Here is a 57,671-nt window from a genome sequence, read left to right as displayed (position 1 = left end):
AAACATGCTTACGTTTTTGTCAAATCATAAGCATGTTTTTTGCTTCAACCATTAGCATTGATTACCAGTTAATTACAAACCCGCCAAAATACGATATAATTGAAGGTAATTTGCCGAAAAAAACAGGCAATAAGGCCGGGCAAAAACCTGTTTTTAACCCCACATGTGCACTATTTCAAGATGAGCGACAAGCCCCTTATTTGATTAGCCCCGAGGTCTTCAACACCAGTCAATTGAAGCATTTGATATGCCAACCAACCTGTTGCCCCTTCCACAGGGACGATTCCTCATCTCCATCGGCTCAATAGGCTGCTCAACTGACTTGGCTTAGCATCCCATCGACCTGGTTTTTAATTTCAAGAGGCTCAATAAGCAAAATAACAGGCCTGATTAAGCCGCCCATTGGCCAAATATCGGCTTCAAGAGGCCGGATAAACCGCTCCCGAGGCAAGGTAAAACAGCCAAGAGGGCAAAAATCCCATTCAAGAGGGTTCAAATCGCTCTTCTGCACCCATCTCTTACACCCCGCAAACCAGGTCAGAAGCCTGACCACCCAGGTTGTAGGCTTTATTACTTAGCTCATTTTCATCCTAAGCCGGGTCATCTTCTTTATCCCATAGGTCAGCAAACAAATGTCTTCGGTCAGAATCATTCTGACCCCAGGTATTTTTGAATCTGACCTTGGTCAGAAAGCCGCTGACCCAAGTCGGAAGCCTTATGACCCTGGTCAACACTACCCTAGCTTCCTTGCTTATGGCCAATGCTCATTGACATATCACCATCACATCAATCCGCCTCACTTCTCACCTCTCACCTCTCACTTTTCACTTTTCACTCTTCACTTTTAACTAAACTCTTCTGCCTTCTGCCTCACTACTGACTAATAACCTCTGACCACTGACTACCTCCCACTCATCAACTCCACCTCATCTTTTATCAACATAAGTATGTGCATCTCAAAATAAATTCTAATTTAGCAGGTACTAATCGGTAAAACTGCCCCCCTGACCGGGGATAATGTGAGCGTAATAAGGGGCAGCAAGCATAAAGGAATAATGAAAGTATTGGCACCTGGGTGCCGGCAGTAATTGCTATATGCCTTAATGGTGATAGTGGCAATATATCGGGCATTCGGGTGCGGATATGTATGAGTTGTGCGTCATTAGACCCAACAAGACAGTAGATTATAACAGAAATAAAATGAATAGATTAAACCTAACAATTGGACTCTTATTAGTTTTGACAACCTTGTCATGCACCCGCGGCAAATTGACAGAAATTTCATTGAATTGTGGTTGTGTTGTGACAGAACACTATATTGCAAGTACCGACGATATTGAAAATAGTACTAAGAAATATACTTTTAAAAATAGTCAGTTATTTGACTTCGGTGTTTCGAAAGATGGATTTGCAAATAGTTTTTCGCTCCAAATCTGCAACATGATTGGGGAATCAGAGAAATATAACCTGATAGAAATTGATATTGTAAAGGAAAAAGACGGTGAAATCCAATCAACGAAGACTTATACTTATGAAGTTGAAAAAGTAAAAGCTGAACTTCCTAAATACTTAAAGCTTGAATCATTTGTAGCTCAATATGTAACAAACATATACAATAAGGACTATTCCGCATGTCTCGAATTTATAGACATTAAGGACAAGGAAAAGTTTAAAACGGTTATTGATAATGTTTATGAAGGTTTAAATAAGGATTACCGTGAAACAAGAATTGCTGACTACAAATCAGATGGAAAAAATTATTCAATTTTTGGAATCATAAAATCTCAAAGTGACAAGCTAGACCTGTTTACGATGAAGCTTAAAGAAGTTGATAATGAGTATGAAATAATCTCGTTCAACTTTTAATAAATAACGAACGCACAACACGCCGCCATAGCGCATAGCAGAATCTGCTACAGCGCAATGCGGCCAACCGTTATCCATAAAACCTTTCAGCTAATTATCAAACATGATTAAAAAACTAGAAATTTTATTTGCTATCACTGCAATAGCATCTCTAATTATGAGATTGATGCTAATTAATTATTGGGCGCTGCTTTCAATATTATCATTTTTTGGTCTAGCGTTTTTGTATTTTCCAATTTGGGGATTTTCGATTTTCAACTTAAAATATAAGAACACACCAATTGTTGACGACAAAAAGAACTTAAAAGCAATAATGGTAATTGGTGGTATAGCATTTTCAATTTTATGCACCGGAATTGCATTTAAACTTATTCATATACCTAGCTCGACTATCAACCTTTCTATAGGTCTTGTTTCAACTTCAATTGTAATATTGATAATAACTCTAAATCCAAAATTAAGAGGTTTATATCGAAATATAATAATGAGAGGTGCTTTGCTAATTGGACTTGCATTAACATTATTGATAGTACCTGAAATTGTTAGAACTAAGATACAGTATAAAGATCATCCTGAATTTATTGACTTATATGAACAATCATTAAGCAATCCTGAAGATGAAGAGTTGAAAGAGATAGTTGATTTAGAACGTCATAGAATAACCATGAATGAAGAAGAATTTAAAGCTTACCAAAAGTTTAGACAAGAACTTAAAGAAAATAATAAAACGTTGGACAACACGGCACAATAGTGTAAAGCAGGGGTACTGGAGCATTTGTGCAGATTCCCCGCCTCGATGGTCTCGTCCTCTTGGACGGACAATCACAGCGACTTTGCTACAGCTTAATGCGGCAACCTTTAGCTTCAACACCAAAATAAAAAGCACGAATGACAAAAGAGAAATATGTTTATAGGTATTATAAAATATCAATTAGTATTGGCCCCTTTTATTTTTGTAAAGACACACGAGTGTATAAACTCCCAAGGCTGATAATGCCCTATGTCGTTGGAATTTTATACTCCATTTTAACATTATTGCTTGGATTTTGGGGTTTGGGTCTAATACATCGATTTCGTGGATTAAGAAATTCTCTTGAAGCAATACATGTCAACTTAACTGGAGGGGAAGATATAACCCAGAAGGTTGATGACCATGCGTATGATGAAAGAACAAACTTCATCTATAAAAATATCTTGAGAGAGACTTGCGAAAAGATTTCGAAGAAGGAAGTAGAAATCATACTCGAGATTCAAGATGATTACTTAGAAACTCAGTCTACACCATATACTGATGAAAACTTAAACTATATGATTCTTAATCTTGGAAAACTTGACATCCATAGGATTCAAAGAGAGGAATTAAAAGACATCTTTGATGGTATCGTCATATATGATAAGCAATTCGAAGAAGAAATTTACTTTGCCTCTTAAGCCACCCTTTTAAGAAAAGACATCGCTAAAATGAAAAGATTTCAAGATAAAAACCTGACTCTATCTAGCTTTGAAGATGACGTTCTTGTCGTTTGTCCCAAATGCTCAAAGCGTGCAATAGTATTCAGAACTGAACCAGGTTATTACTCCAAGCGAAGCATAAAATGCCCCAATTGTATGTATTCTCAAATTGGAAGAACAGAATGCTATCAGGTTGACCTTAAATGCTACTGTTCAAATTGTGCTTCCGAAATAAGCATACAAATCCCCAATGTAAATGCACCTAAAGACAAAATAGCTGTCAAGTGTGATACTTGTGGCGAAACACAAAGCTATACACCCAGAAACATAAGACTAGAGCTGATTTATGAATATAATGGACATCCAACAGAACCCTATTTTCAACTTCCTCTTTGGTTGGTAGAATCAGTCAAAGGACATTCATTATGGGCCTATAATTACAATCACCTGAGCTACCTGAAAGACTATGTTTCTGCCGACTTAAGAGAAAAAAATGGTCGACAATACTGGACAATGGTTGAGAAATTACCAGACTGGATTAAGTCAGCCAAGAATAGAGAAGCTGTAATGAAGGGAATAGAAAAACTTGAAAAGAAATAAAACCTCAAATCCACCTATAAAAAATCTACAACACCAAAGAAAATGACCAGACAAGAGCAACTAGCGTTTTGTAAGAAATGTACCAACCGGCAGAGCGATATTCAGCAGGGCCTGCTGTGCCGCTTAACAGGTGAAAAGGCCGATTTTGAAACATCCTGCAAACACTTCAAGCGCGATGAATACGTGAAGGATACGGTGATTGATACAGCCAATGACACCGACCAAAGCATTTTAAGAGGCCTTGATGCCAATAGCCTTAATCAACTAAAGGAACACCAGGATTTTTACTATGCCCTCATTGGCGGTTTGCTGGCCAGCCTCATCAGCGGTGTGCTGTGGGCCGCCATCACCGTTAGCACTCAATACCAGATTGGCTACATGGCCATTGGCGTGGGGCTTATCGTGGGCTTTGCCGTTCGTTTCTTTGGTGCCGGTATCGACCAGAAATTTGGTTTCCTGGGAGCAGGACTGGCTTTACTGGGCTGCCTAAGCGGCAACCTGTTTAGCGAGGTGGGCTTTTATGCCCATGCCGAGTCATTAAGCTACATTGAGGTGCTCTCCTACCTCAACTTCGGCATCATCATCGATATACTGGTGGAGTCCTTTAGTCCCATGGACATCCTGTTTTATGGCATCGCCGTTTTCGAAGGTTACAAACTGGCTTTCAGGCGGGTGTCGGAGCTGGAAATAAAGATGATTCAGGAAAACAAATCGGAAGGCTTCCCGGCCAACTACAAGCTGCGCATGCCGCTGGTCATCGTTTCAATTGTGGTGATGGGCTTCTTCCTTATCACGGTTAACAGCGGGGTCAGTGGTTTCCAGACCTACACCTACGAGTCAGGCAAGCGCATGTCGGAAGGTGAACTGGTGCACAGCAAAGAAAACGGCAAGTGGACCTATTGGTATGAGAATGGCAACACACAGCTGATTGCACATTTTACCGAGGGCACACCCGATAGCTTATGGCAATGGTTCAACGAGTCGGGCCAGCTGGTACGGGAAGGGTATTACCGCTCAGGGCTCGAACATGGCCTGTGGACCAGCTATTACGATAACGGTGTTAAACTGGATTCAGGCCGCTATGAAGATGGCCGCATGACAGGGCTGTGGAAAAACTGGTATGATACCTCGCAGCTGCAGCAGGAGGGCAACTACCACAGAAGCCTTCAGGAAGGCATCTGGAAATCGTACCACGAAAATGGTCAGCTGGCATCTGAAGGCATGATGAAAGACGGTATGGCCCATGGCATCTGGAGGCACTATTTCGAAAGTGGTAAGCCCGAAAACATCCTTAATCATAAAGATGAAGAAACCGTATTGATTCAGGATACATGGAACGAACAGGGTATTCAACTGGTCAAGGCAGGCAACGGGCATTTTAAAACCTATTTTGCTTCCGGACAGCTGCTGGCAGAGGGTTTGGTCAAAGAGGGTTTGCAGCACGGTAAATGGCTAACCTACTACGAAAACGGCCAGCTGCAGGAAGAAGGTGTGTATGCCAACAGCACCTATCAAATCAATCATTCGTGGAACCCCGATGGTAAAGCCATGGTGGTGGATGGCAATGGCTATTACACCTCTTATTATGCCGATATGAAAAAGGTGCTGGAATCGGGCTCTATCGTCGATGGCTTACGCGACGGCAACTGGATAACCCTGTACGAAACAACCCAAAGCACCTACCTGGAGCATTTCTATGAGGCAGGGCGTGAGTCGGGCGACATGAAAATCTATTTCGAAACAGGCGAACTGTTTGCCGCTGGCACAGTAAAAGACAATAAGAAAGAAGGCGAATGGACCTGGTATCATAACAATGGCTTAGTGTCATCTACCGTTAATTTTGTACAGGATAAAAAAGAAGGTATCCAAAGCATGTGGAATGAAGTGGGGGAACTATCCAAAGAAGAGTATTACACCAATGGTGAGCTTACCGAAGAAAAGCTGTTTTAACAGCACTAACCATCACATACGAAGAGGCCGCCCAGAACGGACGGCCTCTTTCATATTCTACCAGTTATTATTGAATTTTTAAGGTGTACATAAAATAACCTACCTATGAAGTATATCAGCTTATTATTATGGGGATTGATAATTTCTTTTAGCCTATCAGCCCAGTTACCCAAAAGAACCATCAACCTTTCCGGCTCCATCAATGACAAATATGCCATTTTAATGACCTTGACTATTCAGGGAGAAAAAGTTATAGGCTTTTACTACTACGATAAATATAAATCGAAGATATTGTTGGAGGGTGAAATCAAGGACAACAAAGTTGTTTTAAATGAATCCCCGGGTTATGAATCTGAATTCGAAATTGGCTTCATGGGTGATTTAGATGATAAGTCCTTTAGTGGGATATGGACAAATAAACCACAGAACAAAACAATGAAGTTCAATACACTAATATATGCCGACAACACAATAAGTCAGAATATCAAGGCCTCTGAAATTGAAGGCCGCTATGAAAGCAACATTAATTCGGAGAAATACCTTGGTTCAGTTGAGCTGGAACACATTGCGGACAACACCTTTGCTTTCAGCATCAGCAATGGCACAGAATCAGGCTGTGCCGGGTATTTAAAAGGATTAATCGAATTAACCGATTTTAAAGAAGGCAATTACGCAGTAGAAAACTGTGAAGAAATACAGTTTGTTTTTTCTAATCAGATGCTTAATCTGACAGAGAAAAACTGTGACTACCACGGCATGAACTGCCCATTTGAAGGGAGTTATAAAAAGGAAACACACAACAAGTAGTTATAGACTAATCAACAATGAATAATTCACGACATTTCCCGATTGATTTTTACGAGTATTTAGAAGCCAATACACTGATAGAAATTAAAGGTGGAAACACCAGAGAAACATTCCTGAAAATATGGATGGTTCAGGTGGATAATCGCGTATTTGCCCGAAGCTGGAATAAAAGTCCCAAAAGTTGGTTTACTGAGATATTAAAGACAGGCCTTGGCCAGATAAAGTATAACAACCAGGTTATTAACATCCATGGAAAGAAGGTGGATAAAGATGACGCCATTAACCTGCATATTGACAAAGCCTATCTGGATAAGTACAACCAGGCGCATAACCTTAAATATACCAAAGGCATTACTCAACCTGAATATGCCAATTATACCATGGAATTTTTATTTGATAAAGAAGGATAAATAAAAAGGCTGCCCCATAAGGACAGCCTCTTTTTCATACTTCATTATCGCACTAGTAGCTATACTGCGTATTGTCAATAACCTTAAACTCTTCATCACCCAATAAGCGATATTGCACCTTTGGCCCGTTCCATGCCTGAGGCCAACCACCAATAATATTATTGAGATAAACCAGCTTAACCGGGTGCTTACCTTTTGCCAGGGCAATGGTACTGTTGTTGCGCGAGAAGCGCTTCACCTCACCATCGTTGTTAATCAACAGCTCCTCAGCAATAAAAAACTGGTCCAGGTTAGTCTGGAACTCATAGATACCTTCCTCTTCAATCATCAGATAACCGGTATATATATGCGCCGACGGATCATTATAATCGCTCTTACGATATTTTGGACCTTTGTTTTCAATAAAGCCATCGCGCGTTTGCCAGTCGGTCACTTTATCCAGTTCAGCCACTTTAATAAATGTACCCTCTGTGTATTGCTCCGCCAACCCCACTTTGCCGGTTTCTACATCTACAGCAGGTTTCATAGTCGTCTTTTCAATGGTAATGGTTCTTACCTTACTCATTTTACCACTTGGCAACAGCGTTGCAATATTGATGGTCTTATTTTCAGCAAATATTAATGGCTGCTTGTATTCATTTGAATAGGCTAATGGTTCGCTGCCATCAGTTGTATACACCATAGGATAATTGCGGGTATTAGAAAACTCCAGTTTGGTATTATCAGTAAATACCACCTTATTAACCGGTCCTTCGGGCAAAGGAATGTGGTAATTAATCCCATGCTGATCCATACGTACCAGCTGGTTGTTAATACGTGTAGCAAAACCGTCATAGTCCTTATTCTCTTTATTGGCCCAGTTAACTTCGGCCAAGGCAATCAAACGCGGATACACCCGGTACTCAACCAATTCGGGGGTATACATGTATTCGGTCCACACATTGCCTTGTGTGCCCAGCACGTGCTTAGCCTTCTCTTCCGGCAGCTCGGCTGGCACCGGCTCATAACTGTATGACTCTTCTAATGTGGTGTAACCACCAATAGCAACCGGCTCAACACGATAATCGCCCTGGTAATGGTCGAGGTAACACCAGTTGCCGGGGGTCATCACCACATCATGCCCCTGCGAAGCGGCTTCAATGCCACCTTTTTCACCACGCCACGACATCACGGCTGCCGATTCAGCCAATCCACCTTCCAGTATCTCATCCCAGCCAATCATCTTTTTGCCATGTGCTATCAATACCTTCTCAATGCGCTTCACAAAATAGCTTTGTAGCTCATGCTCATCGGCCAGGCCTTCCTGCTTCATACGCTTCTGACAATCGGTACACTCTTTCCAGCGTTCTTTAGGACATTCGTCGCCACCAATATGGAAATAAACCGAAGGGAACAAGGCTACCACTTCATCAATTACATCTTCAAGAAAATGAAAAGTTGCTTCTTTACCCGCACAGTATACATCAGGTTCTACCCCCCATACTTTGCGCACTTCAAACGGTCCGCCCGTACATGAATACTCAGGATAGGCAGCCAATGCAGCCAGCGCATGTCCGGGTAATTCAATCTCAGGCACCACCGTAATAAAGCGTTCAGCAGCATAGGTCACAATCTCTTTCACCTCTTCTTGTGTATAAAAACCTGCATGCTCAAAGCCTTCGCCTTCGGTGCGGGTAGCTCCCACTTCAACCAATTTGGGATATTTCTTAATCTCAATGCGCCAGGCCTGATCTTCAGTCAAATGCCAATGAAATGTATTCATCTTAAACATGGCCAGCATATCCAGATGCTTCTTAATATCTTCAACCGGCACAAAATGACGACACACATCCAGGTGCATGCCGCGCCAGGTAAAACGAGGTTCATCCGTAATTTCCACTGCCGGAATCGCCCACTCCACATGCTTTACCAATGTTGGACTTTCAATCTCAGCAGGCAATAGTTGCAACAAGGTTTGTAAAGCATAGAATACTCCCTGAGCTGTTTTTGCTTTTAGTTGGACTTTCTCAGTTGATACCGACAAGCTATACCCCTCTTCATTGATGGGCAGCGACTCGTCCAGCTCAACAGCGATATAATTATTATCCGGTGCCTCATTGGCTATAGTCAAATCAAAACCAGTTGATTGTTTCACTTTGCTATTGATAAAATTAACAATTGCACTAGCCTCTTCGCCTGTTACCACCCACTGGCTCGAGCTATTTAAAACAAATTCACCTTCCTGCTCAACCAGTTGATTGGGCAAGGGCACCACGTTAATGCCATCGTTGTAGCTTTGATGCGTTGATTGTGTACTACATGCCATAAGCGTTAAAATTAACAGGATGCAGAAGCCATTTATAACCTTCATACTTATTGAAATTTAAGATTTATAGTTCCTTTTAAAAATGAGACACCTTCAAAGCTAACGAAAAGCAATCAGATAAACCGTCTTTTTCTTTCTTTTCATTTACAAAGCAAAGCCTAAAGCTTTCAAAAGCCACCGAATATGATTCTGGGATAAATGATTCTCATCAGCACTTAACTATTTATCGTATCTTCGCAGCAGAAAACAAAAGGACTATGACACATAAAGCAGGCTTCGTAAATATTGTTGGTAACCCCAACGTAGGAAAATCAACCCTTTCGAATGAGTTGGTTGGCGAACGCTTATCTATTATCACTTCTAAAGCACAGACTACGCGTCACCGCATTTTTGGTATTGTTAATAAACCTGAGTATCAAATCGTATTTTCGGATACACCGGGTGTGCTCAAACCCAATTATAAGCTGCAGGAGTCGATGCTTAAGTTTTCAAAATCGGCTTTAACCGATGCCGACGTTATATTATATGTTACCGATACCTTTGAGAAACCGGATAAAAACGATGATTTTCTAAGTTCGGTGCAGAAAACTGATATTCCTGTGTTATTAGTGGTCAATAAAATTGATTTGATCGACCAGAATAAACTGGATGACATTATGGACTTCTGGAAGCAACAGCTGCCTAAGGCGGAGGTTTTCCCCATGTCGGCCCTGCATAAGTTCAATGTTCAAAATCTTTTCGATCGCATCATTGAATTATTGCCCGACTCCCCCCCATTCTTCGATAAAGAGGCCTTAACGGATAAATCGGAACGCTTCTTTGTGACAGAGATTATCCGTGAAAAGATACTCATTCAGTACAAAAAGGAAATTCCTTACTCGGTAGAGGTGGAAGTAGAAGAGTTTAAGGAGGCCAAAGAACGTATTGACATACGTGCTGTTATTCATGTGGCCCGCGAATCACAAAAAGGCATCATCATCGGCCACAAAGGCGTTAAGCTTAAGTGGGTTGGTATTGAAGCCCGTAAAGACCTGGAAGGCTTCTTCAAAAAGAAAGTGAACCTTACAACTTATGTGAAGGTGAGCAAAGATTGGCGCGACAAGGATAACTTTTTACGTGGCCATGGCTACGAATTAAAGTAGTAAATCCATCTAAATCAAAAATAAAGATTGGTCTTAAGCACAGGTTTGATTACCTTTGCAGCCCCGAAATAAAAAAGAATTGTCATCATGGGAAATATAGTTGCAATAGTTGGCCGCCCAAACGTAGGTAAGTCAACACTTTTTAATCGATTAACCGGAACACGTCAGGCAATTGTTGACGAAATGGCCGGCGTAACACGCGACCGTTTGTATGGTAAAGCCTTCTGGAATGGTGTAGACTTTTCGGTGATTGATACCGGAGGCTATGCAACCAACTCCGATGACATCTTTGAAGAAGCTATCCGCAGCCAGGTACTCATTGCCATTGAAGAGGCTGACATTATTGTGTTTGTGGTAGATGTGGTGACGGGCATCACAGACTATGATGAAGGTGTTGCAGACATACTGCGCCGTTCTAAAAAGCCGGTCATGATGGTAGTTAACAAGGTGGATAACAACGAGCGTATTGCCGAGTCGAGCTACTTTTATGCATTAGGACTGGATAACCTCTATCCTATTTCGGCCATTAATGGTGCAGGAACAGGTGAATTTCTGGATAAACTGGTATCCTTATTCCCAAAAAACGAGAATGAAGAAGAGCTGGATTTGCCCAAGTTCACCATTGTGGGGCGTCCCAATGCCGGTAAATCATCTATCATTAATGCCTTTATTGGCGAGGAGCGTAACATTGTAACACCCATTGCCGGTACTACACGCGATTCGATATTTACACGCTATAATAAGTTTGGCCACGATTTCTTTTTGGTAGACACTGCCGGACTGAGGAAAAAAGCAAAGGTGAACGAAGACCTGGAATTTTACTCGGTGATGCGTGCCATACGAGCTATCGAAAACTCAGATGTATGTATGCTGATGATCGATGCTACACGTGGCTTTGAGACCCAGGATCAGAAGATTTTCAACCTGATACAGAAAAATAAGAAGGGCATTGTGGTGCTGGTAAACAAATGGGACTTGATTGAAAAGGATACACACACCATTAAGCAATTCGAAACTATGGTGCGCGAAGCCATGGCACCTTACACCGATTTCCCGATTGTATTTACATCAGCCTTAACCAAGCAGCGAATTCATAAAGCCATTGAAGCCTCTCTGCAGGTGTATGAGAACAGAAATACCAAGATTACCACTTCGAAGCTGAACGATACACTGCTACCGCTGATTGATAAGTTTCCACCGCCTTCAACCAAAGGTAAGTTTATCAAGATTAAATATGTTACCCAGCTGCCAACGCAATCGCCAACATTTGCATTCTTTTGTAACTTACCTCAGTACATAAAGGATCCTTATAAGCGTTTTCTCGAAAACAAGATAAGGGAGCACTGGAACTTCACAGGTGTACAGGTAAACATAGTACTCCGAAAGAAATAATATTCAAAAGAAGCTGTCACTGATAGCTTCTTTTTTATTAGCCGGCATAGCCTGCTGGTTAACCCTATTGAAAACTTTTTGTCTATATTTGCTTGTGAATGGGCCATTCAGCCCGAAGCAACTATTAATGCAAACCACTTGGTTCTAATAATATGGCATTCAACTTCAACAAATACCTTTTAACCCTTTTCATTAGTCTTTTATTTGCATCATATTCCCTGGCACAAAGAACTCTGAGCGGCCCTGACCAAATGAACAGAGGCCAGGCAGGGCAAGAGCGTATGGGCGAAGAATCGGCTCCTAAAGGCGACTTTATTCCACCTGATGTGCGCACCTGGCAGCTACGCGATGACTTTACCTTTTCAGACACGGTTGCTGTTGACACCATTAGCAATGGGTACCAAATATACAATCCAATCTATCGTCAAAGTATTGCACAGGCCTGGTTAGGTAACATGGGTAGTGCTCATCAGTCAATGATTTTTGATGAGCAGCAGCGTCACTATGGTCATATGTTCTATAATTCATTCCTGGCTTATCTGCCTCAACCTAAAAAATTCAATTTTTATAATACCAAAACCCCTTACGTGAATCTCACCTATCATTTCGGGGGACCTAAACGTTTATCTGAAGAATACATTAGCGCACTGTACACGCAGAATGTTAATAAAGCCACCAATGTAGGTATACAATATCAGTTAAGCTCATCGGTTGGCCAATACCAACACCAGAAGGCTGAAAACCAGAATTTCAAATTCTGGAGTAGTTACAATGGCGAACGTTACAACATGCACATGGCCTTTATTTATGCGCTTATCAACAATCAGGAAAACGGTGGTATAAGCGTTAGCGATGCTAATGTAGATTGGCATCAGCTGAAACCCGAGGATATTCCAATGAACTTCACAAAGAATACCGGTCATAAAATTACCAACTACCAGTTCTTTTATAACCACTCCCTTTCAATTGGTAACATTGATGTAAAGCAAAACGACTCAACCACTACAGAACAACCTGTCAGCACCGTTTACCATACTTTTAAGTTCGACCATGGCAAGCGCGAGTATAAAATCGACGATCTGGAATTCTTTTATCAAACCGATAATCCTTTCTACCCAAATATTTATCGAGACTCGTTGCAAACCAGAGATAGCACTACCTATAATAACCTAACCAATACATTCCAGATAAAATTCAATGAAGAAGCTAATTCGCTGCTTCGCTTTGGCTTAAGAGCTTATATCACCAATGATGTGATGATGTATAAGTTTCCGGGTCAAACCAGCTGGGACTATGACAGTAAGGGTAAAGGAATCCCTGTTTACCAAACACGTGACACGACACTTGTAACCACAGCTATTGGCGGACAAATATTCAAGAATATGGGGGATAATTTCTGGTGGAATGCTGGTGTCAAACTCTATATTCAAGGCTATCGGGCCGGCGACTCAGAAATAACCGGAAGTCTTAACTCTCAATTCAGAATACGGAAAGATACAGCCGGCTTCTTTGCCAATGGAGGCATCTACCTGCGGCAACCTGAATTATTCGAGAATCAATATTTTTCGAACCACTTGCAATGGTCCAAAGATTTCAACCAGGTCAAAAGCATTCGCATACGAGGTGGTATTCGCATACCAACGCGTCGCCTGGAACTCAGCGGAGGTGTTAACCTGTTGACCGAGCACATCTATTGGCTAGATGATGGCCTGCCTTACCAAACCAGCAGCGTTCTGCAGGTACTGAATGCAAGGCTTAAAAAGCACTTTATTGTAGGTCGTATTCACAGTGTTAACGATGCTGTTTTGCAATATACAAGCGATGAAAGGTACATACCTGTGCCTCTTTTTAGCTTTTACAACTCCACCTACTACCAAAACACACTGTTTAAGGTATTACATTTTCAGATAGGGTTTGATGCACGTTATCACACTGAGTATTATGCACCCATGTATATGCCTGCTACAGGTCAGTTTGTTAACCAGACCAATCAGAAGATAGGCAATTACCCGTTTGTTGATGCATTTATTAACATGCAGCTAAAACGCGCACGTATCTATGTCAAATTTGACCATGTAAACCAGGGCTACCCTAATGAGCCCTATTACACAACCTATCAGTATCCGGGTAATCCGCGCAACCTCAAATTTGGTGTATCGTGGAATTTTTATGACTAAAGAAGTAACTTAAATAGCTTTTAATCAGTTGAAGTAATTAACTTTGCAGCTGAATTTAATAAGCTAAATATGCGTAAACTTGTCCTTTTTTTAATTGTATTAGTCAGTCTGTCGGCCTGCCAAAATAGCCACAATAAAGAGGTGCGCAAGCAGAAAGAAGAGTTGGTTGCAATTGATTTGGATGATATCATAAAGCGAGGTAAAATTAGGGTAATAACCGATTATAACTCCACCAACTATTTTGTATACAAAGGCCGCCCTTTAGGCTATCAACTTGAGCTCTTACAAGCGCTTAGCAACACTTTGGGGCTTAAGTTGGAAATTGTTGTATCCAACGATGTGGAAAAAAACTTTGCCAGCCTTTTAGAAGGTAAAGTGGATCTTATCGCCACCAACCTTACCATAACACGTGATCGCAGCCACCAGGTAGCCTTTACCGAGCCGCACTGTATCACACGGCAGGTGCTGGTTCAACAAAAGCCCTCGCCTGACAATAATCCGTCCAGTGCGCAGGAGTTGATACGCAATCAGATTGACCTAGGTGGGAAAACTGTTTACGTTCAGGAGAATTCGGCCTATGTAAGCCGACTTAAAAGTCTGGGCAATGAAATAGGTGATAGTATTCACATTGTGGAAATTCCTGATTATGAAGTGGAGCAACTCATTGCCCTAGTAGCCAGCGGAGAAATACCTTACACGGTATGCGATGAAAACCTGGCACGCATCAACCTTAACTTTTATGACAATCTGGATATTGAAACAGCCGTCAGCTTCCCTCAGAAGATTGCTTGGGCTGTACGTCCTAATGCTAATAACTTTAAGGATATTGTAGATAACTGGCTCATCAACTTCAAAAAAACCAATCAGTATAAGCGCATTTACCGGAAGTATTTTATCAATAAGCGTTCCAATCACCTGGTAGATGCCAATTTCCACTCCATTAAAGGAGGGGTTGTGTCCGATTATGATGCAATCATCAAAGAAGAAAGTGCCAAATACAATTTGGACTGGCGCTTGATAGCTGCACTGATATATCAGGAGTCGCGCTTCCTGCCCGAGGTCAAAAGCTGGGCTGGTGCAGTTGGTTTAATGCAGCTAATGCCTCAAACAGCAGAAAGTTTCGGCGTTGAAGAAATCACATCCCCAAAAGATAATATCCAGGGCGGATTAAAATTTCTGATTTGGCTCGACAAGCGCTTTGCTGAAGACATTAGTGACCCGGATGAACGCCTGAAATTTGTATTGGCCGCCTACAATGTGGGCCCAGGTCACGTTGAGGATGCCATGCGATTAGCGGAGAAAAATGACAAAGATCCGCACAAGTGGGATGATAGCGTTGATTATTACCTGCTGAATAAATCCAAACCATCGTTCTATAACGACCCGGTGGTGAAGTATGGGTACTGTCGTGGTGAAGAACCTTTCCACTATGTTAGTGACATTCTGGAGCGTTATACGCATTACAAGAATGTTCTAAACGATTAGAGAAGAGCGTACACGATTCTAACAGAGAGAGAAATTCGCTTGTAATCATTGCAGTAGCCCCCCAAATAATGTGATTATCAACTTTATAAAACGGGGCATCTACCACCACCCCATTGATATTACGAACAAAACGATGAATAGTAGCTGGTGAGAGCAATTGCCTCACCGGCACTTCTATAATCGTTTCCACCTCCCGGCAATCGGGAACAAAAACAGGTTCAGATTCTGTTATACAAACCTGAGGATAAACAATAAAGTTGGAATTGGGAATATATAGTGAACTTAGCTGCCTGACAAAAGACAACTCATGGCGGTCAATACCAATCTCTTCATAAGCTTCACGCAATGCTGTGTCAAGATGCGACACATCTCCTTCTTCGTATTTACCACCCGGAAAGCTGATTTGCCCACTGTGAGCTCCATCATACTTAGGGCGCTGAATAAGTGGCACATGCCACTCTAATCCTTTTTTATAAAGTAAAATAAGCACACTACTCATGCGTGCGTCGGCTTCATTATATCTTTTGCTACCTGTGAAGCGCACAGAAGGCGACATTCGTCGCTGAGCGTCAACACCAGGAAGTGGTCTGGTTAATGCCTGCGTTAATATTTCAATTTCTTTCTTCATACACCTACCCTTACAATGTAACTCAAATCTGAAGTGGTTTGTTCTCTTTTAAGTTAATTAATTGTAATGATTAATCCTATTGCCCTCACTGAAAAAAAGACATAAAAAAAGCCGGGCGTTCCCGGCTATCTGTCCCATTTATTAACTTAAACCTTAATTAAGTATTTGCCTTGGTTAAACCAACAACCATACCACTTTTATTTCTTTCGAAAAAAATTACTAAATCATCTGCAGCACAACTCAACTTCACACTGATATACTGCTACTTAAACAACAAATAAAAATTGAAATAATATTAACGACTGAAATCAAGCGTTACCAACCGCACCAAAAAATGTACGAATACGTACAGAGGCGTCTCTTTAACGGACAATTGTATTTAATTAAACCGGATGGCTTTAACAGGTAGTATGCGTGCAACCAGGTAGGAAGGTCCAAGCATCATACTAATGGTTACCACCAAAACGCCAATATTGAGTAGCAACAAATCAATTGGCGTTATGTAGATAGGTACAGTAGACAAATAATAATTTGCAGGATCAAGCTTAATGAGATGGGTATACTTTTGAATTATACAAACCAGTATGCCTATTATATTTCCCCATAGCAACCCACGTCCGATAATAAAACCGGACAGGTAAACAAAAACTTTTCGAAGGCTCCAATCTTCCGAGCCCAAAGCTTTAAGGATACCAATCATATTGGTACGCTCCAGGATGAGTATCAGCAAGCCGGAAATCATGTTGAAGCTGGCAACAAGAATAATCAGAATAAGAATAACATACACATTGGTATCCAACAGATCCAACCATCCAAATATCTGCGGCTGCAACTGCTCGATGGTTCGGTTACGAAGCATGGTGCCGTCTTCTTCAATTTTAGCGCTGGTGAGATAGTAGATTTCATCATTTACGGCATGCATCAGTCCGAAATCGGACACACCTACTTCATACCCTGAAATCTGGTAATCCTCCCAGCCATTGAGCTTTTGAATATGCCTCAAGTCAACAAATGCAAACATTTTGTCATATTCGGGAAAATGAGAGTTATAAATGCCAGTAATGGTCAGGCGACGCTGAAGAGGGGTATCCTGAATAAAATACATGCGAATTTTGTCCCCAACCTTCAATTTTAACATGCTGGCAATATCTTCAGAAATAAGTACTTCATCGGAACGAACTGAATCCGTAAAAACAGGTATGCGCCCCTCCACCATAATAGACTGAATAAACTCCCAGTTATAGGTTTGATCAACCCCTTTCAAAACAATGCCCTGAATCAGTTCATTGGCCTTTATTATACCTGGTTTGGTAGCAAAGCGCTGAATATAATTTACTCCTTCAATCAGCTCAACTTCCTTTTCTAACGATGTATCAATTGAAATGGGATTTGTCTCGGGAGAATAGTTATAATCATAACTCATAATTTGGATATGCGATGCAAAACCACTTATTTTCTCTCTTATTTCCCCTTTGAAACCAAACCCCACAGCCAGTGATACAATCATGACCACCATACCTAAGATAATCCCCAGCATGGCTACCTTAATAACGGGCCCTGCCAGTTTTTTACCAACCAGTCCGCCTGAGGCTATCTTACGCGCTATAAAGAGTTCGATATTCAATGTGCATGATTTTTTACAAAGGTAGAAAAAGACCGCAAAGATTAATGGGCCGCCCTATAAATACTCAGCGGGTGATAAATAGTATGTCTATTATCACCCGCTGAATAGCCTGATATAAGATTGCTCTTATACCTATTTGTATTACACTAATTTCTAGTTCGTACGACCAGGATACACCTTCAATGCTTCTTCCAGTGTTTTAATGGCATTACCCAAATCTTCCTTATTGAGCACATAAGCAATACGCACTTCATTTTTACCTGCACCCGGCGTGCTGTAAAAACCCGATGCCGGCGCCATCATCACGGTCTGACCTTCGTATTCAAATTCGCTTAAAATCCACTGACAGAATTTATCTGAATCATCAATTGGTAACTTAGCAACGGTATAGAAAGCACCTTTAGGCATTGGTGTATAAACGCCTTCAATCTTATTCAGGCCTTCCACCAAAAAGTTACGTCGCTCGATATACTCAGCATATACTTCATCGAAATATTCTTTTGGCGTATCCAACGATGCTTCGGCTGCAATCTGACCAAACCCAGGAGGGCTCAAACGCGCCTGACCGAATTTAAGCGCGGTATTAATAATATCCTTATTCTTAGTGACCAAAGCTCCAATACGCACGCCACACTCGCTGTAGCGCTTCGATACAGAGTCGAACATTACTACATTATTTTCAATACCATCCAGGTGCATCGCCGAAATGTGCTTCTCACCGTCGTAGCAAAATTCGCGATATACCTCATCAGAGAACAGGTATAAATCATGCTTTAACACAATCTGCTTCAACTGATCCATTTCGTCCTGCGAGTAAAGATACCCCGTTGGATTATTTGGATTACAAATAACAATAGCCTTCGTATTAGGCGTAATCATTTTTTCAAACTCCTCAATGGCAGGCAAAGCAAATCCTTCTTCAATGCTTGAACGGATAGGTTTTACAACCACCCCTGCCGACACTGCAAAACCATTATAGTTGGCATAAAATGGCTCTGGAATAATCACTTCATCACCCGGATTTAAGCAGCTTAAAAAGGCAAATGTAATAGCCTCAGAACCACCGGCAGTAATCAAAATCTCATTTTCATCCACATTAATATTAATGCTCTGATACATCTTGGCCAGCTTCTGACGATAGCTTACAATACCAGCTGAGTGACTGTATTCTACAACCTTCATATCAATATTACGTATCGCATCAAGTGCTACTTCCGGAGTTTTAATATCAGGCTGACCAATATTTAGGTGGTAAACCTTCGTACCTTTTGCTTTAGCTGCTTCGGCATAAGGCACCAGCTTACGAATCGGCGAAGCCGGCATCTGTTGTCCTCTGTCTGAAATATTTGGCATTTCTATATTGATTAATGGGTTTAACTTGTTATAACTTGTAGGCAAATTTAGAGTTAATACGATACTTTTTTCATGATTTTCAACATCTTTTTAACCACTTAAATAAGCAGTTGCCAAAGTCTTTTTCAGGTTCTCACCGGAAAGCTTATTTTTGTCAAAAAAAGGCAGCATTATGCTCAAGCGATTATCAACTATCATACTTCTGTTCATTTTTACTATATCACTATCGGCACAGATAGTTAGTATAGACAAACGACGTACAAAAAATCCCAATAAAGGTTTCCAGGGCGACGTTAACCTTGGGCTCAACTTCGTGCACACCACTACCGATATGATGCAGCTGATGTCGCGCTTCAAATTGCAGTACAACGATAATGACAACACCTACCTGTTTTCATCTGATATCAGCTTTAGTAAAGTAGATGAAGAACGCAATGTGAATAACGGCGGGTTGATGTTTAAGTATAACTACTGGGTACCCGACAAGATAATTATTGCTGAAGCCTTTTACCAGTATCAATACAACCGCGTGAAGCAATTAAAGCACCGACATATAATGGGTGGTGGTCCACGTTTTAACATTGCCGACAAAGAGAAGTTTTCGCTCTTTCTGGTAGCCTATACCATTTACCTGAATGAGCTTTTTGAGACCAGTGATTATGAACGGCGCAAAAGCCTGGTTAAATTCAGTTCGATGCTATCTACCGACTGGCAAATGTCGCCTAATGCCTCATTATCGCACAGCACCTACTACGAGCCGGATTACTCTGATCCGGCAGATTTCCGTATCTGGAGTGAAACAAAATTCAACGTCAAAATCACCAAGATGTTTTCATTTGCACTCTATCTCCGATTCGATTACGACAACCTCGTTCCGCCTGAAGTGGATCAATTATTCTACACCATCAATAACTCATTCAGTCTGAAATTTTAAACTACACATTCGCTTTTTATTGACATTGTTGTAACTATTGTTGATGCTCGTACGCCTTATATTGAAATATAGCCAGGCGTTGAATGCATACGTCTTATTGTTTTACAATAATTCTATATCTTTACCATAACTTAAACCGCTAATCTAACTTATAACCTATGACAAAAATTTATTTTGCCGCACTTTTACTTTTAATATCATTTTACAGCCGGGCCCAGGGAGTTAAAGGAACCGTAACCGATGAAGAGGGCAATTCCATTCCGTTTGCAACTATTTACCTGACCGAAACTACCACCGGTACTACTACCAATGATCTGGGTGAATACGAAATATTGTTACCTGCCGGTCAATACACCATCGTTTTTCAAGGCCTGGGTTTCCAGAAAACAGAAGTAACCGTTACCATTAAAGACCAAATGGTCACCAATAACATCGTTTTAAAGAAGCAGGAATACCGCATAAAAGAGGTACGAGTCTATTCAGGTGGTGAAGACCCGGCTTACCCTATAATGCGAAAAGCAATAAGTCTGGCACCATACTATCAGCGACAAACAGAGCAGTATAAGGCTGAAGTATATCTTAAAGGTAGCTTGCTGATGAAGAAAATCCCGAAATTATTCCAGAAGATGATGGAGAAAGACGAGGAAGCATCCGATATTAAAGTAGGTGAAACCTATACTATGGAGTCGATGAATGAGATTGAGTTTACGGCCCCCGATAAATACAACCATACAGTTATATCCTCAAGAAGCACCTTCCCCGACTCCAACGACAATGATGTAATGGGCTATATCACCTATAGCTTCTACGAACCTCATCAGGATATGGCCATCTCGCCCCTGGCACCCAATGCTTTCTCGCACTATAAATTTGTTTACGAAGGCTTTTTTTACGAAGGCGATGTGGCAGTCAATAAGATTAAAATTGTACCTAAACGAAAAAGTCAGCAAACCTACAGTGGCTATATCTACATTGTGGATAACCTCTGGAATATCCACTCAATTGATGTAACTAACAATGCATTCTTCGGCGAGATCAACATCAAACAGGTATATGCTCCGGTTAAAGAACGTTCGTGGTTACCGATCAGCCACCGATTCATAGTTAAAGCCTCTATCTTTGGCGTAAAGGCTGACTTCCGGTATGCCGGCTCTGTCAAATACTCTGATATAAAATTAAATACCGAGTTACCTGTACCTAACATTCTAATGCAGCAGTATGCAGCTGAAGAGGCTGCTAAAAAAGCCGCCGAGCAACAGCAAAAGGAACTGGAACTGACGCGTCAGCAAAAAAAGATGGAAGAGCTCCTTGCTAAAGAGGAATTATCAAACCGGGATATGATTAAGCTATCGCGTTTAATAGAAAAAGAATCGCGCAAAACCGAAGAGGAAGAAGAATCCCTGGAGATTAAAAGCACCTATAAAATAACCCATAAGAAAGACACTGCCAAAAGAGACTCCAGCTATTGGGAAACCATACGTCCAATACCATTAACCAGTGATGAACTGCGTAGTTTTGAGATCAAAGACTCCATTAAACTGGCCGAGGTAAAAGCAGATACTACTCAAACATCCAGGAAAAAACGCTCTGGTTTCAGCAAAGCATCCGATGGCTTTTTATCAGGCTATACCTTCTATGCCAATGATTCATCAACACGAATTACCTACCACGGACTAATTGGATTAAGCCAGGTTGATTTCAATGCTGTTGACGGATGGAATTATCAGCAAAAATTCACCATTCGACATGAGTTTGATTCATTGCACAACTTGCGCATTGAACCCATGTTGCAATATGCTTTTGCGCGTAAAAAATTACTTTGGGATGCCAATGCCAGTTACTCATTTGCGCCAAAAAGTCGCGCCAGAATAGCCATATCAGGCGGACAGCTAAGCAAAGATTTCAACAGCCAATATGGCATCGACAGAACCCTCAATATGTTTTCTGCCCTGTTCTTTAAAGACCACTATATGAAGTTGTATCAGAAGGATTATGCCGCTATCAATGGCTCATTTGACCTGATACATGGCATGCGAGTCAATGTGGCAGCGTCCTACAACTGGTACAGGCAGTTACAGAACAACACAAACTGGTCAATTTTAGAGCAGGATAAAGACTATGCACCAAATATACCACCGAATGATCTGGTGACACCGGCACATTTGATGGATCAGACTGACTTGTTTACGTCTATTGAAGTTAGCTACACGCCACGTATGCGCTACAGCATGTACAAAGGGCGAAAATACCATCGTGGTTCGCGCTATCCGACCTTTAAAGTCAACTATCAGCGAGGCATAAACAACCTGTTCGGCAGCGATTCGGATTATGAACTGATACGCGGCACCATATCACAAAAGAAAGAATGGGGCATTTTTAACGCCTTCAGCTGGCAGGTTGGCGCTGGCTATTTCACTCGCAATAACCAAATGCATTTTTCACGCTTTCAACATTTTAACACATCTGAAATACCTGTAAACTTCAAATCGTGGGAGAATGCCTTTTTGTTGCTGGATGACTATCGCTACAGCACTAACGATTGGTATGCCAAAGCTCATGTTTCTTACACAACGCCATACCTGCTGTTAAAATTTTTGCCGGTATTAAGCAATCGCTTGTGGACCGAAAACCTATACACAAGTTACCTGACCCAACCCAACTACAAAAACTATGTGGAAGTTGGCTACAGCATGAATCAAATCTTTTTAATTGGCAGTGCTGGTGTATTTGCTGGTTTTGAAGATGGCAGCTACGCCCGCTGGGGATTCAGAGTAGGCATCAACATTAATTAAACTTAATTCGCCTCACAATATTTAAATCGCACCTTATTGCAGTTGGCAATAAGGTGCGATTTATTTTTGCAACAATAACATCTCAGCACTTGTTAAACTCTATGCCTGTTCACTATCTTGCAGGCTATTTACTTTGATAATAACACAGCAAAATATGAATCAACCTAAAAACCATATACTTGTCATTTTTGGTGCATCGGGCGACCTGACCTATCGCAAACTTGTACCAGCTGTTTTTGACCTGTACAATCAGAATTTATTACCTGAAAAATTTGCCATACTGGGCCTGGGACGAACTGACCTAAGCGACGTTGACTTCAGAGCGAAAATGAAAAGTGGCATACAACAGTTTGCACTTAATAAGCCGGATGACGAAAACAAGCTGAATGACTACCTGGAAAAATTACATTACTTCTCTTTTGACACGAAGGATCCGGATGAATACTGCCTATTAAAAGGTAAACTGCGGGAGTTGGATGAAGCTTGTGGCACTGATAATAACTTCATCTATTACATGGCCACGCCCCCAAACATGTATGAAATTATCCCGGAACAACTGGCCAAACAAGCATTAAGTGATGAGTCTGCCGGTTTCAAACGCTTGATTGTTGAAAAACCATTTGGCTATGATCTTAAAACAGCCCAAAAACTAAATAAAGAGCTGCTGAAGTATTTCAATGAGGAACAAATATACCGCATCGACCATTACCTGGGTAAAGAAACTGTCCAAAACTTATTGGTCACCAGATTTTCCAACGGCATATTTGAACCACTTTGGAACCGCAACTACATTCACCACGTTGAAATAACCGGTGCCGAAAACATTGGCGTTGGCAACCGGGGTGGCTATTATGAAGGCTCCGGAGCCTTACGCGACATGATTCAGAACCACCTTTTGTTACTGGTTGGTTTAGTCGCTATGGAACCCCCTACTTTAATCGACTCAACCAATATCCGTAACGAAATTGCAAAGGTGTTTCATTCCTTGCGTCCTATAAAAGAAGAGGAAGTGGCAAAATATGCTATTCGCGGACAATACACGGCCTCTCACATCAAAGGAGAAGCTGTAAAGGGTTATCGTGAAGAGCAAGGTGTAGCAGACGACTCCCGCACTGAAACTTTTGCAGCCATCAAGCTATTTATCGATAATTGGCGATGGGCCGGTGTACCATTTTATATACGCAGTGGTAAAATGCTGCCAACACGTGTTACCGAAATTGTGATACACTTCAAGTCAACACCACATCATTTGTTTGCCAATGATGCATCCATCTGCAACAACTACAATCAGCTGGTTATTCGTATCCAGCCCGACGAAGGGGTGCTTCTTAAATTTGGTATGAAAGTACCCGGGGCCGGCTTTAAAGTGCAAAATGTAAACATGGATTTCCATTACAGCGATTTATCAGATACATACCTGCCAAGTGCCTACGAGCGCCTTCTGCTGGATTGCATGCTGGGCGATAGCACGCTGTATCACCGCGGCGATGCTGTTGAGGCAGCCTGGAAGTTCGTCGATCCCATACTTAAAGCCTGGAAGAATGATAAGAATATACCCGTGCACGGCTATCCTGCCGGCACGTGGGGACCGGAAGTATCTGATGAGCTGATAGAAGAAAACGACATCACCTGGCGCTACCCATGTAAGAACCTGGCCAACGATGGCAATTATTGCGAATTATAAAAAGTCAACCACTATTACCTGCTTAATAAAGAAGATATGCACAAGATTTTTGAATCGAAACAAGCAATTGGGCGATACCTTGGCGACTATCTGCTTAATATCACCCAGGAAAAAGGCGAAGTTTACATCGCACTTTCGGGTGGCAGCACGCCTAAAGCCATTTTTGAGTTATTGGCTAAAGAATACGCCAAATCCATTGACTGGAGCAAAATTGTTTTTTTCTGGGGCGATGAACGATGCGTTCCTCCCACGGATTCAGAAAGCAACTTCAGGATGACACGCGAACACCTGTTTGATCACGTAGACACCAGGGCCATCAATATTTTTCGTGTCAAAGGTGAGCTAGATCCAGAAGAGGCAGTGGAAGATTACATCGAAACCATTGATGAGCAGGTGCCTGTGGTCAATGGGCTTCCTCAGTTCGACATCATGCTGCTGGGTATGGGCGATGATGGTCATACGGCATCCATCTTCCCTCATCAAATCAAACTTTGGGAAAGTAACAATATCTGCGAATTGGCTCAACACCCCGATAGTGGTCAATTTCGCGTGACGCTGACGGGGAATGTCATCAACAACAGTCAGCAAATATTCTTCCTGGTGACAGGTGAGAACAAAGCTGAAAAAGTAGATGAGATATTCAATAAAAAAGGCAACTACAAGCAGTATCCGGCTGCTCTGGTTGATAGCACGAAAACTGAGTGGTTGCTGGATAATGCTGCAGCCAACCTGTTGAAATAAGATATAACCACGGTTACTGATTACGAATTAGCGCAGGCAATGAAAGAACAAACGTTTCAAATGACTTCAGCGGCAGGCTGCCAGCTGTTTGGCAGGCTATGGATTCCGGAAGACTCTCCCAAAGCTGTGATCATATTAATACACGGTTATGGAGAGCATTGCTCGCGATACTCTTCATTTATCACTTTTTTTGAAAAAGCAGGTTTCGCCTTTATTGGGATGGACCACATCGGACATGGACAATCAGAAGGCAAAAGAGGCACTATAAAATCATACGCCCAATTACTGGATGATGTAGGAAGCTTATGCGAAAAAGCGGAAGGATACTGGCCAGGCATCCCTAAAATAATTTATGGCCATAGCATGGGTGGCAACATCGCGCTCAACTACCTTTTAAAACGCCCACATTCATTGATTGGTGGTATTATATCATCTCCCTGGCTCAAATTAGTCAATGAACCAGGCTATTTTAGCAAACTACTTATCAAGTTATTCGCCTGCCTAATACCTAACGTCACCATCAAGAGTGGTATTAATGCCCGCCACATCAGCACCCAACACCATGAAGTAATCAACTACCAAAATGATCGCTTAAACCACGAACGCATCTCTTTCAGATTACTCAATGCCATCATGAGACAAGGTATATGGGCGATGAACGCTATCAGTCAACTCCATACGCCTGTTTTACTCACCCATGGAAGCAAAGATCCAATAACGTCCTGTGAAGCAAGCCTCCAGCTGGCCAATGCCAATACACACTTTATTAAATTTCAGGAATTCAACAATGTGTATCATGAAGTACACAACGATGCACACCGCGAGCAACTGGCTCTGCTATATACAAATTGGTTCAACCAGCTAATCGATTGAGCGAAATACCTTAAGGAGCCAACCAAAACTAGTTCAATGAGGTTATCTTCCTTTACCAAACAGTCCTCTTGCCTTCAATTCCATAGGTAATACGCAATTGTATATAAACCTGTTGACAGGCACATCCACGCCATACTTTTCTGCCAGTCGCACTACAGTCCCATTTTGATAATCAATCTCCGAAGGCTTACTTTCCAATACATCACGGGTTAATGAAGACGTTGAATCATATGGAAAAGACTGAATGAAAGAAATGGTCTTATCAATAAAGTCTGGTTTGATATTAACACCAGCCTTCTGCGAAACAAGATAAATTTCGTTCAGCAGTGTAGTCATCATATCATAGGTCTCTTTCAACTCGCACATTTCTCCATAGGTGGTTTTGGTTACTGCCAGCAAAGCACTCACACAAATTGAAATAAATTTCTTCCACACATCTGCCTCAATATCACGGGAAGCCTTGTAATTAATGCCAGCTTGTTCAAATAAAGAACTCAACAATATCATGCGCTCAGTGTCTTGTTTATTCAACTCTCCGAACACTATCTCGGGCTGCACACCAAAATGATTGATGACGCCTGGTGCTTCAATTTTACTAATAATACGGCAGAGTCCCCCGATGATGTTTTTAGCATCAATCACTTCGCTAAGTTCTTCAGCCGCCAACACGCCATTCTGCAATGGCAACACCATACTCTTATCATGAATAATTTGCCTGATATCGTAACGAATCTCTTTTATTTGCCAAGCTTTAACAGCTGTAATCACCAAGTCAGCCGCTTTAATATTAGTGATACAATCGGTCGCTTGCACATCTCGTAAAATCACATCCCCATTAATGCTTTTTACGTATAAGCCATTGGCCTTAATAGCCTTCAGGTGTTGCCCCCGGGCTACAAAAGTGACATTATTACCAGCCTGAGCCAATTTAGCACCAAAATAACCACCAACGCCACCCGTACCTATTATTGCTATATTCATCAACTTCCTATTTTCTTCGTCCAAATAAATTCTCAACAAAACACAAAAGTAGGTTTATCTGACAGACTCTACAACCAATGAGAAATTTCATACGAATAACCTGCAATATTGACATCTGAAAATCAGTAGTTATGCCATTTTGACACTTGTATTTGCAGCCCCTTTTTTAATCACAACTGCTATTTAACTGATTTACTGAATAATTACTTTATGCACCAATTTTCTCTCAGAAAGTTGGCATCCATTTTGAAAATACATAAGCGTAATAAATTAAATGTTGAACTTAAATTTTGGAGGATACAACTATGACACTAGCAAGATTATCAAACAATTGGTTTCCATCAGTTCCTTCATTATTTGATCGTTTTTTCGATGGCGAATTGATGGATTGGAACAACAGCAACTTTTCAAGTACAGACACCACGCTGCCTGCAGTAAATGTAATGGAGAATGCTGATGAATATGCCATTGAAGTAGCGGCACCGGGCTTAAACAAAGAAGATTTTAAGGTAGATTATGACAATGGACGCCTGACAATTTCATCGGAGCACAAAAATGAAAAAGAGGAAAAAGATGGTGAAAAAGTAACAAGACGTGAATTTAGTTACCAATCATTCCAACGCTCTTTCACTATTTCTGAGAATGCCGTGAATGCCGATAAAATTAAAGCGAACTATAAAAATGGCATCCTGTACATAACACTTCCCAAACGTGAAGAGTTGAAACCAAAACCTATCAAACAAATCGAGATTAAGTAAGCTTATAATTGGGGTAGCCTGCCTACCCCTTTATTATGTTACAAAAGCTTATCCCATAAAATATAATGACTAATCTTAAAAACCATTAACATGTTAGAGAGTTGCAAAATAGTTTTAAACGGCGTAAGAGACGACAAACAACTGTTTAAAAAAGAACTTATAAAATCCCTGGCCTGGTTAAACACCAACGAACAAAAACAACTAAGCCGCTGGGTAAAAGAAAACTTTTACAACCAACATGCTGATGTAATTAATGAGATTCTGCTAACAAAATACGATTACGCATTATAGAAAGATTCAATTCAATAAAAGGGCTGCTCACAACAACGCAGCCCTTTTTTGGCTCTGAACTATTTTTAGTGGGTATGTTTTAATTATCACGCTGGGGTTTTCACCCCCAAATCCCGACTTCATTTTTTCAAAGATGAAAAAACGCAAGCAAAAAAATCTTCAGCTTTGCCTGCTTACGCTCATAAAACTACGGTTTAATGACGAAATCGTTAAACTCTCCCGATTAAGAACTTTGTGCAATTTGCTGCTCAAATTCCTACAAGTTCTAATTCGGGCTCAAACAAAAACGATTCTAAAATCGTCATATGCAACCTTGTTTTATGGCTTACCAGCCAAGGCTGGTGGGGAACTCTTGAATTTACCCAATCCAACCCATACAGAACCCCTTTTTTATTCTTCTTTTAACCCGAGAAGAACCATAAGATAGCCGCTTATCTCGACGAGATTTCATCCACTCTATCTGTTTACAACAGTATCTGGTAAAGAACCCCAAGACATGATTATCAGTGGAAGAGTAATAACAAAACTTCCGTTTCTTTGTTATTATAGTTGATTATCACCAAACACCATTATTATGAGAAAGATAGGCTATCTGGCAGTTGTAATTATAGGTATAGGAATAGGCCTCTACAGCACCATTAAGAAACGGGCAAATGCGTCGCATTTAGAAACCGGTCAGCAACTTTTTAATAGCTACTGTATTGGCTGTCACAATGATAAAAAATCGTCATTTATCGCCAGAGAGTGGCTCTTCGGAGGCAATAAGGTTGAAATTATCAACAGCATTAAGCACGGTCGTGTATCATTTGGCATGCCGGCATTTAGCGAAGGGCTAAATGATAAACAAATTGAATCGATGGCTGATTATATACTCGCACTGGCCAGCCAGACTAAAACGACTGCAAAAATAGAGCCTTCAAAAATAAGCGTACATAAAAGTGAAGTTCAAACCTTTACAGTTGATACGGTACTGAGTGGTTTAGATGTACCCTGGGGATTGGAGTTTTTACCTGATGGTAGTCTGCTCATTTCCGAAAGAGACGGCGATTTGTTACTATTTACATCAGAAGGTCAACTCACAAAAGTTAGCAATTCACCAAATGTACTGGCTGCTGGTCAGGGTGGGCTGCTCGATTTGGAACTACATCCCAACTATGAACAAAACGGGTGGATATATATGGCTTACTCATCACCTGGTACCGAAGATGAAAAGCTGGCTAACACAGCCATCATGAGAGCCCGATTACAAGGAAACGAACTGATTGACAATGAGGTTATTTTTAAAGCCCGGCCCGAGACGGATAAGCGCCATCACTATGGTTGCAAGCTCGAATTTGACCAGGAGGGGTACTTATATTTCTCGGTGGGCGACAGAGGAGATCGTGACCGCCATCCACAAGCCCTGAATAATGACTGCGGTAAAATACACCGCATCCATGATGATGGCAGTATCCCTGATGATAATCCCTTTGTTACATACGAAGGTGCACGGCCAAGCATCTATTCATATGGTCATCGCAACCCGCAAGGTGTCTGCATGCACCCGGAGACAGGCCGAATATGGACTGACGAGCATGGCCCAAAAGGCGGTGATGAAATCAACCTTATTGAACCAGGAAAGAACTATGGATGGCCGGTTATTTCATTTGGCATCAATTACAACGGAACAACATTCACCAACGATACCGCTAAAGCAGGCATGGAGCAACCTGTTCATTACTGGGTACCAAGCATTGCACCATGCGGCATGACCTTTATTAAAGGCGATCGCTATCCGAACTGGAAAAACAACATCCTAACCGGTTCACTGCGTTTCGAATATCTTCACCGGGTTGTTTTAGATGGCGATAAAGTCAGCCATGAAGAGAAACTTCTGGAAGGGATTGGCAGGGTCAGAAACGTAGAAATGAGTCCGGATGGATACATCTATGTAGCTATTGAGAAACCCGGGAAAATTCTGAAACTCGTTCCTCAATAATTCCATATATGAGGTTTACTTTTATTATTCTCGCATACTTTTCAACTCTAGTCACATTTGCTCAAAGAGTCACAAATACAAATTCTTCAGACTCTTTGGGCCAGCAACATATTGTGCTTAACGAAGTGACTGTTGATGCACCGGTTCATATACCATCATCGCAGCAATGGCCCGGAAGTATTTCAATACTGGATTCCCTGAATCTTGAGTCGGGTAATTCATATCAACTGGCCGAGCACTTAAACAGTCTGCCAGGCGTATTAATGCAACAAGGCACATTGAGCACTAACCGCATCACCATCAGGGGCATTGGCTCACGAACGCCATACAACAGCAACCGGATAAAAGCCTATTGGGGTGCCATTCCATTAACAGATGGCGATGGGGTTACTGCCATAGAAGATATTGGCTTTAACGATATTAGTTCACTCACAGTTGTTAAAGGGCCATCATCTGCACTCTATGGTGCAGGTCTGGGAGGTGTTATCCTCATCAATCCCTGGACTTCTATTGAAATGCAAGAGTATCTAAAGGTACAAAGTGAAGTTGGGAGCTACGGAACATACTCTAACCAACTAACAACCGCCTTGAAATCAGACAAAGGAAGCAGCTGGATTACGGCCAATCAATTGCATTCCAACGGCTATAGAGAAAACAGTTTATACAAACGCTACAACCTCACATTAAAAGGCAAATACCAATTCGGTCAACATTACTGGCATTACCTTTATAACTACCGCTATCTGCATGGCCAAATCCCCAGTTCGCTGGATAGCATAGATTTTAATAACAATCCACGAAAAGCAGCTGATTCATGGGCTGCAATAGAAGGCTATGAAAAATCGAAACGCCACTTATTTAATGCTGGTGTGCATCTTTCAGTGAATAGCCAATTGAGTAATTCAATTGATATCTTTGGTACAATTTCAGACCTGGATGAGCTAAGACCCTTTAACAGGCTTGGTGACAATAAAAATGCACTTGGTCTCAGGGAAAAGCTAAGTTACCAGGGCACCAACCTTAGAGTTGAAGCCGGGCTTGAAGCATTGCTTGAACACAACCACGTTAAGCTATATGGTGTGAAAGAAAATAATCTGGGGCATTTACTTAGCAGCACAAAACTGCAGCGCAGCTACATCAACCTATTTGGATTGGCAGAATACAAACTCCATTCAAAGCTACTTATTCAGGCGGCCTTCAACTTGAATAACACATGGTTTAACTCAAAACAACAATCGAGTGAGAGTGAATCTTTCAATCACCAATACCCTTTAACACTGTCGCCTCACTTGGGTATTAACTACCAGCTGAGTGATGTCTCCATTTTTTTTGCATCTGCGGGTCATGGGTTTTCAACACCATCGGTTGAAGAAGCACAATTGCCCGATGGAAGATTCAACCCTTCCATCAAGCCGGAGGAAGGTTACCAAGTTGACCTGGGCTATCGCTACATAGCATCCGATAATCAAAGTAAGCTCGAAGCAAGCGCTTACTGGATGCGAATGAACAACTTACTGGTCACCAAGCGCGAGAGTGAAGACATCTTCTACGGAGCCAATGCAGGGAAAACTTCCCATTATGGCCTCGAAATAAGTGGTAGTCAAACCGTCCATATCAGCCACTCAGCTTTATTAATCCTTAATGCAACATTTGACCATTCAATTAACAAGTTCCTCGAATTCGTGGACGATGGCACTGATTATAGCAACAAGCACCTACCCGGCATTCCAGACTACAACCTTTATCTGGCTGCAACAGCTAACATCAGGGAACTAAGTATCCATTTCAATTATCGCGCTCAGGGCAGTCAATACCTTAACGACAGCAACCTAAACAGCTACAACTCTTTCAGTGTACTCAATACTAAAATGAGTCACTCTTTTCAATTGAATCGCTTTAGATTCCAACTCTATTTGGGTGCTAATAATTTATTGGATGCCCATTATGCGTCAATGGTGCTGGTCAATGCACCTTCATTTGGCAATAATGCACCGCGCTATTATTACCCGGCTATGCCCTTTAATGCATATATTGGATTACGACTGTCTATTTGAGGTCATGTTCTCTGAGTAATTAATTAATTTAGCAATCACATTAATCATTAGCACATGTCGCATGAAATCCACTCTACTACTTATCATCCTTTATTTGCTTACTAACATAATCAGCCTGGCTCAGAACAGTGAGGACAGCACAAACATTAAAGTACTATCATTTAATATACTACATGGAGCCACTACACAAAATACATTTGATCTTGATGCCATAGCCCAGGTTATTATTGATGCCGATCCTGATTTTGTAGCCCTGCAAGAGGTAGACTATAAAACCAATCGGGCGCATCAATATGACTTAGCTACCGAGTTAGGATGGCGTTCTAAGCTCCTACCTCTTTTTGGACGTGCGATGTACTTTGATGGTGGTGAATACGGCGTCGCCATCCTGTCAAAGCACACATTGATAGCATCTGAAAATATAGCCCTACCAACTAAAGCCGGTGATGAACCACGCACGGCCTTGTCAGTTACAAGCATTCTGCCAGGCAATGACACCATTGAGTTTATCGCCACACACCTTGACCATTTAAAAGATGGCGCCTCCAGACTGCTGCAAGCGCAACAGCTACAAAATGTCAGCACTAAAATCAATCATCCGGCGATTCTTGCAGGAGACTTAAATGCCACGCCAGGCAGTCCGGCAATCAACCTTTTGGAGGAACACTGGCTGTCAAGCTACGAACATGATAACCCACATCCGACCTACCCATCACACCAACCTGAAGTGAAGATCGACTATGTCATGATGAAACCAGCATCCCGATGGCAGGTGGTGCAAAGAGAAGTAATTGCAGATACCATTGTTTCTGACCATTGTGCTTACCTGGTATCCTTGAAACTACTTAAAGATTAAATCAGGAGAATTTTCTTTATTTAATTAGAGATTTTTTTCTTTATAATTCTTTTAGTTACAACCACTTGCAGCTAAACACAAGCAATGTAGCTTACAACAAGCTAATTAACTGTAAGGCAATAAGCTTATTTTAATTCATTCTAAATACAAATACCTTTCGTTAGTTACAACAATTCTTTTACTTCGTTACATTTGTGACCCTACGTAATATGGCAGACTTAGATTACATAGAGCACGAGGGCATTGTGACGGAGGTATCACCTCATCTCATCAAGGTCAGAATTGTTAACGAATCGGCGTGTGCATCTTGCCATGCCAAAGGATCGTGTACAGCAGCAGATTTGCAGGATAAAATCATTGATGTATATCAATCTGAAAGCAATGTGCAAATTGGGCAAAAAGTCATGATACTTGGTAAAAAGTCGTTAGCACCCAAGGCCGTGTTACTGGCTTATATATATCCAATTCTCATCATTTTAGCAGTTTTAGTTACAGTTTTTTACTTGACTGCCGATGAACTATTAGCAGGCGGAATGGCATTGGCCGCATTGGTCCCCTACTACCTGGTCATCTACCTGTTAAAAGATAAGCTTAAAAGAACTTTTTCATTTACAATAAAACATCAAATCAACTAAATATGAATGTTGTTCTGATAACTATAATCTCGTTAGGTGTGTTAGGGTCATTGGCCGCTATCATACTCTATTTTGTAGCGCAGAAGTTTAAAGTGTTTGAAGATCCTCGCATTGACCAGGTGGAAGAAGTGCTACCTGCTGCCAACTGCGGTGGCTGTGGCTATCCGGGCTGCCGGGCATTTGCCGAAGCCATGGTTAAATCCGATGATATTTCAGACCTGAACTGTCCTGTTGGCGGCGCAGACACCATGAGCGCAGCGGCAGCAATTCTTGGAAAAGAAGTAGCAGCTGCAGATCCAATGGTAGCTGTAGTGCGCTGCAATGGCACATGCGAAAACCGTCCTCGTATCACTGAATACGATGGAGCTACATCATGTACAATTGCCACCTCACTGTACGGTGGCGACACAGGCTGTTCTAACGGCTGCCTGGGCTTAGGCGAATGTGTGGATGCGTGTGCATTCAATGCCATGTACATGGATGAAGAAACAGGTTTACCGGTCATCATTGAAGATAACTGTGTATCGTGTGGTGCCTGTGTGGATGCTTGTCCTAAAAACATTATTGAGTTGCGTAAAAAAGGACCTAAGAGTCGTCGCATCTTTGTATCATGTGTTAATACCGACAAAGGAGCGGCTGCCAAAAAAGCTTGTTCGGTAGCTTGTATTGCTTGTAAGAAATGTCAGAAAATCTGTCCGTTTGATGCCATCACGGTCGAAAACAACCTGGCGTATATTGATTACAACAAATGTAAGCTGTGTCGCAAGTGTGTGGCCGAGTGTCCTACCAATGCTATTCACATGATCAACTTCCCACCTCCGAAGCCAAAGGTGGAGAAGCCTGTAGCTGAATCAGCAGAATAAGAGATAAAGAACATTAATAAAAACATTATAAAATAGGAGGACCAATCGTGTTAAAAACATTCTCATTAGGAGGGGTTCACCCGGCGGAAAACAAATTCTCAGCCGGCCAGAAGATTGAGGTCTTGCCCGTTCCCGAGCAAGTTTCGGTTCCTATTGCCCAACATATTGGAGCACCTTCAGAGCCTGTTGTTGCCAAAGGTGATGAAGTAAAAGTGGGTCAGTTAATAGCTAAATCAACCGGTTTTGTTTCGGCCAATATCCATTCGCCTGTTTCGGGTAAAGTATTTAAAATAGATGACATCATAGATGCCAGCGGCTATAAACGCAAAGCCATCATCATCAAAACAGAAGGTGATGAGTGGGACGAAAGCATTGACCGCTCAGAAGATTTGATCACAGAAATTACAGCTACACCAGAAGAAATCATTACGAAAGTTGGCGAAGCTGGTATTGTTGGGCTTGGTGGTGCTACCTTCCCGGCTCACGTTAAGCTTTCTGTTCCTCCGGGAAAAACCTGCGAGGTATTGATCTTAAATGGTGTGGAATGTGAGCCTTACCTGACAGCCGACCATCAGCTGATGATGGAAAAAGGCGACGAAATTATGGTAGGTACACAAATACTAATGAAAGCACTGAAAGTGGATAAGGCTATCATTGGTATTGAAAACAATAAACCCGACGCCATTAAGCATATGAGTGAATTAGCCGGTAAATACCCGGGAATCACCATTCAGCCATTGAAAGTGCAGTATCCACAAGGTGGTGAAAAACAATTAATCGACGCCTGTATCGGTCGCCAGATTCCATCAGGCAAACTGCCGATTGAGGTAGGAGCCGTCGTTCAGAATGTAGGTACAACACTTGCTGTTTACGAAGCCGTTCAAAAGAACAAGCCTTTATTTGAGCGCGTAGTAACAGTAACCGGTAAATCGGTTTCGAAACCATCTAACTTCCTGGCTCGTGTGGGTACACCTCTCAACCAGCTGATTGATGCTGCTGGCGGACTCCCGGAAGATACTGGTAAAGTAATTGGTGGTGGCCCAATGATGGGTAAAGCCCTTTCATCAACAGAAGTACCTATTACTAAAGGCAGCTCCGGCATTTTGATTATGCCGGATGAGATGGCGAAACGTGGAAAGACAGAAGCATGTATTCGTTGCTCAAAATGTGTTTCGGTATGCCCAATGGGACTTTCACCATATTTATTAATGACGGTATCAGATAAAGCCATTTGGGATCGTGCAGAGGAAGAAAAAATTATGGACTGCATTGAGTGTGGTTCATGCAGTTTCACCTGTCCTGCCAACCGTCCGCTATTGGATTACATCCGCTTAGGTAAAGGTAAAGTTGGGCAAATAATGCGCAGCAGAACTAAATAAATTAGTTGGTTAGTTATTAGCCAGTAGGCAGAAGTGATTGACATTATCTAATCACTTTCAAACAAACTAAAAATAAGAAAATTAATTAAATATGAATAGGTTAACCGTATCACCATCCCCGCATGTGCACAGTGGCGACTCTGTGAAGAAAAACATGTATGGGGTGATCATCGCCCTGGTTCCGGCGCTGGCAGCCTCGCTTTACTATTTCGGTCTGGGTGCCGCCATAGTAACCATCACAGCTGTTGTGTCGTGTGTATTCTTCGAATGGGCTATTCAGAAATACCTGTTGAAAAATGACTCGACCATCATGGATGGCTCAGCTGCATTAACAGGACTATTATTAGCATTTAACATGCCAAGTAACCTGCCAATCTGGATCATCATCATAGGTAGTTTGGTGGCCATCGGTATTGGTAAGATGTCGTTTGGCGGACTGGGTAACAACCCGTTTAACCCGGCATTGGTAGGACGTGTATTCCTGCTTATCTCATTTCCGGTGCAGATGACATTATGGCCAAAACCAATTGTTTCTCAAGCACATTATTTAGATGCAGAAACCGGTGCCACACCACTTTCGGTAATGAAAGAAGGATTGGCAAATGGCGAAACCGTAAGCACAATGATGTCAAAAATTCCATCGTACACCGAATTGTTTTTTGGAAATTCGGGCGGTTCAGCAGGTGAAATTGCTGCAGCTGCCTTATTGATAGGATTAATCTTCATGCTGATTCGCAAAATCATCACCTGGCATATTCCGGTGGCAGTCATTGGTTCAATAGCTGTTTTCACAGGCATACTTCATTTGGTAAATCCTGAAGTCTATGCCGGTCCGTTATTCCACCTGTTAACAGGCGGTGTGATGCTGGGTGCTATTTTCATGGCCACCGATTATGTAAGCTCACCTATGGCTAACAAAGGCATGATTATTTACGGAATAGGTATTGGTGTAATAACCGTTGTGATACGTGTATTCGGTGCTTATCCAGAAGGAGTGTCCTTTGCCATCCTTATCATGAATGGTTTTGTGCCTCTAATTGATAAATATGTGAAACCTAAACGCTTTGGCGAAGTTGTAAAAACAGCTAAAGCCTAATGCAGGAAAACCAATAATCATGGCAAAAACAGAATCAACGCTTAAAAATATGGTTTTAACCCTGCTGGTCATCACCTGTGTGGCAGGGGCGTCGCTGGGCTTTATGTATGAGCTCACCAAAGGACCTATAGCCGCGGCGAAAGCTGCCAAGCAGCAAGCTGCAATAAAAGAAGTTGTGCCGGGTTTTACTAACAACCCGGGCGATGAAATGTATGAACTAACCTCCAAAGAAGGTTTAGCTCTTAAGTTGTTTCCGGCTAAAAAAGATGGCGAACTAATAGGAGTTGCTATTGAAACACAGACCAATAAAGGTTTTAGCGGAAATATAAAAGTAATGGTTGGCTTAAAGCCAGATGGTACTATTATTAATTATCAGGTGCTTGAGCATAAAGAAACACCCGGACTAGGTACTAAAATGGCCGACTGGTTTAAAACCGACAAAGGTAATCAGAGCATCCTGGGCAAACACCCAAAGAAAAACAACTTAACCGTTAGTAAGGATGGCGGTGAAGTAGATGCCATTACAGCCGCCACCATAAGCTCTCGCGCATTTTTAGATGCTATCCGTGTGGCATTTGATACTTATACAGAAAATCAAAGCAGCCAGCCGGTTGCAACAAATACCTCGACTGAGGAAGGAGGTGCAGAATGAACCAGTGGAATAACTTTTCAAAAGGCTTTTTTAAAGAGAATGCGGTATTTACGCTTCTCCTGGGAATGTGTCCAACCCTTGGGGTAACCTCTTCCGCCATTGATGGTTTAGGCATGGGCCTGGCCACCACATTTGTATTAGTAATGTCAAACCTGGTGGTTGCCTTAATCAAAGATTTCATACCAGACAAGGTGCGCATCCCTTCATTCATTGTGGTAATCGCCACATTTGTAACCATTGTTGAGATGACCATGCAGGCCTACGTTCCTGCCCTATTTGATTCATTAGGACTCTTCATTCCACTTATCGTGGTTAACTGCCTGGTGCTGGGACGTGCGGAGGCTTTTGCTTCAAAAAACAACCTGGGTTCATCTGTCATCGATGGATTAGGTATGGGACTTGGATTCTCAATGGCATTAACCATGCTGGGTTCTATCCGCGAATTACTGGGTAGTGGTAAACTGTTTGGTACCATCATTTACCCTGAAGATTACGGTATGTTGGTATTCGTATTGGCACCTGGTGCATTTATCGCTTTAGGTTACCTCATCGCATTTATTAACCAGGTTAAAAAGGAGGCATAAGCTATGGAATATGTATTAATTGTAATTTCGGCCATCTTTGTTAACAACATTGTACTGAGCCAGTTTTTAGGTATCTGTCCATTCCTTGGTGTTTCTAAAAAGATTTCTACCGGTATTGGTATGACTGGTGCCGTTACTTTTGTAATGGTAATTGCTACCATCGTTACATTCTTTCTTCAAAAAGCTGTTTTGGAGCCATTTGGCGTAGGCTACCTCCAAACCATCTCGTTTATTCTGGTAATTGCTTCACTGGTACAGCTGGTTGAGATTATCTTAAAGAAAGTTAGTCCCCCGTTATATCAGGCATTAGGAGTGTTTTTGCCCTTAATTACCACTAACTGTGCTATTTTGGGTGTGGCCATTATGACCATTCAGAAGGACTTCAACATTGTTGAGTCGGTGGTATTTGCCATTGCCAACGCCGTTGGTTTTGGTTTAGCACTGATAACATTTGCCGGTATTCGCGAGCAACTTGACCTGATGGATATTCCGAAAGGGATGAAAGGTACACCAATTGCATTGGTTGTTGCTGGTCTGTTGGCACTAGCCTTTATGGGCTTTGCAGGTATTGTTTAAGCATAAGTCAATTCAAAATATGAAAGAGAAGTTCGTGAAGGACTTCTCTTTTTTATTTCAGCTCGCGCGGTATTACAAAACTAAAGCGTGTGCCTTTGTCGCGTTCCGACTCAACATGTATGTGACCGCCCAGTAATTCGACATAAGCCTTGGTAATAGCCAGTCCCAGGCCTGTTCCACCTTTTTTAACATCAGAATCCTTAGCCTGCCAGAAACGCTCAAAAATAAAATCAATATCTTCGGTATCTATGCCAATACCCGAATCCTGAACATACACCTCCAAATCACTTGCTTTTAGCACTTTGAATCCAAAATGAACACTTCCGGTGGATGTAAACTTAATAGCATTAGAGACCAGATTCGTCAGTACCTGGCGCAGTTTCACTTCGTCTGTGAATATTTCAAATTCGTTGTGATTATCATGCTCAAACACCAAGTCAATGCCTTTAGCAGTGGCAACATCGATAAAGAAAGCATGTAAATCATCTCCCAGCTTAACCATATCAGTATAACCTGGATGCACATCAATCTGCCCCGACTCTATCTTGGAAATATCAATGATATCGTTGATAATACTCAGCAACTGACTTGAGCTTTGATGAATTAAGCGCACATACTCGCGGCGGTCATCGGGCGTGAGCCCTTCATACTGCAATAACTCTGAGAATCCCACGATACCGTTCATAGGCGTCCGTATCTCATGAGACAAGTTAGCCAGAAAAGCGGACTTAAGGCGATCACTTTCCTCTGCGCTTTGTTTGGCTTCACGCAACTCTTTCTCCAGGGCCACATGCTGATGTATTGTTTTGGCCAGTTTCAGGTTTTTATACCCCATTGTTGACAGCTCAATGGACAAAACATTAAGCAGATTTAATATCTTTTGAAAATGCTCAGGTGCCACTTTGACCAGTTCGACAAACTCTGGTAAGATGTCCTCATCTTTAAAACCAAGCGAGCGGGTGTATTCCAGCAGATGTGATTCATTTAAATCATCGGGGCGCACCTGGCCGATTAACCAGTTGCCTATATGATGGCCATCCACTATAATGGGTGCTGCCGCATCGACAAAACCGCATGATAAGCAAGGGCTGGATACTGGCTTCTGTAACTCTTTAGCCATCTCCCCCAGCCTTTTTCCACTTTGCATACACATGCTCAAACCTTTGGGGGTTGATCGAACTTTGGTACATACTTTATTAGAGAAAGACACCTTGGTGATAGCATGTCCCTCCGTATCTGTAATGAGTGAAGATATGCCGGTAGCAAACGAAAAGGCATCCTGCATCTTTTGCAATTGCTCCAACTCAAACACCTGCAATATGCCAAGCTGACTGCTATCTTCAACCGGTTTGACAATGGTGTCTATCTCCTTTTTCAGTTGGTGCTGATAGTTGATTAAGGCATTCATTGTCTGCTTATAATCACTCACATCCGTTACAATAGCAATAACCATCCGGTCATTATTAAGACGAAAACTGTTGAGACTGATTTTAGCATCAAACTCAGTGCCATCCTGCCGACGAATGCGCCACTCAAAACTTTGCGGAAACCCCATTTCAGCCTCCTTAATATATACATTGGCATACGTGGGTGATTTACTATCCAACTGGTTAAGGGCCGATATTTCTACAATTGATTTGCCTTTCAGGTAATCCAATTCACAACGCAATTCGCTTACGGCTTTATAATTGGCATCAATACAAACGCCATTTTTATAAATGATGATGCCATCGTTAGCTGCTTCAAAAAGCGTCTTATACATATAACGGTGCGCCTCTATTTGCTTTTCGCTTCTTACCCTGACCAGGAAGTTTGCAAATGTACGAGCAAGCAGTTTGAGGTTCGACACCTCGCTCACCGACCAGTGTTTGCGCATATTAACATGATCGAGGCCTACAAACCCCAATGGCTTATCTCCTTCACTAAATGGAATAAGTAAGATGGATTGGATACCTTCTTTGGCAAACTCCTCACGTTCTTCGTAAGCTTCATTGGGTAAATCATTTATATCATCCAAACAAACCACTTCCATATTAAGTAGCTTTGTTTTCAGATAGGGAAACGAATTGATTGGCAGATTCTGTAACTGCTCAATGTACGGTTCTATACCCGGTGCACACCATTCGTTAACATTGCTCTTGAACTTTAGGTCTTCACTGTATTCAAACACATAACTCCTGTCGCAATGAAAGTAGTTACCTACCATCTCCAGTGATTGGTCAATAATGCGCGGAATCTCTTCAATATTGATATTGATATTGTAGGCCAGCAGCTTATCGAGCATCTCCCGGTAAGCAATCATATTATCCAGTTTCAAAAGACTTTCTTTAGCCTTTGTATTGTCTCTGAAGGCCACCACCACATACTCTTTTGTATCCGTTTGCACCAATTGAATACAAGCTGATAACCACTTGATGGCTCCCAATCGTACCGGCCAGTCAACAATCTGCTGGGTTTCCGGTTTAAGACTATCGAACAGGTTAATAGCAGCACGCTCATTAAACAGGTCAGCCCGCGAGCAAAAATCTCGTAAGAAATAGGCTGTGTCTGGATGCAGGATGAATAAATCCCTTGCTTTGTTATTTAACAGGGAGGCCTCATAACCGGGCTTTTCAAAGGCCACCAGTGGCTCCAATGCTACATTAACGATTTGTTCGATATCCTGGAAACTATTATTCATGATCAAATATGAAATCCATGGCATAAAGTACTTAATGTTTTGATGATTCACAACAATTAAGCCAGACAATGCGCCATTGAAATCCCTATCGGCATCTGTTTTTTACATCTATTACTATTTTTATAGTCATAAAACTATCTAAATAATTTTGTAACTATATTTATAGTCGTATATTTGTTGCAAACATTTTGGGAAATGATTGAATTAACGAAAGCAGAAGAACAGGTGATGCACTACCTGTGGAACATTGAGAAAGGATTTCTGAAGGATATAATTGAGCAATACCCTGATCCTAAGCCAGCTTATACCACTGTATCAACGGTGGTGCGTGTGCTGGTAAAGAAGAAGGCGATTGCATACAATAGCTATGGCAAGGTCAATGAGTACTATCCACTCATCAAGAAAAGTGCCTACAGCAAAAAGCATGTAAGTAATCTTGTTCAGAACTTTTTCGATAATTCACCGGGGCAGTTCGCCTCTTTCTTTACTAAAGAGAGTAACCTATCAGTTTCTGAATTAGAAGATCTAAAGGCCTTGATTGACGAACAAATATCTGAAAAGAAAAAGTGATGGAAGCATTTGGACTATACCTGCTGAAAAGCACGCTGGTATCTGGCATCTTCTACCTGTTTTATCATGCTTTTCTCAGAAAAGAATCATTCTTTTCGCTAAGCCGCTTTTATTTATTGAGCAGTGTGGCTTTCGCCTTTTTGTATCCTTTGGTGAGCATTAAAATCGAGCACCGGGCTTCACAGCCACTGGCACTCATTAGCACCATTCAATCAACCATCAACCAGTTCGAATTTGCTGAAGAACCAACCATTGTGGCTATAGAAAACGTCGGCAATACGACCAGCTACATAAACTGGTGGCTACTGCCCATTGCACTGGTTTCTATTGCTTTCTTGTTCAGATTTCTCAAAAACATTATTCAACTTCGCAAAACCATTTATGCTAATGAAACAATAAAAGAACCTCAATTCACGCTGGTGCTTTTTAACCAGCACTACACCTTTTCTTTCTTTCGTTACATCTTTATTTCCCAAACTGTTTGGCGTTCACCCAATGGCAGTAAAATTATCAACCATGAACTAAGCCATTTGAAGCACAGGCATTCAATCGACCGGCTGATAATGGAACTTTTATTGATTGTCTTTTGGATGAACCCATTCTTATACTTTTATCGAAAGGCACTGGAAGAGGTACATGAATTTCAGGCTGATGCAGATGCAACCAAACACGTTGACCAAGGTGAATATTTTGGCTTGGTATTGCAGCAATCGTCCGTCTGCAGCTATTCGCCTCTGATGAGTCCTTTCAGTTATAAACTCATCAAAAAACGAATAAAAATGGCAAATTATAAATCACATCCCCATACTAAATTTCGAATTATCATCCCAATGCTAATAGGTGCAGTTATTCTTTTAACTTCAGCAATTAATGTCAGAACGCTTCAATCAAACAATAGTGAGAACAGTATTCTGGAAATAAATAATGAAACTAAAAACATACCTTCTGAAAGCACTTTCATTACACCTGTTTCCAATGGTAACTTAGCAGCTGGTTGGGGATTCAGAATACATCCAATATATAAAGTCAAAAAGTTTCATGAAGGCCTTGATTACTCAGCTCCATTAAACACCCCTGTTTTTGCCAGTCAATCAGGTGTAGTTATCCTAACTAAGTCGGAAAAAACAGGCTATGGCAAACGCATCGAGGTGGAACATAAAGACAGCTACAAAACACTCTATGCTCACTTGAACAGTTTCAATGTTAAAGAAGGACAGGCGGTTAAACAAGGCGATATAATTGGCTATGTTGGCAGTTCCGGTGGTTCTACGACCCCTCACCTGCACTTTGAGGTTCATCAAAATGACAAAAAAATAAATCCAGCAAACCTATTGGTTAATATATCAATTGATAAACCTATTGAACTTGAAGACGATTTATTCATCGCTCCCATCGCCGCAAAGGATCTAATTAAAACATCGTCGGGCTATGGCATGCGCGTTCATCCGATCTCAAAGAAAAAGATGATGCACAATGGCGTGGATTATGTAGCCGAACTAAACACCAATGTTGTAGCAATAGGCGATGGTGTGGTGCGCAAAGTCAACCACGATTTTGTGGAGGGGAAAGGCCATGGCCGCTTTGTAATAGTTGATCACGAGAATGGCTACTCCTCATTCTACTCGCAGCTAAATGCCTATAAGGTGAAGGAAGGCCAAAAAGTTAAACAGGGCGATGTTGTTGGTTTATTGGGGAGCAGTGGCCTGTCAACCGGTCCACACCTGCATATGGAGATAAAAAAAGACGGGCACTTTATAGACCCTGAGTCTGTAATAAAGTAATGATAGTTAGAAGAGCCGCATGGCTCTTCTTTTTTTACCAAAAGGAACAAACATTTTTCAATTACCAGCGTAGTACTATCTACCACACATGTTAAAAAATTCGTAGTGTTGATAAGTAATGCGGCACGTTTTTTGGTTTGTTTAACCAGAAAATTATTTTTGGTGTCCTTTAATGAAAATGTTGAAAACGGGAGAGGCTATGAAAACAAATTTCTTTACAAAACTACTATCTGTATCGGCCGCTGTTATTGCAGTGGTGCTGGTTTCGCAATTGTTTATTCAATCATCTGAACCAGCTGAATCAATTTCCAATAATGAATCAACAGAAAGTAGTTATGCCATCTCATCCCTCGATATTCCTGCATCACTGAACTTTGCCGGCGAGGAAGTACCCATTCAACGTTATGACATTAAAGAAAGTTTCGACCGCGAATTGCTGGTAAATACATACTGGCAGTCGCAAACCATACTGTTCATTAAAAGGGCTAATCGCTACTTCCCCATCATTGAGCCTATACTGGCCGAGCAGGGTGTGCCCAATGATTTTAAATACCTGTCGCTGATAGAGAGCAGCTTTATTCCAAGGGCTCAATCGCCTGCTGGTGCGGTTGGTCTGTGGCAGTTTATGCGTGCCACCGCCCGTGAGTATGGCCTGGAAGTGAATCCGGAAGTTGACGAACGCTATCACATTGAAAAATCGACCGTAGCCGCCTGCAAATACATCAAAAAAATGCACGACCACTATGGCAGCTGGACTTTGTCTGCAGCCGCCTACAATGCCGGACGCACAGGTGTTAACAGACAGCTATCGCGCCAAAAAACAGACAGCTATTACGACCTGCTCCTGGGCGAGGAAACAGGTCGTTACGTGTTTCGCATACTGGCAGCCAAGGAAATACTTACCAATGCCGAGAAATATGGCTTTTTTGTGAAAGAAGAAGACTTGTATCCGGTAATTGAAACCATTGATATTGAGGTTAACACCAAAGTGGCTGATTTTGCCGACTTTGCAAAACAATACGGAACCAGCTACAAAGAGCTTAAAAACATGAATCCGTGGTTACGAGAGGCTTATCTGACCAACAGTGGCAAAAAAACGTATACCATCAAGCTACCTGAAAGCTCTAAACAATATCTGAATAAACCGATAAAAGCAGAAGCAGATAGCACAGCAAATAAATAGCTAAATTAGCTACTAGAGACTGGTGTCCAATCAAGTGTCGGGTAATGTTTTAATTCTGTTATATCCGACCCGCTCTGGGGTCGATGAATGTAACGTAAATATTTCTATAAATATGGGATGCCGCTGGCATCCTCTTATTGCAAACATGACACCAGCGGTGTCAAAAATTTATGGATCTAATTGCTAAAAAACCACAACCCGGCGGGGTTTTAGAATGTAAGTTTTTCGCACAACACCCGAATTACAATGAATGACTTGGCACTAGCTGCCAGAAGCTAGCAATTTGCAGCTCCACCATTTACGCACCTTGCACTAAGCACTGCGCACTAACTTCGAACTAATAACTATCTTTGTATGTTCATAAGTTGATGAAAGTGAAAGAAAATACAGTACCTGCCATTGAGCAAATTGACGAAACGGAGCAAATTGATGTGTATGGCGCCCGCGTACACAACCTTCAGAATATAGATGTCAGTATACCGCGTAACAAGCTGGTGGTGGTCACCGGCCTAAGTGGCAGTGGTAAATCATCACTGGCCTTTGACACGATCTATGCCGAAGGACAGCGGCGCTACATCGAAACGTTCTCTGCTTATGCCCGACAGTTTCTGGGCAATATGGAACGTCCGGATGTGGACAAGATAACCGGGCTGAGTCCGGTGATTTCCATTGAGCAGAAAACCACCGGTAAAAATCCGCGCTCAACAGTAGGCACCATTACTGAGATATACGACTTTCTGCGCTTATTCTACGCCCGTGCCGGTGAAGCTTTCTCCTACCAAACAGGCGAGAAAATGGTAAAATACACCGATGAACAGATCCTCGAACTGATACTTGAACAGTTTGAAGGACGCAAGGTGTACATTGCGGCCCCACTGGTGAAAGGACGTAAAGGGCACTACAAAGAGCTGTTTGAGCAGATTCGTAAAAAAGGCTTTTTGCATGTGCGCATCGATGGCGAGATACAGGAAGTGGTGCATGGCATGAAGGTAGACCGCTACAAAACGCATTTCATTGAGATGGTGGTGGATCGCTTTGCTGTCTCACAAAAGGATACCAAACGACTTAAGGAGAGCATCCGCCTGGCTATGCAACATGGCAAAGGCATTATGATGCTGATTGACAAAGACACCGACGAACAGCGCTTCTACAGCCGCCAGCTTATGTGCCCCAGCTCGGGCATATCCTATAACGAACCGGCGCCTCACTCCTTCTCATTCAACTCACCACAGGGAGCCTGCCCGAAATGTAAAGGACTGGGAACGGTTGATGAAGTGGATTTTGATAAGATTGTACCCGATGCCAACCTGACCATCAAAAAAGGGGGTATCACGCCCCTTGGAAAATATAAAAACAGCCTCATATTCTGGCAGATTGAGGCTATTGGCGAAAAGTATGGCTTTACGGTTAATACGGCTATTAAGAACATACCCGAAGAGGCCATTGACATCATTTTACACGGTTCGAGCGAACCTTTGACATTGAAAAACACACCCCTAGGTTCATCATCGAACTATTACCTTAGTTTTGAGGGTGTGATTAAATACATACTGGAGCAGCAGGACAACGACACCTCGATGAAAGCCCGCAAATGGGCCAACCAGTTTATTAAAAACACACAGTGTACCGAGTGCGGCGGGCAACGCCTGAACAAGGAAGCACTGCATTTTAAGATTGACCAGAAAAACATTGCCGAACTGGCTGAGATGGATCTGGGACTGCTGCACGAATGGTTTCAGGGCCTGGAAGACCGGATGACCGATAAGCAGAAGGCCATTGGCTACGAGGTGTTGAAAGAGATACGCAACCGCCTGGGCTTTTTGATTAACGTGGGGCTCGAATACCTGTCGCTCAACCGCAGCGCCATGACCCTTTCGGGAGGTGAGAGCCAGCGCATACGCCTGGCTACACAGATAGGTTCGCAACTGGTGAACGTACTGTACATACTGGATGAGCCCAGCATTGGCCTGCATCAGCGCGATAACCACCGCCTGATTGACTCGCTGTGCCAACTGCGTGACACAGGTAACAGCGTGCTGGTGGTGGAGCACGACCACGACATGATGATGGCCGCCGACTACGTGGTGGATATGGGCCCGCACGCAGGGCGACATGGCGGCGAGGTGGTGGCACATGGCACACCCATGCAGCTACTGCAAAGCAACTCGCTGACGGCCGATTACCTGACCGGCCGTAAAAAAATTGCCGTACCTAAAGAACGACGCGATGGCAACGGGAAAGTGCTATCCATAAAAGGAGCTACCGGTCATAACCTGCAGGGTGTGAATGTAGACTTTCCGCTGGGTAAGCTCATTTGTGTCACCGGTGTGTCGGGCAGTGGTAAATCAACGCTGATTAACGAAACCCTCTACCCCATACTCAACCAGCACTTTTACAATGCGGTGAAAGACCCGCTGCCGTTTAAGTCAGTGAAAGGACTGGAACACATTGACAAAGTAGTGGATGTGGATCAGAAGCCGCTGGGACGCACACCGCGCTCCAACCCGGCCACTTATACCAAGATATTTGATGAAATACGCAAGCTGTTTGCCGAACTGCCCGAGTCAAAGATACGCGCCTACAAACCCGGCCGTTTCTCGTTTAACGTGGCAGGCGGACGCTGCGAAACCTGTAAAGGAGGCGGCGTCCAAGTCATCGAAATGAACTTTCTGCCCGATGTGATGGTTGAATGCCCCGACTGTGGCGGACGCCGCTACAACCGCGAAACCTGCGAGGTGCGCTACAAAGGCAAATCCATCAGCGATGTGCTGGACATGACCATCAACCAGTCGGTTGAATTTTTCCAACACATCCCCAAGCTATCGAAAATACTGAAAACACTGCAGGATGTGGGTCTGGGCTACATCACACTCGGACAACCTTCTACCACGCTTTCGGGTGGTGAGAGCCAACGTGTGAAGCTGGCGGCCGAACTGGCTAAGCGCGACACCGGTCAAACCATGTATATACTGGATGAGCCGACTACAGGGCTGCATTTTGAGGACATACGTGTGCTGCTGGATGTGCTGCATCGCTTGGTGGCCAAAGGCAATACGGTAGTAGTGATTGAACACAACCTGGATGTGATTAAGGTGGCCGACCACGTGATTGATATCGGTCCGGATGGCGGCCGATTTGGCGGACAGCTACTGTGCGCAGGCACTCCAGAAGAAGTGGCAAAAAACAGAAAGAGCTACACAGCTAAGTATTTGAAGGAGGAGTTGAAAACATAGTCCGAAGCCCGAAGTACAAAGTCCGAAGGACATGCTTAGTGCGCAGTGCGAAAGGCTAATGAAAAAGGATCGCAGCTATATTAGCACGTTTTCTATTAAGATGCGAGCCTGAGCAGGCAATCACTATCAGCCATCAGCTATTAACAAAAAGTCCGGAGGCCGTCACAGCTTTATTAGCACATTTTGTTTTAGGATGTGAACCCTAAAAGGTCAACCTCATTCGTTTTATAAAGTTTAATGAGTAAAAGCAGAGTATTAGCATTTCTGTCTTATCTTTGATTGAACCAAATTAATCTCTGTGAAAAGCCAAACATATCATAAATGGCTGGAAGCCGCCTACCTCGAATTCGGTCTATCCGGGCCTGAATTCAGTCTTAAAGCACTGGCACAAAAAACAAACCTTCCCAGAGCTACCTTATACTATCATTTTGATCATAAAGAACACCTGATTGACCAGTTACTGATACTGCATAAAAGTCGGGTTGAAGAATTTCTAAAACAACTAAGAACTGAAGTTAAGGTGCTAATACCTGACTTATATGTATTAATGAGTAAATTTAAGCCTGCCGTATTGTTTCATCGCCAGCTGCTTAAAAACTGCCACGAAACCAGGTACTGCGAACTATACCAACATGCGAATAAGCAATCTATTCATATTCTTCTGCCTCTTATCAAACTCCTTTTCGATGCAGATAAATCAGACCAGGAAATCATTGAGTTTTATAATACACTAACAGATGCCTGGTATATCAGACTCCATCCTGCCCAAGTGAATACCGACTACATGACTGAGTTAGCCATCGAAATAATGGATAATACATTGGGCTTATACAACACAATTGACATTGGCCACAACACCAAACAATAATCGCCTCACACAAGCTTACCAAGGGGCCAATAATAAATACAATCCGGCCAATCACACAATTATTCAGTTTAAGGAGAATGAATAATATCTGACACCCCTGTCCAAGTTTCTCTGATACCTATTTAGTAGATTTGGCTAAGCTAACGGGCGCCTGTTGGCCATGTGCTTAAATACTATGGCGCACGCCCCCGGCCACAACAACATATTCACTACTGATTTTAAGCAGTACACAAAAGCCATACGTCATCATAAACCTCAGCGCAACGCTGGCACTAGTAGAAACAAAGTAAAAGGAATGAAATACAGAAAAAATGTCGCATTAACTAACAATTTAATTGACAATTACTAACAATAGCCAGTAATTGCCAACTGTGATAATACCAGAATAAACGACACCAAACTAACTATGAAACTACCGATTCAATTACTTCTGTTACTGAGCGCCCCTGGCGCCCCCACAATGGCCCAAAACATACCCGCAATAATTATTGACTGGCACACCGGCTTGTTTTCAGAAACACTACTCATACACACTGCCCGTTACAGCCCATCGAAGTACTATTCCGATAAGCGCTTTAATTGACCATACATTCTAATAATCAAACAATAAAACCATGACAAAAACATTAAACTTACTGATTGCATTGCTGGCTACCATAGCATTGGGCGCCTGCCAGCCGCAAACCGAAAAATTAAGCCCGCAGGAAGCCATGGAAATAGCCAAAGAAGCCTATATCTATGGCTTTCCGATGGTGATGAATTACAAAACACTTGATGCCTACACACTGGATAATAACTCGCCCGAATACAAAGGTGAGTTCAACCAGAAATCGTGTGAGGCAAGGCTTTACACCCCCGAGGACAAGGCCGTGGTTACACCCAACTCTGATACTCCCTATTGCATGATGTGGTGTAATATCAGCCACGAGCCCATTGTGATATCGGTGCCCGATGTGGAGCCAGAGCGCTATTACTCGTTTCAGCTGATTGATTTATACACCCACAACTTCGCCTACATTGGCAGTTTAACCACCGGCAGCCGGGCCGGCAAATACCTAATCGCAGCAACTGACTGGACGGGCGAAAAGCCGGATGGAATAGATGAAATTATTCGCTGCGAAACGGATTTGTTTTTGAATATTGTGCGCACTCAGCTGATGAATGAAAATGATATTGAAAATGTGCGCGCTATCCAGGACCAGTATCAGTTGCAAACACTTAGCCAATATATGGGCAATGAACCAGCGGCTGCCACAAGCCAAAACAACTTTATGGCGTGGAATGAAGGTGTTCAGTTTACCGTGCAATCTTTTAAATACCTAAGCTTTATCCTGAAACACATCACGCCCGCTGACGAAGAAAAGCCGCTGATGGCACGCTTTGCCAAGCTGGGGATTGGCACTGATGCGGGTTTCGACCTCAATGCCTTTGACGCAGCCACACAGGATTCCATTAAAGCAGGCGTTAAAGCCGGCTTTGCTGAAATGGAAACATTTATAGCCCAAATCAGTTCCGACCCGCTGGCCAGCGCCAAAATATTTGGTACACGTGATTTTCTGAAGAAAAGTGCCACAAAGAACTACCCCGACAAAAACATGTATCTGCTAAGGGCGGTAGCTGCCCACCTGGGCCTCTATGGCAATTCGGGTGAAGAAGCCATCTACCCTGCCTACCTGATGGCCGCTCCAGGCATACCGTTTAATGCAGCTGAAAATAATTACACCCTCACCTTTCAGGAAGGTGAACTGCCTCCCGTTAAAGCATTCTGGTCATTGACCATGTATGATGGACTCACTCAGCTGCTGGTTGACAATCCGCTAAACAGGTACCTACTGAATTCATCGATGGAAAACGGCTTTGTATACAACCAAGATGGCTCGCTTACCTTGTATATCCAAAAAGACTCGCCCGGCAAAGAGCTGGAAGCTAACTGGCTGCCTGCACCCGATGGCCCGTTCTATTGCATATTGCGTCTGTATGGCCCTACCGAGGAGGCATTATCGGGCGCCTGGATGAATCCGCCAATAATGTTCAATCAAGCAGATAAGTCATGAAAAAATCGGCCATAATAATAGCTATTGCCTTGTTCATTGGCTGGCAGCTGCAGGCCCAGGAGTCACAGGATGAGCTATCTGCAGCAGCCGCCAATCCCATTGCCAACTTAATGAGCTTCCCCTTCCAGAATAACCTGAACATGAACCATGGGGCATACAATCGCAACGTTAATGTGCTGAATATACAGCCCGTTATTCCGTTTGCCGACGGTAAAATCATCACCCGCACAATCATGCCAATTGTGCGCATCCCCGACTTCAGCAGTGAGTCGGGCACCTTATCTTCAGGCATCAGCGATGTGGTATTTACAGCTTTTTATGTGCCCGACACCAAAGGACTGACTGTTGGCATAGGCCCTGTACTTGAAATACCTACAGGCGGCGAACTGCGCGGCTCGCAAAAATGGAGCATCGGCCCTTCGTTTGTCGCTTTGCAGCAGTCAAAGGTGTGGACACTGGGTGTATTACTGAATAATGCCTGGTCGTTTGCCGGCAAATCAGAAGTTGCAGAAGTTAACCACATGCTGTGCAACCTGTTTTTGGTGCGGCAGTTGGGTAATGGCTGGTACGTCAACAGTGCGCCTATTATCACAGCTGACTGGACACAATCGGGCGATGATCGCTGGATAGTGCCCCTGGGCGGTGGAGGCGGTAGGTTGTTGATGCTGGGCGGCAAACTACCTCTCAACCTGCAAACGCAGCTGTACTACAATGTGGTGCGGCCAGATTTTGGACCTGAATGGCAATGGCGATTCCAGGCACAAATATTACTCCCCAAAAGCATCTTTTCGAAGAATAATTAATCAAACCCAGGTACATGAAACAAGCATGAAAATCCAATTATCTAATTTACACAAAGGGGGATGATTGAAATTCCCTGGGAGTTTTAAGCAAGCAATAAAAACTTTAAACGCATGAAAAACAAAATAATACTAAGCATACTTGCACTTGCCATGGCCATTAGTGCATGTAACCCGAAGCCCAAAGAGATAACAGCCAACGAGGCTAAACAAATTGCCAAAGAGGCCTACATCTATGCCTACCCCATGCTGGAGCATTATAAAATGATGTTTGCGATGGCCATGTATCCCGAGTCAGGCGCTTATCAGGCACCATTTAATGTATTGACCAACAATTCAAAGCTCAACGGCCCTGAGGATACTATTATTGTGCGGCCTAACAACGACACTTTTTACTCTGCTGTCTGGTTTAATCTCTCAGCACAACCTCAAATATTAACGGTTCCCGCTATTACAGATGGCCGCTATTATTCATTCCAGATCATCGATATGTATACGCATAATATTGACTATATAGGCACCCGTAAAACGGGTTTTGATGCAGGGGCTTATATGTTTGTCGGGCCGGACTGGAAAGGTGAAACTCCTGAAGGAATATCAAAGGTTATTCAATCAGAAGGCAACTTTTTGCTGGCACTGGGCAGAACCCAGGTTTTTGGTCCTGATGACGTGGAAATTGCCAAGGATGTTATCGATCAATACGGTGTTCAATCGCTGAACGCCTACAATGGTTTGGTTGAAGCTGCTGTAATTGGCGAGAATCCGCCTATTCCGCCATATCATCCTGAAAAAGTGAGTAACGAACACTTTATAAGCTATTTGAATGCTCTAATGGCCACGGGCCCTATTCACCCTACAGAAGAGGCCCTTTTTAAACGCTTCGCTAAAATAGGTATTCAGCCAGGTCAAGCCTATCATCCAGAAGACTATAGTCCGGAAATAATAGCTGCCATCAGAGAAGGCATTGATGCAGGTCGCAAGGAGTTGATAGACGCATCCACGCAATTGGGTGTGCGCAAGAATGGCTGGCAACAGATCGCCGGGGCTTTTGGTACGCGGACTGCCATGAAGGAAAAATATTTAACGCGGGCTGCAGCCGCCTACTTTGGCCTTTGGGGTAACGATTTGGAGGAAGCCTTTTATCCCGAAACTACTTTTGATACTGACAAGGAGGAGCTGAATGGTTCAAAACATGATTATATACTGCATTTTGAAGCTGATGAGCTGCCCCCGGCTAAAGCCTTTTGGTCGTTAACCATGTACAAATTACCGGAGCAACTGCTGATAGAAAATGAAATTGATCGCTATGTAATTGGCAGCGCCACCAAAGGATTAAAGTACAACGAGGATGGCTCATTGGACGTATATATTCAAAAAGAGAATCCGGGCAGAGACAAGGTTTCCAACTGGCTGCCTGCTCACGATGGACCTTTCTCATTACAAACCCGTATTTACTGGCCCGAACCGTCGGCATTAGCCCCCTTGTACACCATGCCTGCTGTGCAAAAGAAGTTATAATATAAGTCACCATTATTAACAAAAACAGAAACCCTATGAAAAATCTATTGTTTGGCCTGTTGCTGTTTATTTCGGTAAGCCTAACGGCCCAGCAGAATGAAGTGGATAGCAAACTGAAAGATTATGGTTTATCCGTTGAAGTACTTGCCAACAGTATAGTAGCATCTCATAGCCAATACGCCTTCAATGTTTCCATCACTTCCGATACCGATTCGGAAACCGTTGTTGAGAAAGCCAAGTACGATCCGACCATGAAAGTTGGTGAACGTTGGCTTTTGCTGTCGCATAACGGTCATGAACCATCGAGAAAAGAGCTTAAGGACTTTAACAAGCGCTTCAATAGGAAAGAGAAGGATATTAATAGAGCGATTGACAAGTCGTCATTGAATATCGAACTCGACGATAAGAACTATTTGGTTGTTGGCTTTAAATACATTAAATCTGGTTTACCGGCCCGATATGCCTTTTTAGCTAATTGCAAAGGCAAAGCCTTCATTAATAAATCGACCAAACAGCTTGAAAAAGCAGAATTTGTAAATGAAAAACCGTTGAAGCAATGGCCGCTTAAGACCGATAAACTTTCATTGCTTGTGAACTATACCTACAATGAGGCCGAGCAAATTTACCTATTGGAGAAGGAAACATTTAAAATGGATGTAGAGGCATTTGGTCAGATGGTGCCATTAAAGGATGTTTACGAGTATTCTGATTACACAAGTCTTTAAGGAATGACATAAGACGGATGTCTTCTTAATTAAGTTTAGTGTAAAACAATAATAAACGATAAGCAATGAGAACAAGTCTTTCAATATTAGCACTGCTGCTATGTTTAGGCAGTGTATCGGCCCAGTCGGCCAAAGAGGAAATCGATTACATCCAGTCCATTTTTGGCATGGAAAAGAAAGCCCTGGTGGCCGAGGTGGTGCAGCCCGATGAAGCCACCAAAAATGCTTTTTGGGCCTTGTACGACAGCTATGAAACCAGGCGAAAAGAATTAGGGCAACAACGCTTAGCCGTACTCATGGATTATGGTGAAAAGTATGCTAACCTTACCGATGAACAGGCGGCACAGTTTTTAAAACAGACCATGACAATTAAAAAGCAGCACGATAAGTTACTGAGCACCTTCGTTAAAAAAGTAAATAAAACCAATGGCCCGGTAACGGCCATGCGCTTTCAGCAGGTTGAAATATACATTTTGAGCGAAATACGATTGGCCATTGCGGGTGGTCTGCCATTCCCCGACACCCATTAGTCTATAAATGAAATAAACCGGGTAAGCTATCAAGCAATAGACACCCGGTTTGTTTTATAGCACCCACAACTGGAAAATAATAATCTTATGAAGAAACCCTTACTGCTACTCCTTTTCATACTGCTTGCCAACGCCCTATCGGCCCAGGTGCTGATTGCGCTTTTCTTTGGTGATAAGCTAACAAACGACCAACTGGAGTTTGGACTAAATGTGGGCATTAACCGCTCATCCATCGTCAACCTGGATGCCCGAGGTCCTTCAACAGGCCTTAACATAGGCATGTCGTTCTTGTATAAGTTTAACGAGCGCTGGCACCTCAATCCCATGCTGTACTATGCCTTTCCGATGGGCAGCAAGGGCATTGCCGTATATGACACGCCCAATGAGGATTTAAATAACGTACTGGAAACAGCCACTGTGCAGCGCAAAATGGCGGGCTTCAGCCTGCCCATCACCCTCAGGCACCGGCTTTTTAACCTTACCTATTTAGAGTTGGGGCCACAATTCAGCCTGCTTACCAAAGCAGAAGATGTGTTTTCGGTATCGCTGTTTGATGACGATGATTTATCCTACACAGCCGATGTGTCGGACCAATACAAAAAGATAGATGTGGGCCTCACAGTAGGTATTGCTCAAAAGCTTAAACAAACCAATGGCATCACCATCACCGCCCGTTACTTCAATAGCCTGATGAATATTTCAAAAGCAGCCGATGCGGCCAAGCAATACCATTCGGTAATACATGTGGGGGTTATCATCCCATTTGGCCAGCCAAAGGCGGAGGGCTAAAAAAAGAAGTGAGTCCGAAGTCCTAAGTTAGTGCTTAGTGCATGGTGTACATAACCGTAAAAATTTAAACACAGAGACGCTGAGGCGCAGAGGTTTTATGTTCGGAGTTTGTGCACGGTGCATAGTGCGCAAAAAGTCCAGAGCACGAAGTCCGAAGCTTAGTGCATGGTGCACATAACCGTAAATATTTAAACACAGAGACGCTGAGGCGCAGAGGTTTTTATGTTCGGAGTTTGTGCACGGTGCATAGTGCGCAAAAAGTCCAGAGCACGAAGTCCGAAGCTTAGTGCATGGTGCACATAACCGTAAGACTTTAAACACAGAGACGCTGAGGCGCAGAGGTTTTTATGTTCGGAGTTAGTGCGTGGTGCATAGTGCGTAAAAAGTCCGAAGCCCGAAGTTCGAATGTTAGTGCATGGTGCACATAACCGTAAAAATTTAAACACAGAGACGCTGAGGCGCAGAGGTTTTTATGTTCGGAGTTAGTACACGGTGCATAGTGCGCAAAAAGTCCGAAGTCCACAGCACGAAGTCCGAAGGTTAGTGCATGGTGCACATAACCGTAAAAATTTAAACACAGAGACGCTGAGGCGCAGAGGTTTTGATGTTCGGAGTTAGTACACAGTGCATAGTGCGCAAAAAGTCCGAAGTCCACAGCACGAAGTCCGAAGCTTAATGCATGGTGCACATAACCGTAAAAATTTAAACACAGAGACGCTGAGGCGCAGAGGTTTTTATGTTCGGAGTTATTGCGTGGTGCATAAGGTCAAAAGATAAAAGAACAAGGATCGTATCTTTATTTTAATAATTTCTAATAAGATACGATCCCTAGAGAAAGTCGCTGGCAGCTTTACACAATAATTTTCCCACTCTAACAAACAGAAAAGTGCCGAATAGCTGATATCATTTAGCTTGTAGCAACACATACAATTAGTTATACTGTTTTTTTTATAAACAATACGTTGTATATATCTATTTTATACATATCTTTAACAGTAGTATTTGGGAGTTAACCATAAAAAAAGACAAAACATGGAATTAATTAACCTACCCCGTTTGAGGAATCAAGAACTACAAACCGTTGGGGAAAATTCAATTCGCATTTGCAGTGCTATCAATGAAGTAACAACAGCCGTTGACAAAGCCGCCAACTCATTAAATTCCTTTAAGAAAGGCATGCAAAAGGATACATCAACCGGCATACCTAAAGCCGAACTAGACAACAAACGCGACCGACTGCTCTACGGTCTTATGCTTAGCATTAAGGCTGAATCTCACTTTCCGCATGATAGCACAACGGCTAAAACAGCCTCTACACTGATTAACATAGCCAATAAATATACTGGCATTACACGCATGTCGTATAACGAGCAAACAGCAGCCATTGATAACCTGCTTGAGGAAATCTCAAAGCTAGGTCTATCAGCTGAAGTACTCCCTTTTGTACAACGCTGGCTGGAGCCTATCAGCAATGCCAACCTGGCTTTTAAAGCAGGTCATGAGGCCTTTATTGAAGGCAATGTCAAATTATCGGGCACCAGTGCAGCCAGTTATGTGGCACCTCAGCTGGCTGAGGACTTGCAAAACCTGTACACCCTTATGTTTGCTTATGCTAAAATAGGTAACAACCAAGCCATCATTGATGCCTACCAGGAACTGGAGTTCCTGATTAATTCGGTCAACTAATCAATTAACATTACTCCCGAAAGCTAATTAGCCAATGCCTGAAGCAATGCTTTGGGCATTGTTTTTATACCGATTTAATATCGAAAAGAGCCTTGGGTTCACGTACCCCAAAAGACTCTTTTATTTATTAACCTGAGTTCGATTTAAATTTCAGAATTCAGATTGTCATAAAGAATTGATATACAAGGCAAATTTTGCAGGGCTAGCGAGCTAGCTCGAAAAATTTAACGCAGTAGATTAGTTTTTTATGACAATGCATAGATGTTTCACTTATAAACAGCAATTTTCTTCCCGAAATTTATTCAAAATAGCCCGCTATTCTTTCATAATTTTCGA

The 57,671-nt window shown here is 42.4% G+C and carries 46 protein-coding genes; 40 read left to right on the top strand and 6 right to left on the bottom strand.

Annotated elements, in window-relative coordinates; translation table 11 throughout:
* The first annotated feature begins 1,200 nt into the window (after positions 1 to 1,200).
* From KEM09_RS19810 to KEM09_RS19780, 7 genes are all read left to right on the top strand, one after another.
* Positions 1,201 to 1,866: a hypothetical protein gene (locus KEM09_RS19810; protein ID WP_212231165.1), complete on the top strand. Its 666-nt coding sequence runs from the start codon at positions 1,201 to 1,203 to the stop codon at positions 1,864 to 1,866.
* A gap of 103 nt (positions 1,867 to 1,969) precedes the next feature.
* Positions 1,970 to 2,617, top strand: coding sequence for a hypothetical protein (locus KEM09_RS19805; RefSeq protein ID WP_212231164.1), 648 nt, complete (start codon positions 1,970 to 1,972; stop codon positions 2,615 to 2,617).
* A 137-nt stretch (positions 2,618 to 2,754) separates the two neighbouring features.
* Positions 2,755 to 3,297, top strand: a complete 543-nt coding sequence (locus KEM09_RS19800) for a hypothetical protein (protein ID WP_212231162.1) — start codon at positions 2,755 to 2,757, stop codon at positions 3,295 to 3,297.
* A 30-nt stretch (positions 3,298 to 3,327) separates the two neighbouring features.
* Complete coding sequence (locus KEM09_RS19795) at positions 3,328 to 3,918, top strand: hypothetical protein (RefSeq protein WP_212231160.1); 591 nt, start codon at positions 3,328 to 3,330, stop codon at positions 3,916 to 3,918.
* 42 nt (positions 3,919 to 3,960) lie between these two features.
* The gene (locus KEM09_RS19790; RefSeq protein WP_212231158.1) at positions 3,961 to 5,868 is read left to right on the top strand and encodes a hypothetical protein; all 1,908 of its coding nucleotides are present in this window, start codon (positions 3,961 to 3,963) and stop codon (positions 5,866 to 5,868) included.
* 105 nt (positions 5,869 to 5,973) lie between these two features.
* On the top strand, positions 5,974 to 6,675 hold the full coding sequence (locus tag KEM09_RS19785; protein WP_212231156.1) for a hypothetical protein: 702 nt from the start codon (positions 5,974 to 5,976) through the stop codon (positions 6,673 to 6,675).
* A gap of 17 nt (positions 6,676 to 6,692) precedes the next feature.
* Complete coding sequence (locus KEM09_RS19780; protein WP_212231154.1) at positions 6,693 to 7,085, top strand: DUF2255 family protein; 393 nt, start codon at positions 6,693 to 6,695, stop codon at positions 7,083 to 7,085.
* Between the two features lie 52 nt (positions 7,086 to 7,137).
* Here KEM09_RS19780 and KEM09_RS19775 read toward each other — a convergent pair whose 3' ends face one another.
* Positions 7,138 to 9,435 (bottom strand): family 20 glycosylhydrolase, encoded by a 2,298-nt coding sequence (locus KEM09_RS19775; RefSeq protein ID WP_212231152.1) that lies wholly within the window; start codon positions 9,433 to 9,435, stop codon positions 7,138 to 7,140.
* 212 nt (positions 9,436 to 9,647) lie between these two features.
* Between KEM09_RS19775 and era the strand changes: the two genes are divergently transcribed.
* The 4 genes from era to KEM09_RS19755 all read left to right on the top strand — a co-directional run bounded on the left by era (position 9,648) and on the right by KEM09_RS19755 (position 15,586).
* Complete coding sequence (gene era, locus KEM09_RS19770; RefSeq protein WP_212231150.1) at positions 9,648 to 10,532, top strand: GTPase Era; 885 nt, start codon at positions 9,648 to 9,650, stop codon at positions 10,530 to 10,532.
* Positions 10,533 to 10,619: 87 nt separating this feature from the next.
* A complete protein-coding gene (gene der / locus KEM09_RS19765; RefSeq protein WP_212231148.1) occupies positions 10,620 to 11,924 on the top strand; it encodes a ribosome biogenesis GTPase Der in 1,305 nt (434 codons plus the stop codon).
* Positions 11,925 to 12,175: 251 nt separating this feature from the next.
* On the top strand, positions 12,176 to 14,101 hold the full coding sequence (locus tag KEM09_RS19760) for a putative porin (protein WP_212231146.1): 1,926 nt from the start codon (positions 12,176 to 12,178) through the stop codon (positions 14,099 to 14,101).
* 69 nt (positions 14,102 to 14,170) lie between these two features.
* Positions 14,171 to 15,586 carry an MltF family protein gene (locus tag KEM09_RS19755; RefSeq protein ID WP_212231144.1) on the top strand — a complete coding sequence of 472 codons (1,416 nt, stop codon included), beginning with the start codon at positions 14,171 to 14,173 and terminating at the stop codon, positions 15,584 to 15,586.
* Here the strand turns inward: KEM09_RS19755 and KEM09_RS19750 are convergent.
* From KEM09_RS19750 to KEM09_RS19740, 3 genes are all read right to left on the bottom strand, one after another.
* Positions 15,534 to 16,214: an NUDIX hydrolase gene (locus tag KEM09_RS19750; RefSeq protein ID WP_212190424.1), complete on the bottom strand. Its 681-nt coding sequence runs from the start codon at positions 16,212 to 16,214 to the stop codon at positions 15,534 to 15,536. The two genes, KEM09_RS19755 and KEM09_RS19750, sit on opposite strands and share 53 nt — an antisense overlap.
* Before the next feature lie 379 nt (positions 16,215 to 16,593).
* Entirely contained in the window at positions 16,594 to 17,838 is a 1,245-nt protein-coding gene (locus KEM09_RS19745) for an ABC transporter permease (protein WP_212231142.1), read from the bottom strand.
* A gap of 153 nt (positions 17,839 to 17,991) precedes the next feature.
* Positions 17,992 to 19,191 carry a pyridoxal phosphate-dependent aminotransferase gene (locus KEM09_RS19740; RefSeq protein WP_212231141.1) on the bottom strand — a complete coding sequence of 400 codons (1,200 nt, stop codon included), beginning with the start codon at positions 19,189 to 19,191 and terminating at the stop codon, positions 17,992 to 17,994.
* Positions 19,192 to 19,363: 172 nt separating this feature from the next.
* On the opposite strand from KEM09_RS19740, the gene KEM09_RS19735 reads away from it, so the two are divergent.
* The 5 genes from KEM09_RS19735 to KEM09_RS19715 all read left to right on the top strand — a co-directional run bounded on the left by KEM09_RS19735 (position 19,364) and on the right by KEM09_RS19715 (position 26,215).
* A complete protein-coding gene (locus tag KEM09_RS19735; protein WP_212231139.1) occupies positions 19,364 to 20,125 on the top strand; it encodes a DUF481 domain-containing protein in 762 nt (253 codons plus the stop codon).
* Between the two features lie 158 nt (positions 20,126 to 20,283).
* Positions 20,284 to 22,917 (top strand): DUF5686 and carboxypeptidase regulatory-like domain-containing protein, encoded by a 2,634-nt coding sequence (locus KEM09_RS19730; RefSeq protein ID WP_212231137.1) that lies wholly within the window; start codon positions 20,284 to 20,286, stop codon positions 22,915 to 22,917.
* A 154-nt stretch (positions 22,918 to 23,071) separates the two neighbouring features.
* Complete coding sequence (zwf, locus tag KEM09_RS19725; protein WP_212231135.1) at positions 23,072 to 24,601, top strand: glucose-6-phosphate dehydrogenase; 1,530 nt, start codon at positions 23,072 to 23,074, stop codon at positions 24,599 to 24,601.
* A gap of 36 nt (positions 24,602 to 24,637) precedes the next feature.
* Positions 24,638 to 25,342: a 6-phosphogluconolactonase gene (gene pgl / locus KEM09_RS19720; RefSeq protein ID WP_212231134.1), complete on the top strand. Its 705-nt coding sequence runs from the start codon at positions 24,638 to 24,640 to the stop codon at positions 25,340 to 25,342.
* A gap of 39 nt (positions 25,343 to 25,381) precedes the next feature.
* Complete coding sequence (locus KEM09_RS19715) at positions 25,382 to 26,215, top strand: alpha/beta hydrolase (RefSeq protein WP_212231133.1); 834 nt, start codon at positions 25,382 to 25,384, stop codon at positions 26,213 to 26,215.
* Between the two features lie 42 nt (positions 26,216 to 26,257).
* Here the strand turns inward: KEM09_RS19715 and KEM09_RS19710 are convergent, their stop codons facing one another.
* Positions 26,258 to 27,196 (bottom strand): ketopantoate reductase family protein, encoded by a 939-nt coding sequence (locus KEM09_RS19710; protein WP_212231132.1) that lies wholly within the window; start codon positions 27,194 to 27,196, stop codon positions 26,258 to 26,260.
* A 305-nt stretch (positions 27,197 to 27,501) separates the two neighbouring features.
* Between KEM09_RS19710 and KEM09_RS19705 the strand changes: the two genes are divergently transcribed.
* From KEM09_RS19705 to rsxA, 12 genes are all read left to right on the top strand, one after another.
* Positions 27,502 to 27,954 (top strand): Hsp20/alpha crystallin family protein, encoded by a 453-nt coding sequence (locus KEM09_RS19705; RefSeq protein ID WP_212231130.1) that lies wholly within the window; start codon positions 27,502 to 27,504, stop codon positions 27,952 to 27,954.
* A 90-nt stretch (positions 27,955 to 28,044) separates the two neighbouring features.
* Positions 28,045 to 28,245, top strand: a complete 201-nt coding sequence (locus tag KEM09_RS19700; protein ID WP_212231128.1) for a hypothetical protein — start codon at positions 28,045 to 28,047, stop codon at positions 28,243 to 28,245.
* Between the two features lie 574 nt (positions 28,246 to 28,819).
* Complete coding sequence (locus KEM09_RS19695; protein WP_212231126.1) at positions 28,820 to 30,223, top strand: PQQ-dependent sugar dehydrogenase; 1,404 nt, start codon at positions 28,820 to 28,822, stop codon at positions 30,221 to 30,223.
* A 95-nt stretch (positions 30,224 to 30,318) separates the two neighbouring features.
* Entirely contained in the window at positions 30,319 to 32,277 is a 1,959-nt protein-coding gene (locus KEM09_RS19690; protein WP_212231124.1) for a TonB-dependent receptor, read from the top strand.
* 61 nt (positions 32,278 to 32,338) lie between these two features.
* A complete protein-coding gene (locus KEM09_RS19685; protein WP_212231122.1) occupies positions 32,339 to 33,133 on the top strand; it encodes an endonuclease/exonuclease/phosphatase family protein in 795 nt (264 codons plus the stop codon).
* Positions 33,134 to 33,342: 209 nt separating this feature from the next.
* Positions 33,343 to 33,768, top strand: a complete 426-nt coding sequence (locus KEM09_RS19680) for a SoxR reducing system RseC family protein (RefSeq protein ID WP_212231121.1) — start codon at positions 33,343 to 33,345, stop codon at positions 33,766 to 33,768.
* A gap of 2 nt (positions 33,769 to 33,770) precedes the next feature.
* Positions 33,771 to 34,631, top strand: coding sequence for a Fe-S cluster domain-containing protein (locus tag KEM09_RS19675; RefSeq protein WP_212193122.1), 861 nt, complete (start codon positions 33,771 to 33,773; stop codon positions 34,629 to 34,631).
* 47 nt (positions 34,632 to 34,678) lie between these two features.
* Positions 34,679 to 36,010, top strand: coding sequence for an electron transport complex subunit RsxC (rsxC, locus tag KEM09_RS19670; protein ID WP_212231119.1), 1,332 nt, complete (start codon positions 34,679 to 34,681; stop codon positions 36,008 to 36,010).
* Between the two features lie 91 nt (positions 36,011 to 36,101).
* Positions 36,102 to 37,106 carry an RnfABCDGE type electron transport complex subunit D gene (locus KEM09_RS19665; protein ID WP_212231117.1) on the top strand — a complete coding sequence of 335 codons (1,005 nt, stop codon included), beginning with the start codon at positions 36,102 to 36,104 and terminating at the stop codon, positions 37,104 to 37,106.
* Positions 37,107 to 37,125: 19 nt separating this feature from the next.
* Positions 37,126 to 37,758, top strand: a complete 633-nt coding sequence (locus tag KEM09_RS19660; RefSeq protein WP_212231115.1) for an RnfABCDGE type electron transport complex subunit G — start codon at positions 37,126 to 37,128, stop codon at positions 37,756 to 37,758.
* On the top strand, positions 37,755 to 38,342 hold the full coding sequence (locus tag KEM09_RS19655; RefSeq protein ID WP_212231113.1) for an RnfABCDGE type electron transport complex subunit E: 588 nt from the start codon (positions 37,755 to 37,757) through the stop codon (positions 38,340 to 38,342). Before KEM09_RS19660 ends, KEM09_RS19655 begins: the two co-directional genes overlap by 4 nt.
* Positions 38,343 to 38,345: 3 nt before the next feature.
* Positions 38,346 to 38,918, top strand: a complete 573-nt coding sequence (gene rsxA, locus KEM09_RS19650) for an electron transport complex subunit RsxA (protein ID WP_212231111.1) — start codon at positions 38,346 to 38,348, stop codon at positions 38,916 to 38,918.
* A gap of 52 nt (positions 38,919 to 38,970) precedes the next feature.
* On the opposite strand, the gene KEM09_RS19645 is transcribed toward rsxA, so the two are convergent.
* Positions 38,971 to 41,598: a PocR ligand-binding domain-containing protein gene (locus KEM09_RS19645; protein WP_212231109.1), complete on the bottom strand. Its 2,628-nt coding sequence runs from the start codon at positions 41,596 to 41,598 to the stop codon at positions 38,971 to 38,973.
* Between the two features lie 195 nt (positions 41,599 to 41,793).
* Here KEM09_RS19645 and KEM09_RS19640 point away from each other — a divergent pair, with 195 nt between their 5' ends.
* The 12 genes from KEM09_RS19640 to KEM09_RS19585 all read left to right on the top strand — a co-directional run bounded on the left by KEM09_RS19640 (position 41,794) and on the right by KEM09_RS19585 (position 57,335).
* Positions 41,794 to 42,168, top strand: coding sequence for a BlaI/MecI/CopY family transcriptional regulator (locus KEM09_RS19640; protein ID WP_212231107.1), 375 nt, complete (start codon positions 41,794 to 41,796; stop codon positions 42,166 to 42,168).
* Positions 42,168 to 43,949, top strand: a complete 1,782-nt coding sequence (locus KEM09_RS19635; protein WP_212231105.1) for a peptidoglycan DD-metalloendopeptidase family protein — start codon at positions 42,168 to 42,170, stop codon at positions 43,947 to 43,949. Before KEM09_RS19640 ends, KEM09_RS19635 begins: the two co-directional genes overlap by 1 nt.
* Positions 43,950 to 44,148: 199 nt before the next feature.
* Positions 44,149 to 45,132, top strand: a complete 984-nt coding sequence (locus KEM09_RS19630; RefSeq protein ID WP_212231103.1) for a lytic transglycosylase domain-containing protein — start codon at positions 44,149 to 44,151, stop codon at positions 45,130 to 45,132.
* A gap of 368 nt (positions 45,133 to 45,500) precedes the next feature.
* Positions 45,501 to 48,365 carry an excinuclease ABC subunit UvrA gene (uvrA, locus tag KEM09_RS19625; RefSeq protein WP_212231101.1) on the top strand — a complete coding sequence of 955 codons (2,865 nt, stop codon included), beginning with the start codon at positions 45,501 to 45,503 and terminating at the stop codon, positions 48,363 to 48,365.
* Positions 48,366 to 48,663: 298 nt separating this feature from the next.
* Positions 48,664 to 49,233, top strand: coding sequence for a TetR/AcrR family transcriptional regulator (locus tag KEM09_RS19620; RefSeq protein WP_212231099.1), 570 nt, complete (start codon positions 48,664 to 48,666; stop codon positions 49,231 to 49,233).
* Between the two features lie 614 nt (positions 49,234 to 49,847).
* On the top strand, positions 49,848 to 51,287 hold the full coding sequence (locus KEM09_RS19615) for a DUF1254 domain-containing protein (protein ID WP_212231097.1): 1,440 nt from the start codon (positions 49,848 to 49,850) through the stop codon (positions 51,285 to 51,287).
* Positions 51,284 to 52,090 carry a hypothetical protein gene (locus tag KEM09_RS19610; RefSeq protein ID WP_212231095.1) on the top strand — a complete coding sequence of 269 codons (807 nt, stop codon included), beginning with the start codon at positions 51,284 to 51,286 and terminating at the stop codon, positions 52,088 to 52,090. Before KEM09_RS19615 ends, KEM09_RS19610 begins: the two co-directional genes overlap by 4 nt.
* Before the next feature lie 111 nt (positions 52,091 to 52,201).
* Positions 52,202 to 53,605 (top strand): DUF1254 domain-containing protein, encoded by a 1,404-nt coding sequence (locus tag KEM09_RS19605; protein ID WP_212231093.1) that lies wholly within the window; start codon positions 52,202 to 52,204, stop codon positions 53,603 to 53,605.
* 35 nt (positions 53,606 to 53,640) lie between these two features.
* The gene (locus tag KEM09_RS19600) at positions 53,641 to 54,330 is read left to right on the top strand and encodes a hypothetical protein (RefSeq protein WP_212231091.1); all 690 of its coding nucleotides are present in this window, start codon (positions 53,641 to 53,643) and stop codon (positions 54,328 to 54,330) included.
* A gap of 65 nt (positions 54,331 to 54,395) precedes the next feature.
* Positions 54,396 to 54,860, top strand: a complete 465-nt coding sequence (locus KEM09_RS19595) for a hypothetical protein (RefSeq protein WP_212231089.1) — start codon at positions 54,396 to 54,398, stop codon at positions 54,858 to 54,860.
* Positions 54,861 to 54,947: 87 nt separating this feature from the next.
* Positions 54,948 to 55,649 (top strand): porin family protein, encoded by a 702-nt coding sequence (locus KEM09_RS19590; RefSeq protein ID WP_212231087.1) that lies wholly within the window; start codon positions 54,948 to 54,950, stop codon positions 55,647 to 55,649.
* A 1,032-nt stretch (positions 55,650 to 56,681) separates the two neighbouring features.
* A complete protein-coding gene (locus KEM09_RS19585) occupies positions 56,682 to 57,335 on the top strand; it encodes a DUF6261 family protein (RefSeq protein ID WP_212231085.1) in 654 nt (217 codons plus the stop codon).
* Positions 57,336 to 57,671: the final 336 nt, after the last annotated feature.

Source organism: Carboxylicivirga mesophila (assembly GCF_018271975.1).
Classification (GTDB): Bacteria; Bacteroidota; Bacteroidia; order Bacteroidales; family Marinilabiliaceae; genus Carboxylicivirga; species Carboxylicivirga mesophila.
The sequence above is the reverse complement of the archived record's forward strand: the minus strand, read 5'-3'. Positions and strand labels throughout refer to the sequence as shown.

Excerpts from the sequence above, each read along its gene's own strand:
- KEM09_RS19590 (WP_212231087.1), top strand. The coding sequence starts at position 54,948 with ATGAAGAAACCCTTACTGCTACTCCTTTTCATACTGCTTGCCAACGCC.
- KEM09_RS19600 (WP_212231091.1), top strand. The coding sequence starts at position 53,641 with ATGAAAAATCTATTGTTTGGCCTGTTGCTGTTTATTTCGGTAAGCCTA.
- rsxA (WP_212231111.1), top strand. The coding sequence starts at position 38,346 with ATGGAATATGTATTAATTGTAATTTCGGCCATCTTTGTTAACAACATT.
- KEM09_RS19775 (WP_212231152.1), bottom strand. The coding sequence starts at position 9,435 with ATGAAGGTTATAAATGGCTTCTGCATCCTGTTAATTTTAACGCTTATG.
- KEM09_RS19730 (WP_212231137.1), top strand. The coding sequence starts at position 20,284 with ATGACAAAAATTTATTTTGCCGCACTTTTACTTTTAATATCATTTTAC.
- uvrA (WP_212231101.1), top strand. The coding sequence starts at position 45,501 with ATGAAAGTGAAAGAAAATACAGTACCTGCCATTGAGCAAATTGACGAA.
- KEM09_RS19595 (WP_212231089.1), top strand. The coding sequence starts at position 54,396 with ATGAGAACAAGTCTTTCAATATTAGCACTGCTGCTATGTTTAGGCAGT.
- pgl (WP_212231134.1), top strand. The coding sequence starts at position 24,638 with ATGCACAAGATTTTTGAATCGAAACAAGCAATTGGGCGATACCTTGGC.
- KEM09_RS19685 (WP_212231122.1), top strand. The coding sequence starts at position 32,339 with ATGAAATCCACTCTACTACTTATCATCCTTTATTTGCTTACTAACATA.
- zwf (WP_212231135.1), top strand. The coding sequence starts at position 23,072 with ATGAATCAACCTAAAAACCATATACTTGTCATTTTTGGTGCATCGGGC.
- KEM09_RS19655 (WP_212231113.1), top strand. The coding sequence starts at position 37,755 with ATGAACCAGTGGAATAACTTTTCAAAAGGCTTTTTTAAAGAGAATGCG.
- KEM09_RS19645 (WP_212231109.1), bottom strand. The coding sequence starts at position 41,598 with ATGAATAATAGTTTCCAGGATATCGAACAAATCGTTAATGTAGCATTG.
- KEM09_RS19605 (WP_212231093.1), top strand. The coding sequence starts at position 52,202 with ATGAAAAACAAAATAATACTAAGCATACTTGCACTTGCCATGGCCATT.
- KEM09_RS19750 (WP_212190424.1), bottom strand. The coding sequence starts at position 16,214 with ATGAAGAAAGAAATTGAAATATTAACGCAGGCATTAACCAGACCACTT.
- KEM09_RS19660 (WP_212231115.1), top strand. The coding sequence starts at position 37,126 with ATGGCAAAAACAGAATCAACGCTTAAAAATATGGTTTTAACCCTGCTG.
- KEM09_RS19635 (WP_212231105.1), top strand. The coding sequence starts at position 42,168 with ATGGAAGCATTTGGACTATACCTGCTGAAAAGCACGCTGGTATCTGGC.
- KEM09_RS19695 (WP_212231126.1), top strand. The coding sequence starts at position 28,820 with ATGAGAAAGATAGGCTATCTGGCAGTTGTAATTATAGGTATAGGAATA.
- KEM09_RS19665 (WP_212231117.1), top strand. The coding sequence starts at position 36,102 with ATGAATAGGTTAACCGTATCACCATCCCCGCATGTGCACAGTGGCGAC.
- KEM09_RS19785 (WP_212231156.1), top strand. The coding sequence starts at position 5,974 with ATGAAGTATATCAGCTTATTATTATGGGGATTGATAATTTCTTTTAGC.
- KEM09_RS19800 (WP_212231162.1), top strand. The coding sequence starts at position 2,755 with ATGACAAAAGAGAAATATGTTTATAGGTATTATAAAATATCAATTAGT.
- KEM09_RS19755 (WP_212231144.1), top strand. The coding sequence starts at position 14,171 with ATGCGTAAACTTGTCCTTTTTTTAATTGTATTAGTCAGTCTGTCGGCC.
- KEM09_RS19610 (WP_212231095.1), top strand. The coding sequence starts at position 51,284 with ATGAAAAAATCGGCCATAATAATAGCTATTGCCTTGTTCATTGGCTGG.
- KEM09_RS19715 (WP_212231133.1), top strand. The coding sequence starts at position 25,382 with ATGAAAGAACAAACGTTTCAAATGACTTCAGCGGCAGGCTGCCAGCTG.
- KEM09_RS19790 (WP_212231158.1), top strand. The coding sequence starts at position 3,961 with ATGACCAGACAAGAGCAACTAGCGTTTTGTAAGAAATGTACCAACCGG.
- era (WP_212231150.1), top strand. The coding sequence starts at position 9,648 with ATGACACATAAAGCAGGCTTCGTAAATATTGTTGGTAACCCCAACGTA.
- KEM09_RS19680 (WP_212231121.1), top strand. The coding sequence starts at position 33,343 with ATGGCAGACTTAGATTACATAGAGCACGAGGGCATTGTGACGGAGGTA.
- KEM09_RS19615 (WP_212231097.1), top strand. The coding sequence starts at position 49,848 with ATGACAAAAACATTAAACTTACTGATTGCATTGCTGGCTACCATAGCA.
- KEM09_RS19795 (WP_212231160.1), top strand. The coding sequence starts at position 3,328 with ATGAAAAGATTTCAAGATAAAAACCTGACTCTATCTAGCTTTGAAGAT.
- KEM09_RS19735 (WP_212231139.1), top strand. The coding sequence starts at position 19,364 with ATGCTCAAGCGATTATCAACTATCATACTTCTGTTCATTTTTACTATA.
- KEM09_RS19740 (WP_212231141.1), bottom strand. The coding sequence starts at position 19,191 with ATGCCAAATATTTCAGACAGAGGACAACAGATGCCGGCTTCGCCGATT.
- KEM09_RS19780 (WP_212231154.1), top strand. The coding sequence starts at position 6,693 with ATGAATAATTCACGACATTTCCCGATTGATTTTTACGAGTATTTAGAA.
- der (WP_212231148.1), top strand. The coding sequence starts at position 10,620 with ATGGGAAATATAGTTGCAATAGTTGGCCGCCCAAACGTAGGTAAGTCA.
- KEM09_RS19585 (WP_212231085.1), top strand. The coding sequence starts at position 56,682 with ATGGAATTAATTAACCTACCCCGTTTGAGGAATCAAGAACTACAAACC.
- KEM09_RS19700 (WP_212231128.1), top strand. The coding sequence starts at position 28,045 with ATGTTAGAGAGTTGCAAAATAGTTTTAAACGGCGTAAGAGACGACAAA.
- KEM09_RS19760 (WP_212231146.1), top strand. The coding sequence starts at position 12,176 with ATGAACAGAGGCCAGGCAGGGCAAGAGCGTATGGGCGAAGAATCGGCT.
- KEM09_RS19630 (WP_212231103.1), top strand. The coding sequence starts at position 44,149 with ATGAAAACAAATTTCTTTACAAAACTACTATCTGTATCGGCCGCTGTT.
- KEM09_RS19640 (WP_212231107.1), top strand. The coding sequence starts at position 41,794 with ATGATTGAATTAACGAAAGCAGAAGAACAGGTGATGCACTACCTGTGG.
- KEM09_RS19675 (WP_212193122.1), top strand. The coding sequence starts at position 33,771 with ATGAATGTTGTTCTGATAACTATAATCTCGTTAGGTGTGTTAGGGTCA.
- KEM09_RS19810 (WP_212231165.1), top strand. The coding sequence starts at position 1,201 with ATGAATAGATTAAACCTAACAATTGGACTCTTATTAGTTTTGACAACC.
- KEM09_RS19710 (WP_212231132.1), bottom strand. The coding sequence starts at position 27,196 with ATGAATATAGCAATAATAGGTACGGGTGGCGTTGGTGGTTATTTTGGT.
- KEM09_RS19805 (WP_212231164.1), top strand. The coding sequence starts at position 1,970 with ATGATTAAAAAACTAGAAATTTTATTTGCTATCACTGCAATAGCATCT.
- KEM09_RS19705 (WP_212231130.1), top strand. The coding sequence starts at position 27,502 with ATGACACTAGCAAGATTATCAAACAATTGGTTTCCATCAGTTCCTTCA.